Raw genomic sequence first — 57,671 nt, 5'->3', positions numbered from 1 at the left:
CATGGTGGCATTGTCCACATACATGTGGTTCAGCGTGACATCGGGATAGTCCCGCGCCATCTCCACCACCACTTCCCGCCATAAGACCATGGACGTCAGCACATTGGCCTTGTCGATGGACGTCACCTTTTTGCGGCGAGTGCGAGCGATTTCAAAAGCCTTTCGAGCAATCCGCTGAATTTCCCAACGGTGATAGACCATGGTGTCATAGGCGCGCTCTTTCGGCCCGGTGCCCTCCCTTCCCTTGGGTTGGCCGAAATAGATGCCCCCCGCCAGTTCGCGAAGGCATAAGATGTCAAAGCCGTCGCCAACAATGTCCGGCCGCAAGGGACTGGCGGAAGCCAAAGCGGAATACACGCGGGCCGGCCGAAGATTACAGAACAGATCGAAAATCTTGCGCAAAGGCAGCAAAGCCGCTCGTTCGGGCTGCTGTTCCGGCGGCAGACTTTCCCACTTGGGACCGCCCACGGAACCGAAAAGAATGGCATCGCTTTGTCGGCACACATCCAGGGTTTTTTCAGGCAGCGCGTGGCCGTGTTTGTCGATGGCGCATCCCCCCACGTCGGCCTCTTCAAAGGCCATGGCGATGCCGAATTCTTTTTCCACCACCTTGAGCACCTTGATGGCCTCGGCCATGACCTCAGGCCCAATTCCGTCCCCTGCCAGCACCGCGATTTTCTTTTCCATGCGCTCAACCTTTCTGCCCATGCCAGTGTGTCCTCTGCCCAGCCGGGAGCCAAACGGCCGGACAGTAGCCTCATTCACCCGCCTTGTCAATTTTCCTTAACCTTCTGAGCCACATTGGCCGAAAGTCATAGAGGGAGAGATGGTCGAACAACCGGAATCGGGGAGAATTCTATGCACGGAGCGCCGAAGATGACGAACGATCACGAGTGGTTCAAGGCTTTGCCGGGAATCCATGAGAAAATTCTCATCGGGCTCTACAATGTGGGTTCCCTGAGAAACCTTGCCTCCGGTGATGTGTTATTTCGCGAAGGGGAAGGGGACCGAACGATCCATCTGCTCCTCAAGGGAAGCCTGAGGTTGCTCAAGCGCTCGGGCAGCACGACCCGCCAGGTGGCGGTGTGCCAGCCCGGAGATGTCCTGTGTGAAAGCCGGTTTTTTGCCTCCTCGGGAACTCTCACGGCCGCCGTCGCCACACAGGCCGCCATGGTGCTGTCCTTTCCCGAAACACTCCTGGACAGCCTGGAGCCTTCCCTCAGCGCCTTTCTGACCAAGAAACTCATCGACACCTTTCAAAGGCGGCTTCAAGAGCACATGGCCCGCCAGGAAAGCTTATCGGCCCATTGTGATTTCATGACCCGGTTTGCGCGCCGAAGCATCGTGGAACGCACTCAAGATTACACGCAGTCGGAGATGATCGTGGGCATGCTCAAAAAGGTGCCCCAGCTGCCCATGTATGCCAGCCGCCTGGCCCATATGCTTCTCGACGCCAAGGTATCGGCCAAAGACGTGGCCGCCCTAGCCAAGAACGACCCGTCTCTCGTCAGCGCCGTTCTCAAGCGCGTCAATTCCGCTTACTACAATTGGCAAAAGAAAATTTCGGACTTTCAGCACGCCGTCATTCTTCTCGGATTCAACCAAGTCTATCAGTTGGTCATTGCCGACGGGCTGCGTCGCACCATGCCCAATACGCCCCCTTTTCGAGCATTGCACAACCATTCGGTGGTTATTTCTCACATGGCCTACGAAATCGCCCAGTTGGTCAACCGCCAGCAAGCGTCCATGGTGAGCACGGTGGCACTGCTGCACGACATCGGCAAGAGCGTTCTGCTCCTCATGAAAAAGCAAAATCCAAAGCTCTCCGTGCTTATCGACCTGCTGGATTCCGCCAAGCTGGGATCCCTTTTGCTGCAGGAATGGAACATTCCGGAAAACGTCTGCCGTGCCGTGGAAATGCAAGACTACCCGATTTTTTCGCCGCCCGATCAGATTCCCGCCAACGCCCGCCTTTTGGTGGCCATTCTTGACGTTTCGCATCAATGCGCCGAACTCATTCAGGGGGCATCTCGAGAAAACCTCTGGAAACCCTATAATGAAGAATGGCTTCGCGTCTTGAACCTGCGGGTCAAGGACGTGGAAAGCCTCACCCGCGATCACCTGCTCCCCAGCTTGGAAAAGAAGGGCGGCGCCCTTCCGGAACACGTTCGCCAATTTCTTAAGGGCATCCATGAAAAGGATCAGGCCCTCGACGACACCGCCCACGACGCTCCACAGCCGTTCCCGTAAAAAAAGCCTTCCGGCCAAGCGGTGCACGCCGCAAAGCTCCATCGCGCCGCCCATCACAGACTTAGACATCCGCCATGACCCCTAAGACCACGGCGCGATGCGTTTCATGGAACCCAGAGGGGTAAAGGGTGCCGTTGAAAACCTTGGGCAACCCTGGCGACTTCGGTCCCCGTGTCTTTCTTTTCGAGCATGATTATGCGAAAAGAGAAAAGTAGAACCGTGCCCTTTGAAAGGGTGGGTTCTTGATGTCATCCCAGATCGTCAATGCCGCTGCAAAAAGGAGGACACACCATGACCATCTGGAAATGCAACAATTGCGGTCATACTCTGCAGGCGCTCACGCCCCCGGAAACCTGCCCGTCGTGCAAGGAAAAATGCGAATTCCTGGATGTCACCTGCTACATTCCGGAATGCGGCGGGCCCGATTCAGGGAACGTGAATCCTCAGGTCTTTCAGGAAAGCAGCAAATCCCAAAAATAACCCACCCCATGCTGTGAAGGTGCATATCGTTCCTGGATCATCCCCATGAGGGAACAATATGCACCCCTTCTGGTTTTTGGCCTGAAAAGATGTCTCCGTCGATTCTATCACCCAGGCTTTTCCTTCCCCCGTATCTTAAAGCTTCGCTCCGGCGATTCGAAACGCCATGGGTCGAACCGCCGCATTCGGCATGAAACTTGCCCCTTCGAGCCTTTGACTCGCACAAGGAGTGAACCCATGGTGGCTGTGGCCGTTTTCAAGGGCCGTGTGGCACCGGTACTGGACTGGTGCACGCAGATTTTTCTTATCGGCGATTTCGGCGAGGGGGATTTCGCAGGCACCGTTTTGGATGTGGGCGATTGGAGCCCCTATGAACGGCTGGAGCGGATCAAAGCAGAAAACGCCATTGTGTTGATCTGCGGGGCCATCAGCCGCGAATTGCTTCTTTACGCGGAGGGCCTGGGCCTGCACGTGTTGCACGGAGTGGCGGGAAATGTGGACGAGGTGCTTCGGGCCTACCGCAGCGGGCGGCTGGACCAGCCTGACTTTTGGCTGCCGGGATGTGGCGGACCGAGGCGGTATCGATCGTGTCGGTCCTTTTTGGGCAAGGAAGGAGAAAAGATCATGGCGCCGGGAAAAGGCAAAGGCTTTGGAAGTTCGGGTGGGGGTGGAGGCCGAGGGCAAGGCCGAGGTCAAGGCCAGGGTGGTCGAGGACGCTGCCGAGCCGGAGGGGGACAGGGAGCCGGCATGGGGCGCGGCGCTCAGGGAGTTTCCGCGATGTGCGCCTGCCCCGCCTGCGGCGAAAAGGTGCCCCATCGACCAGGTGTTCCGTGTGTGGAGATGACTTGTCCCAAGTGCGGCAAAGCCATGGTGCGGGGGGATGCGATATGATTCTCGGCATTGCCAGCGGCAAGGGCGGGACGGGAAAAACCACCGTGGCCTGCAACCTGGCGGCGGCACTGGAATGCTCCGTGGTTTTGGCCGACTGTGATGTGGAAGAACCCAACGCCCATCTGTTTCTCAAGCCGCACTGGGACGTCGTGACCCCGATCACATTAGACGTTCCGGTCGTGGATGCGCAAAAATGCACGCTGTGCGGAGCGTGTCAGGATCTGTGCCAGTTCAAGGCCATCGCGGTGCTTCCGGAAACGGTCCTGACCTTTCACGAGTTGTGTCACAGCTGCGGCGGCTGCGCGTTGGTGTGCCCCGCGGAGGCAATCTCGTGGGGGTCTCGGCAGATCGGAGAGCGGCGTACGGGGCGTCGCGGCCCCATTCGGGTCGTGAACGGCACGCTGCGCATTGGGGAAGCCATGGCTCCTCCTCTCATTGGCGCCGTGCGCCAGGCGGCAGCCGATATCCCGAATTGTGCGGTGGTGCTCGTGGACGCGCCGCCGGGCACATCTTGTCCAGTGGTGGCCAGTCTGTGGGGCGTCGATTATGTCGTCTTAGTGACCGAACCGACGCCGTTCGGTCTGAACGATCTCGCCTTGGCCGTTGCTGCGGTGAAGAAGATGGGCATCCCCTGCGGGCTTGTCGTCAATCGGTGCGACGTCGGAGACGACCGCATTCACACCTTCGCTCATGGCGAAAACTTACCCATCCTTTTGGAAATCCCTTTTGATCGAAAAGTGGCGGAACAGTACGCTCAAGGGCATCTTCTTGTGGATGTCTTTCCTGAATGGAAAACCATGATGCAGGGGCTCTACAAGGCGGTGGTTCGAGAATTGGAGCGGGCGTCTTCCGGCGCTTCGCCCAAAGAGTGGGGGGCGGCCCCTGAGACGCGCGAGGTTTCGGCATGAAGGAATTCGTCGTGATCAGTGGCAAGGGCGGTACAGGAAAGACGAGTCTTGTGGCGGCCTTTGCCGCTTTGGCCGGAAAAGTCGTTTTATGTGATGCGGATGTGGATGCAGCGGACCTGCACCTTGTGACTCGGCCTCGAATCGTGGAAACCCACGACTTTGTTTCCGGTCACGAAGCCAAAATCGACCCTGAACGCTGCACTCAGTGCGGCCTATGCCGGCAACGGTGCCGGTTTGGGGCCATTGACGAAGCGTTTCGCGTCGAACCGCTTCTGTGCGAGGGGTGCGGCGTGTGCGCCCATGTGTGTCCTGAACGGGCCGTAAAGTTTCTCGAAAAGACCTGCGGCGTCTGGTATGTGTCGAATACGGTCTACGGCCCCATGGTGCATGCTCGGCTCGGCATTGCAGAAGAAAATTCGGGCAAATTGGTGACCCTCGTCCGCCGCGAAGCGCGCCGCCTTGCCGAAAGCCGCCGCATGGATCTGATCCTGACCGACGGTCCGCCGGGTGTGGGATGCCCCGTGATCGCCTCCATCGGAAACGCCGATGCCGTCTTGGCGGTGGCGGAACCCACGGTTTCCGGGCGCCACGATATGGAGCGCGTCCTTGCCTTGGCCAATCACTTTCGAGTGCCCGCTGCTGTGTGCGTGAATAAATGCGATCTGCACCCGCAAGGAGCTCATGAAATCGCGGAAGAGGCGCGCAAGCGAGGGGCCCCTTTTTTGGGTTTTATCCCTTTTGACCCCTTGGTGACCCGGTCTCAGGTTGACGGCCGAAGCCTGGTCGAATACGGTGAAACACTGGTTGTGCGATCCATTCAAAAGGTCTGGGAAGGTCTGCAGGCTCTTTTAGAAGAAAACGCAGACGGTGCCCTCGAGCCTTTCGAGGACACGCCGATGGCATGGGACAGAGCGCAGGCGTAAGAAAGGGCATCCTCTGTTTAAAAAAATCTCGCTCCGACGGATTTTTCAAATGTTTCCAGGAAGGCGTTCAATATCTCAAGGCCATGCGAGGGGTCTGAGCCAAACACGTCGTGGTTTTTCGCGTGCTCTATGACAAGACCGTGGCCTGCATGGCCAAGGGAGCGGCGCTTTTGGGAAAAGATGGGCCCATTTCCTGAAAGAGGTCTTGAAGTCGCTCCGGCGGAAAGGCTGGGGAGGAAGGCACCCCATTGAGAAGGAGTTCAAGGCCGCGGGCTTTGACAGAAAGACTCCAGCGCTAGAGGACAATCCGTCCATAAGCATTCTGGAAGTGGCCGATGAGGAAAACGTGTCGGCGATCATCTTGGGCTCCCACGGCCGGAGCAATTTGAGTGCCGTGCTATCGGGTTCGCTTTCGAACGACGTGATCCGTCATGCCAAGAAACCCGTCATCGTGGTCAAGAGGAATGATGAATCTATTGGGGGAGGCGGAAGGCGCAACACGGGGAAATGAGGCTGGGTTGATGCCGGGCACGCCGCGTGAGAGAAGCTCATCTCCGTTGGTGTCGCCGGACCCTGGACCACCGCCGTCTTTGGAATGGGCGCGAACCATTCTGGACAGCATCGCCGACGGGGTCTTTACGGTGGATCCGAATTTCCGCATCACCTTTTTCAACAAGGCGGCGGAAAGGATAACGGGGGTTCCCGCGCAGGACGCTTTGGGCAGGCCCTGTTGTGAAGTCTTTCGGGCCAACATCTGCGAGACGGCCTGTGCTCTGCGCCACACCATGGAAACGGGAAAAGCCGTGGTGGAACAGGCCGTGGCGATCCTCAACGCGGAAAACCGTGAAGTTCCCATCAGCATCAGCACGGCGCTTCTCAAAGACGACGCCGGGCGCACCGTGGGCGGCGTGGAAACCTTTCGGGACCTCACGGATGTGGAAACCCTGCGCCGGGAAATCCACAAGAAGTACCGGTTCGGAGACATCCTTTCCAAGGCGCCCGCCATGCAGCGCTTGTTCACCATTTTGCCGCAGATCGCTCAGAGCGAAAGCACGGTGTTGATTCAGGGAGAAAGCGGCACCGGCAAGGAAGTTCTGGCGCGAACCATTCACTCCCTGAGCCGCAGGGCCAAGGGGCCCTTTGTGGCCGTCAACTGCGGCGCCTTACCCGATACCCTTTTGGAATCGGAATTGTTCGGCCATGTGGCGGGGGCCTTCACCGACGCCAAGCGAGACCGCAGCGGCCGTTTCGCTCTAGCCGAAGGGGGAACCTTGTTTTTGGATGAAATCGGGGACGTGTCAGCGGCCCTGCAGGTTCGGCTCCTTCGAGTCCTTGAGGAGCGCGTCTACGAGCCCTTGGGGTCTTCCAAAAGCTGCAAGGCGAATGTGCGCATCATCGCGGCATCCAACAAGGATCTGGAGCAGCTCGTAGAAGAGGGGCTGTTCCGAAAAGATCTTTTCTACCGCATCAATGTGGTGAAGCTGTGGCTGCCGCCCCTGTCGCAGCGCCGCGAGGACATTCCCTTGTTGGTCAACCACTTCGTGGATCGTTTCAACCGATTGCAAAATAAGAAAATTTACGGCCTGAGCCACGAAGCCCTGCAAATCTTCATGACGCATGATTGGCCCGGCAACATTCGGGAACTGGAAAACGCCGTGGAACATGCCTTCATTTTGTGCCGTGAAGGCTGGATTCGCCCCGAACATTTGCCGGAACATCTTCAGAAAGTGCGAGCGGGGTTTGAACCGCCCCGCGGTTGGAGTCTGGAAGATATTGAAAAACGGGCCATTTGGGAAGCCTTAGAGCGCAATCAGTGGAAACGCATGGCGACGGCCCGCGAACTGGGCATCGACAAAAACACGCTTCGCCGAAAGATTCTCAGGCACGGCTTGGACTCGCTCATCCCGCCCCACGGCCGCAAATCCTCGCCCACGCCGCATTCCCCCAATCCTGCCCCATAATCCGGTTTTGGCGACGCATCGCCCCGAAACCGCCCTGGATGAAGACGGTTAGGATGCATTTTGTTCCCTTCTCGGCATCCGCGCGGGTTCGCTCCGGCCCCGGGTTTCCTCCGTTTTCCTATCTCCCCGAAGCGTTTGGCGCTGCTGCGCCATGGAAACACCCAGCCTGGCACGGTCCTTGATCATCGCGTGATCGGGTCCGTTCTTTTGGCCCCTGCAGCGCAATGCATGGAGTTTTTCACGTTCAGGCAAAGGAGGTGGATAACATCATGGCACATTCATGTCAGCACGGAGATTCGGCCTGCTCGGGCGGAAAGGCGCATGCCGATAAGGACGAGGACCGTCTGGTGCACGAGCAGCTGCGCCGCATCGGTCATAAGCTTTTGGTCATGAGCGGCAAAGGCGGTGTGGGCAAAAGCAGTGTGGCAGCGGGGTTGGCCATCGCCCTGGCGCAAAGAGGTTTTCGAGTGGGGCTTTTGGACGTGGACCTTCACGGACCGAGCATCCCCAAGATCCTCGGGGTTCAAGGGAGCTTTCATGTGGATGACCAGAAACGATTGGTTCCGCACGCCTTGACGGAAAACCTGCATGTGGTGTCCATCCAACTCCTGTTAGACAATCCAGATGCCGCCGTGATTTGGAGAGGACCCGTCAAACACGGGGTCATCAAGCAATTTATCGCCGAGGTGCATTGGGGCGATCTGGATTATCTGATCGTGGACTGTCCCCCGGGAACAGGCGATGAGCCCCTGAGCATTGCCCAGACGATACCCGACGTTCATGCCGTGGTCGTGACAACGCCTCAGGAAATCGCCCTGCAGGATGTTCGAAAATCCATCAACTTTTGCCGCCGGGCCCATGTGCCGATCCTGGGCCTTGTGGAAAACATGAGCGCGTTGGTATGCCCCCATTGCGGCAAGGAAGTGCCCCTTTTTGGGGCCGGAGGGGGCCGAAAAACCGCCGAGCGCATGCACGTCCATTTTCTGGGAAACCTGCCTTTCGATCTGCGCGTCGTGGAGGCTGGGGACGCCGGAACGACGCTGGGGCTGGTGCAGTCGGAAAACGGCTCCTATGCCAACGCCTTGAACGCTCTGACGGCAGAGGTCATCCAAAGGTGCTCGCCGCCGGCCGATTTTCAAGACCAAGAAATCCGAAGGGAAGAAAGCGAGGAAAAAACCGCCATGGAACCCAATGTTTTGCGCATCGCTGTTCCTACTGCTGAAGGAAGATTGTGCAATCATTTCGGGCACTGCGAAAAGTTTGTCCTTATCGACGTGCGCGGCTCGGAAATTCAAAACCGCACCGAAGTGACGCCTCCCCCTCATGAACCGGGCCTTCTTCCGCGTTGGCTGGCCGATCACGGGGTGGGAATGGTCATCGCCGGAGGAATGGGCCGGCGGGCCATCGGCCTTTTCGAAGAAAGGGGAATTCGAGTGCTCACGGGCGCCCCCACCGACGATCCGCAGAACCTGGTGCGGCGCTATCTTGAAGGCACTTTGGAATGCGGAGCCAACGTCTGCGATCATTGACCGAGTGAAGTGCATGAAAAAACTATTGAAGGGAGAGCATTCATGAAAGTCGCCGTGAGCTGCACGGGAAAGGATGTGAATTCCCAGGTGGATCCAAGGTTCGGCAGGACTGCGTTTTTTCTACTGGTGGATACAGAAACTCTGGACTTCGAGGTCGTTTCCAACAGCCAAAATCTTCAGGCCGCTCAAGGCGCCGGAGTCCAGGCGGCCTCTTTGATCGCCCAAATGAAGCCCGCAGCCGTCCTCACCGGGCACTGCGGTCCCAAAGCTTTTCAGGTGCTTCAAGCCGCAGGCATTCCCGTTTACGTGGGGGTTTCGGGGACCGTCAAGGAGGCCGTCGCCCGCTTTAAAAAAGGGGACCTTACGCCATCGACGGCTCCCAACGCGCCAGGTCACTGGTGAGCGGCCCCTTTGTGTGGCGCCCTGCCGGGGTATCCAAACGGATATCCCGGCCTTTGACCCGAATCCCTGAACATCGATAGATTAAGGGAGAGAAGGCATGAACTCGTGGTCTAATAGAATGGTCACGAATTATCTGCCGACAGGACTTCTTCTCATTGCGGTGACGTTACTGGCGACTTGGTCCTTGACCTCCAAAATTCCACAAGACGTCGGCGTGCCGGCGATAACCATCCACCGAGGCATCAGCCTGGTGTGCGTCGGCCTTGTCGCGGGTGTCCTAGGGGGCCTCATCGGCACAGGAGGCTGCAGCGTGATGCTGCCCGTTATCCACTTCTGGATGGGGTATCCGGCCACGGTCGCCATTGGAACAACACTCTTTGCCGTCATCTTTACGGGCATATCGGGTGGAATCGGGCACCTTGCGCGAAAAAACCTGGATGTCTCCGCCACCGCGTGGCTTGGTGGAGCCGGAATCGTCGGCGTCGTTGCCGGTTCGTACCTTTTCACTCTGTTGAGCAACCACGCGAAGCTCTTGAACCTCATTTTAGGCGCGGCTTTTCTGTGGCCGGCCGTGCGAATGATTTGGGAAGGAGCTCTGCACGCCAAGAAACCCCAACAGGAAGGCGCCACGGTCCCGGGGCCTGCATGGGGGTGGGCGCTCATGGGGCTATTCGTCGGAGTCCTTACTGGCATCGTCGGGCTTGGCGGGGGATATGTGCTTGTTCCGGGATTGATATATCTCTTTGGGGCTCCTGTCTATGTCACGATGGGAACCTCCCTGGCCACGATGATCCCCCTGGCCGTTGTCGGTGGAGGAATCAAACTCGTTCAGGGCTACGTGGCGGTGAGCTCGGGTCTTCTGCTGGCCGGAGGGACCACTGTCGGAGCCCAGATCGGCGCGGCGATCATCAAGCGCTTTAAGCCAACGACTCTCAAATTGATCTTCGGCCTTTATTTCCTTTACGTTTCCATCAAGTTTATCGCTGGATATTTCGGTATCACCGTTTGGTAAAAATAAGACCGTCTCATGACTCCTGGGAATCAAGACCAAAATGCATGACTAATGGGGTCACATCTTGAATTATGCCATAAAGCTTAAAGCTTCAGGACTCCAGCCAAGGCCTGCTCGTCTGTTCGAGTCGCCTTTTGGAATGACCTCTAGGAATCAAGACCAAAATATGCGTTCTTGTGACCGTGCTGCTCTTGGCTTGTCTGTCCGCATCATGTAGGGGCAGCCCTTGTGGCTGCCCCTGATTGGGGCACGCACGGAGGGCCTGCCCCTATGTGGTGCCCCGGGTATCAATGGGGGTGAGCAAAAGGCAGTGTCGTGATCCCTAGGAATCAAGACTAAAATTTTCGTTTTGTGTGCGCGGTGCTCTCGGTGTTGTCCACTTGGATCCAGCCCTCGATGATCTCCTTGGTCTCGTGAAAAGACGAAACCAGGTTGAGCCGGACACACTATTCTTTAGGCGTTCTCATGAACCGCTCGATCATTCCAGGGCTGATGTCTTCAGGGCGAAGACCCCAAACACGCACTAGTTCTAGATTACGTTTGGACGTGAAGACGAGCCCGTTGTCACTTCTGAGGGCAAGCCCCCGGGAGGCGGCTTGATTGTGTTAAGCCGGCAAATGAGCGTATCTTCCCAAGCCCCTTTTCGCCACCTTGGCGTTTTGTTTCCGGCTGATGCGATAACCCACAACCTCCCGTTTCCAACAATCGATCACTGCAATCCCATGACACCACCCGGAATCCGAGCAAAAAAAGTGGGTCATAGCCGTTGCCCACCGCTTATGGGGACTTTCAGGCACCGAGGCTTTCTTTTGAATACGAGGCCGCATGACTCCATGGCGTTGAGACACGGTCCAACCATGGCGCCGAATGATTCGCTGGGCCTTTTTCTTGGTGACCATCAAGCCCATAAGCCGACGAAGCATAACGGTGATCCTTCGATAGCCATCGCGGGGATCACGCCGAATAAGGTGTTAGATGGGCTGTTCCATCTCCCGATCAACCCCCGCCGGCTTGCGCCTTCGAGGCTTCTCGTACACCGTCGACCAACAAACCCCCACCCACTCAGCGACCTTGCGCCAACTCACTTTATGGCCCTGGGCCTCTAGCTCCGTTTTCCATCGTAAAACGAGCTCTCTGCCTCGCTGAGAATAGCGTCGGCTTTTTTTAAAACCTCCATCTGCAGCACCCGTTCACCCATCTTTTCACGGTGCCGCTTCAACTCTTTCTGCTCGACCGCTTCCACGGATTTCGAGAGAACCTTGAGGGCCTGCGTCCCGAAGGCCATGAACGTGTCGATCCATTGGTGGATCTCGCTCTATTGGACATCGTGCTCGCGTGCCACATCCATGATGGTTTTGTGACCTTAGAGAATCTCCAGCACAATCTCCATTTTGACCATTGGCCGTCCATCTTTGCCTAAGAACTGGCTTAACCACTCTTCCTTCCCTCACACACCGCCCCTTTTGCTGACCAAATCGACGGCTTATGGCTGGTACGGTCCAGTGCGGGGTCACTATAGCCGTTTGGAAAAAGAAGACCGGAAACGCAACTTTTTTCACTGAAACAGGAAGCCTTCTGCTAAAGATGTGGGTTTTGTCAGCCTGAGGCAAGGCGCCGTGAAACAGCGCATCAGGCCAATCGCTTGAAACCTTCAGGGAGGCTTTCTGCGTGTTTTTGGGCATGTCGCCGAGTCGTTGGTGGATTCTTATCTTCAGCCGTCTGTGGCTCAACGCCGGAGTGCGCCTGGCCTACCCTTTTCTTCCCACCATCGCCCGAGGTTTGGGGATCGGCATGGAACAGGCCGGTTTTCTTGTGGCCGCACGATCCTTCGTCGGCCTTTCCGCCATTGCCTTCGGTTTTCTTTCCGAAAAAAAAGGCGAAAAGGTCGGGCTTCTCGTGGGACTGGTTTTTTTTTCGCTCGGTGGTTTATCCATCGGCTTGTACCGAACCTACCCGTGGGTCCTCGTCGGCTTTATTCTCATGGGCTTGGCTCACGCCGTCTACAATCCGGCGGTGCAATCTTATGTGAGCGCCCACGTGCCCTACGCCGGTCGAGCCCGGGCTCTGGGGCTGCTGGAATCGTCCTGGTCCATGGGATGGTTCGTTGGCATGCCGGTGGGAGGGTTCCTGATTGCCCGATTCGGCTGGCATGTCCCTTATGGAGCCTTGGGCCTGATCGGGATGGTGCTTTGCCTGGCAACGACGCGCCTTCCTGCGGCCCCCGAACCCCATCGAGCCCACCCTTCTACCCCCCCAACCTCAAGGGACAATCCCAGGTCTACTCCGTGCAAAACGGCGATCCCAAACCATAGGACCATGGAAAAAATCACGGCCCATCGCCCTGTGGCTTTCACTTTTCGACGGAGGCTTTGGCCCGCCCTGGCCGTGACCTTTTTCGCCCTTTTCGCCAACGAAAGCCTCATGATCGTCTATGGGGCCTGGATGGAATTTCGCTTTGCCGTGGGCATCGACTCTTTAGGCCTTCTTTCCACATCCATTGGCGTCATGGAACTGGCGGCGGAATTGAGCGTGGCTCTGGTGGTGGACCGATTGGGGAAAAAACGCGCTCTGGCTGCGGGACTTCTGGGGGCGGCCGCGTGTTATGCCGCACTCCTAATGGCTCAGGAATCCCTGCCCCTCGCCATGGTCGTGTTCGGGGCCATCGCCTATTGTTTTGAATTCACCGTGGTCAGTTCTTTTCCCTACATGTCAGAGCTTGATCCCGGTGCGAGACGGCGTTGGCTTTCAGCCAATTACACGCTCATGGTCGCCGGCCGCGTGGCGGGGGCTCTGGCCGGACCCTGGCTATGGGAACACACCCACACCCTTTACGGCCATATCGGCCTCTCTTTCGTGGCAACCCTCATGGCCTTTGGCTTTCTTCGCCTGGCACCAAACCCGGATCACAAGCCCGCAGCAACTTCCGGCCGATGTTGATGCCGTTCGTCGGCCCGATTGACAACGATTCCTCGTTGGAATAAGTTCAAGAGTGCAGCGCAAACAGTTTACGCCGCCTGCACGATTTTCAGAAAACGCCGCGGAGAAGAAACTTGAACAAGGACCCCTTGGAGACGCGAACACCGCAGCCCGCTATGACATCGGCCACGCCGTGTTGCGGTCTGGCGCTGAAACCGGCCCCTTCGTGTTGACCGTCCAAAAAGACGGCTCAGTTGAGCCCTCCCCCTCGAATGGACCAGCCTTTTGTCATCGGCCCATGGAATACGCCCGTGGGACCCGTGCCGCGCGTTTCGTCGACCCTGTCAGGGCGTGACCGATGGGGCGCTTTGTGCGTGCGGTGGGGCTTTAGGCGCCTTCGCTACACCGTGGACCCCGGCCTCTATGCACTGGGCAGCCCAGGGCCCATGGACCCCGTCTTGGTCACGGCCAATTACAAGTTGAGCTTTGACACGTTGCGAGCGGCTTTGCCCGGGCGGTCGGTGTGGATTTTGGTGCTGGATACCAAAGGCATCAATGTCTGGTGTGCTGCGGGCAAGGGAACCTTTGGCACCGACGAAGTGGTTTTTCGCCTTCAAGCGAGCCGTCTGGAAGAGATTGTTTTCCACAGGAGGTTGATTCTACCTCAACTTTCGGCACCCGGTGTGGCGGCTCGACACGTGAAAACCCAAACGGGCTTTACCGCCCTTTTTGGCCCCGTGGAAGCGCGAGACCTTCCCGCATATCTTGATGCAGGTTTTAAGGCCACGGAAACCATGCGCCGCAAGAAGTTTCCATGGAAAGATCGGCTGGTGCTCATTCCGGTGGAACTGGTGCACAGCCTTCAATGGTCCGCCATGATCGCCGCCGCTTTTTTCGTCCTTGGAGGGCTTCTGAGCAAGGGTCCCTTTTGGGCGTCGGCGTGGAAAGCGACCGTGGGGCCCGTGAGTGCTTTAGGCCATGGCATTGTCTCGGGTGCCGTGCTCACCCCTCTGCTGCTGCCATGGCTTCCAGGCCGAGCTTTTACCACGAAAGGTCTTTTCACCGGAGGCAGCTGGGCTGCGATGCTGTGGTTCTTTGGGCACGTCGAAGGTCTGCAACCGCTGGATACCGTCTCATGGGCTTTGGGGCTCCTTTCCGTCTCGGCCTTTCTCAGCATGAATTTCACGGGTGCCTCCACGTACACCTCTCTTTCCGGTGTGCGCCGTGAAATGCGTTGGGCGGTCCCGTTGGAAGTTTTGCTTTTTGCGGGTTTTGTCGGCACGTGGCTGTGGGCTCGGTGGTTTGGGTCTTGAGGGTTAAGACACGTTTGCGTGGAAGATGGCGTGAAGGAGAAGCCACATCAATGGGTCGTCTTGTGTATTTGAAGGATGTGGTCACGTTGCAATTGGACGCCGCAAAATGTATCGGCTGCGGCGAGTGCACCCTGGTGTGCCCTCACGGCGTGTTCGTTAAGGAAAACGGCGTGGCACGCATTGCCTTTCGGGATGCCTGCATGGAATGCGGCGCGTGCGCTCGCAACTGTCCCGCCGACGCCATTGCCGTGAAAACTGGGGTGGGTTGCGCGCAGGCGGTCCTCAACACCATGATAGGCCGCTCGGGGGACGGCTGCTGCAGCCTGGATTCCGGGTGCTGCTGAAAGCTTTGTTGTGAAGCTTTTGATCTCTTGGCACGTCGTGGGCCGAATGGTAATCTTAACAGTGCTGGTGCAGAGGTTTCACTGAAGAGGCGTGACACGATTCTTTGAGCCTTGAAGGAGGATGCCATGCCCACGTACGAATACCAGTGCCAGTCGTGCCGGAAAGAATTCACGGTCATTCAAAGTATTTCCGAGCACGGTAAAAGTCCCGTGCATTGCCCCGAATGCCAAAGTGCTGACGTCAAGCAGCTCATGTCTGTTTTTATCGCCCAAACGAGCAAGAAAAGCTGACCTGCCCAATGAGCCTCCGAAGGTCCTATTCCATCATGGGCCGGTACTTTTCCTAAAGAAGCGGTGAACGCTCTCTCAAAGGGGCTGGCCTTTTTCCGCCCGCCAACGCGGTGAGGGGCTCGCCCCTGGGGCCATTGTCCTGCCCAAGATTGTTATCCCTTCCTCCATGCGTCCAGCCTTTATCGTGATTAGATAAAGAGTCAAAGATGAAGCAGAATGACGGCGAGCATGGACAATGGAGGCATAGATGGATCGTTTGAAGGATCCTGAAGGCATCAAAAAGCGGCGAAAGGCTTTTATGAAGCTCGGGAAGCTCGCCTTCGCGCTATTCATGTGGGCACTGTGGGCACAAGGAGTGATGGCCATGGAAAGCAGCAAGGAACAGAGGGCGACGGCAACTTTTGCCGGTGGATGTTTTTGGTGTGTGGAATCGGATTTTGAAAAGGTGGACGGCGTGCTGGAGGTGATTTCAGGGTATACGGGAGGCCACAAGGAAAACCCCACCTATGAGGAGGTGTCCTCCGGGCGGACGGGGCATGTGGAAGCGGTTCAGGTGATCTATGACCCTTCCAAGGTCTCGTATGAACAATTGCTGGATGTTTTCTGGCGCCACATCGACCCCACCGACCCCGATGGTCAGTTTGTGGACCGGGGATCACAATACAAGTCCGCCATTTTTTACCACGATGAGGAACAGCGGCGCCTCGCCGAGATCTCCAGGCAAAGGCTACAGGCCTCGGGAAGATTTTCCAAGCCGATTGTAACGGAAATTCTTCCTTTGAAAACTTTTTACCCCGCGGAAGACTATCACCAGGATTATTACAAAAAGTCGCCTATTCGTTACCGTTTTTACCGAGCCAACTCGGGGCGTGATACCTTCTTGAAAAAAGTGTGGAAGGACTCACCGGCTTCGACGACGCCGTCTGTAAAGTCCGCCCCCACCCCTTGGGTCAAACCCGACGACGCTGAACTAAAAAAACGCCTGACACCTCTGCAATACAAGGTCACGCAGCAGAACGGCACAGAGCCACCTTTCCAAAATGCCTATTGGGATAATAAACGCCCGGGAATTTATGTGGATGTCGTCTCGGGAGAACCCCTTTTCAGCTCATTGGACAAGTTCGATTCCGGCACTGGCTGGCCTAGCTTCACGCGACCCTTGGAACCGCAACACATCGTGGAACGTACGGATCGATCCCTTTTCATGGTCCGCACGGAAGTGCGCAGCCGTTACGGCGATTCGCACCTGGGCCACGTGTTCGATGACGGACCGCCGCCCACCGGTCGCCGTTACTGCATCAATTCGGCGGCCCTTCGATTCATTCCCCTGGAAGATCTGGAAAAAGAAGGCTACGGCCAATATGTGCTCAAGTTTCAGAACCCTTGAGGCGCCCGGCTCGTTTGATAATACAAGAGGCATTGGAATACGTATTCCCACGCCAACTCGGATCAAAGGAACCCTGACATGGAAGTCACCCTTCTCATGGCCATGACCGTGGATGGCAAGATCGCCAAAAACCCGGACCATTTCCCCGACTGGACCGGTCCGGATGACAAAAAATTTTTCGCGGAGCGCACACGTCAGGCGGGCGTGGTCATTATGGGGGCTCGGACTTTTCAAACCTTAAAAAAACCCCTTCCCGACCGGTTGAACGTGGTCATGACGCGGGATGATTCGCGCACATCTTCATGGAACAACGTGGTCTTCACCACCGACCCTCCTCGACGCATCCTTACCTGGCTAGAATCTCTGGGATACAGGGAAGTGATTCTTGCCGGCGGCGCCATCATTAATTCACTTTTTGCCGCCGAAGGTCTCATCGATCGCCTAATCGTCACGGTGTCTCCCAAGGTCTTCGGATCGGGAATTTCTCTTTTTAACGGTCAAGTCTCCATGGCGTTAGCTCTCGAAGGGGTGAAAATCATCGGGCAGGACGTGGTGGTCTTGAGCTATAGGGTTGTTGGCCATCCCAAGATCTGACGGCTCTCAAGGGGATGGATTTCCTCGCGTTTTCAATATCTTCCCATGGCAACGATCGATTGCTTTGAGTGACCGATCACATCATCCGACACGGATTTGAGCAGTGCCGATTCAACGTTGCTTCGCCCGTGGAATCCGAGCACCATGGCGGACACATTTCCAGATCTACCATCAAAAAAGAAATAATCTCATTGTGCGCATAAAATCGGTTATACAGAAAGGGGTTGCGAGAAAAACCTATCCCCAACGAGGTGAACAAGTACGGCACAGGGTGTTCTCCCCTTCGAGCACAAACAACAGGGCCATGTTAGCGGAGTCACCGCGTTGGCGGGACTTTCCGCCCATCTCGACCTGGAACAGGTAGGAGGGATGCGCGATGCGATCCAGCGGCATGTGAAGATTCGGTAGGGGAGCCGGCAAGCGTGCCATGACGAGCACTTCGACATGGCGCAGATTTTGCCCAATTTGGCAGGGGGAGGCTCCGTCGCGGATCTCGATCAGCTGGAGGCGAACGAGGGGTTGGTTATGCCGATTGCTTCGTCAGGTGGAGCCCTTTGGGCTGCCCCACGGCGTTTACGTCCCAACGTGAAAAAGGTGTTGAGAGCCCCGCCGGCATAGGGCGCAGACAAACTCCGCCGGTTCATTGACGAAGGATTTGGGGGACGTTACCCCCCTTGCCTTTTTCTAAGGCTCACAGTACCTTGCTCAGAAAGTCGAAAGTTGACACCGTGTGGAGCTGGACAAGCGGAAGGCGCTATCTAGTGGCGCGACGGGATACTTTCACAGGTCTTGTGGTCTTTCTGATGGCTGTGATGTGGGGATTCGAGGCACCGGTCTTGTGGACCATGGACGGGCTGCGCGTCACCTGCAAGGTCGATGACGACCATGTGGGCAACGGCCTTCACGGTTGGAGCTTTGGAGACATGGTCAAGCGTGGCACGGCCCGCGTGCCCTGAAGGCTGTTTCTGCCCCGGGGAAAAACGCCGCCGGTCTACTGTTCGCGGAGGGCTAAGATGGGAGCCTACGACGCGGCCGTCAAGGTGATATTGGATCGCTGTCGGGAGACAGCCCTCTCGTATTTCCTTGGCCTTTCCGTAAAGGAATCCGAACTCATAGAGGTACCACAAGAAACCGTCACAGTTCGACACGCCGATTTTCCGGTTCGAGTCATTACCTCCGACGACAAAGAAATGATCGTCGTTTTGGAGGTGCAGACGCGGTGGTCGTGGGACGTCCCGCTTCGACTGCTCGAATATGAAGTACGATACCGAAGGCGATATCGGCTGGGGGCCATGGGGGCCGTGCTGCTCCTTACGCCTTCCGATCGTTCGGTGGATCGTTTCCACGACGGGGGCATCGATTATCGTTTCGTCCTGGTGCGCCTGTGGGAACTGGATGCCGAGGAAGCCATGGAAACGGACCTGCCCTGCCTGATGCCTTTCGTTCCTTTGATGCGTGGAGGTCAAAGCCTGGTTGAAGGGGCAGAACGGCGCATCATCGACAGCGGCATGAACCGAGAAGCCAAGGGAGATTTGCTCACCGGCATGACCATTCTTGCCGGGCTTGTTTCGGAAGAAATTCCCCGGTCGATCGTTCGCCGAAGGAGAGAGATCATGATGGAATCGGTAGGATATGAAATCATTAAAAAGGAAGGCTACGATGAAGGCTTACAGCAGGGACTGCAGCAGGGCCTGCAGCAAGGCCTGCAGCAGGGACTGCAGCAGGGCTTACAGCAGGGGCTGCACCGAGGGATGATGGAAGAGGCCCGTGAAGCCGTCATGGACGTGCTTGTGGAGCGGTTCGGTAAATGTCCGGCCGTCATGGAAAAAACCATCCTTTCGCTGGAATCCATATCCGCACTCAAGTCGCTTCGCCGCCACGCCGTCCGCGTTGAAAGCCTGGAGGCCTTCCGCACCTTTCTGGAAAAATTCGTGGAATAGGAACGTGGGGTCAGACCTTTACTTTTTAAAGTACCTTGCTCAGAAAGTTGAAAGTTGACACCGTGTGGAGCGGAACAAACCGCCTTCACGGTTGGAGCTTTGGAGACATGGTAAAGCGGGGCACGGTCGCGTGCCCTGAAGGCTGTTTCTGCCCCGGGGGAAAGCGCCGCCGGCCTACTGTTCGTGGAGGGCTAAGATGGGAGCCTACGACGCGGCCGTCAAGGTGATATTGGATCGCTGTCGGGAGACAGCCCTCTCGTATTTCCTTGGCCTTTCCGTAAAGGAATCCGAACTCATAGAGGTGCCACAAGAAACCGTCACAGTTCGACACGCCGATTTTCCGGTTCGAGTCATTACCTTCGACGACAAAGAAATGATCGTCGTTTTGGAGGTGCAGACGCGGTGGTCGTGGGACGTCCCGCTTCGACTGCTCGAATATGAAGTACGATACCGAAGGCGATATCGGCTGGGGGCCATGGGGGCCGTGCTGCTCCTTACGCCTTCTGATCGTTCGGTGGATCGTTTCCACGACGGGGGCATCGATTATCGTTTCGTCCTGGTGCGCCTGTGGGAACTGGATGCCGAGGAAGCCATGGAAACGAACCTGCCCTGCTTGATGCCTTTCGTTCCTTTGATGCGTGGAGGTCAAAGCCTGGTTGAAGGGGCGGAACGGCGCATCATCGACAGCGGCATGAACCGAGAAGCCAAGGGAGATTTGCTCACCGGCATGACCATTCTTGCCGGGCTTGTTTCGGAAGAAATTCCCCGGTCGATCGTTCGCCGAAGGAGAGAGATCATGATGGAATCGGCAGGATATGAAATCATTAAAAAGGAAGGCTACGATGAAGGCTTACAGCAGGGGCTGCACCGAGGGATGATGGAAGAAGCCCGTGAAGCCGTCATGGACGTGCTTGTGGAGCGGTTCGGTAAATGTCCGGCCGTCATGGAAAAAATCATCCTTTCGCTGGAATCCATATCCGCACTCAAGTCGCTTCGCCGCCACGCCGTCCGCGTTGAAAGCCTGGAGGCCTTCCGCACCTTTCTGGAAAAATTCGTGGAATAGGAACGTGGGGTCAGGAATCCGAACTCATAGAGGTGCCACAAGAAACCGTCACAGTTCGACACGCCGATTTTCCGGTTCGAGTCATTACCTTCGACGACAAAGAAATGATCGTCCTTTTAGAGGTGCAGACGCGGTGGTCGTGGGACGTCCCGCTTCGACTGCTCGAATATGAAGTACGATACCGAAGGCGATATCGGCTGGGGGCCATGGGGGCCGTGCTGCTCCTTACGCCTTCTGATCGTTCGGTGGATCGTTTCCACGACGGGGGCATCGATTATCGTTTCGTCCTGGTGCGCCTGTGGGAACTGGATGCCGAGGAAGCCATGGAAACGGACCTGCCCTGCCTGATGCCTTTCGTTCCTTTGATGCGTGGAGGTCAAAGCCTGGTTGAAGGGGCGGAACGGCGCATCATCGACAGCGGCATGAACCGAGAAGCCAAGGGAGATTTGCTCACCGGCATGACCATTCTTGCCGGGCTTGTTTCGGAAGAAATTCCCCGGTCGATCGTTCGCCGAAGGAGAGAGATCATGATGGAATCGGCAGGATATGAAATCATTAAAAAGGAAGGCTACGATGAAGGCTTACAGCAGGGACTGCAGCAAGGCCTGCAGCAGGGCTTACAGCAGGGGCTGCACCGAGGGATGATGGAAGAGGCCCGTGAAGCCGTCATGGACGTGCTTGTGGAGCGGTTCGGTAAATGTCCGGCCGTCATGGAAAAAACCATCCTTTCGCTGGAATCCATATCCGCACTCAAGTCGCTTCGCCGCCACGCCGTCCGCGTTGAAAGCCTCGAGGCCTTCCGCACCTTTCTGGAAAAATTCGTGGAATAGGAACGTGGGGTCAGACCTTTACTTTTTGGCCGCAGGTCCGAAAAGTGACCCCCACTTGCGCGGGAGTGACCAGGGCGGTGGGGCAGGCTGAAGACCGGCGCACCAAAACTTTACCCGGCACGCGTTTGCCGATCAAAGAACCTTGTGGAGTGGAGGTGCGGACCACCCTGTTGATAACCTACCGGTCGATACCCGTAAATGGATCAAATGGTAAGTCGCGCGTTCCGGACGGCCTCGGTGCCTCCGCCGAGACATGGATCGGGCCGAACCGCTGGGTCTCCTCTGAAATCAGGGCCAACAAACCCGCCACCTGGGCCGGTGCCTTGCGAAGATCAACCCAAGAAAGTCTTGACCCAGTCCGGGCGGCTCTATAATGACCACATCCCTAAAAAATATCGGCTCCATGACCCCGACGGGGGCACTGAAAAAACGGGCGCGAAAACGTCATCAACCTTTGGTTACATCGGTTCATAACTTTACGGGACTGGGCTAAGTCGCCGTCCGACGGCATCAAACCCTTGGCAACAAACGCCGGAATGGAAAAATGACCGTCGAAAAAGGCGCAGCCGACCTCCCCCGGTCAATAGGCGGTGGATTTGGGATAAAATTTCTGTTCAAGGTCTCGGCCAGGTCAGCCGAAAAGATAGGTGACGTTTATAGCTTTGGGCACGATCGTGCCCCGCCAATTCGTGGGGGCACGAAACTTTTTTCTCATGGCCGCGCGTTCACTCTCGAAAGGAAACAGGATGAAATCGCCATCGCCTTTGCCCGACGATCATCTGCATGCTCTGGTGCAGGTCAGCGGGGACCTTCCCGCCATGCCTCACGTCGCTTCGGAAGCTTTGCAAAAGATGAGCAATCCCGATGTGCGCGTTGAAGATCTGCAAAGAATTCTGGCCAAAGACCCGGCCCTGGCCGCTCGAGTTTTGAAACTGGCCAATTCTTCCTTTTATGCCAGGTCCCGCACCATCGCCACCTTGCGAGACGCCGTGGTCGTCGTCGGGTTGAAAACCGTGCGTGCTCTCATTCTCGCCTCGGTGACGCGTGACCTTTTTGACCCTTTTGGTCTTACGGAAAAGCTGCTCTGGGAACATGCTGTAGGATGCGCACTGGCAGCGCGAACCCTTGCGGTGACTCTTCGGTTTTCCAAACAAGAAGAATGCTTTCTGGCCGGCCTGCTTCATGATGTGGGAAAGATGATTCTGCTCACGCATCGATCCGAACCCATGCGCCGAATCATCGAGGAAGTGTACAACAATCCCAGCCTATCTTTTGTGGATGAGGAGCGGGAAACCTTTGGCTTTGATCATAGCCAAGTGGGTCATCTGCTGGCTGCCAAGTGGCGTTTCCCAGAAGAAATCATCGAGGCCATCGCCTGCCATCATCGCCCGGCTTCGGCAAAGATTGTGCCGGCATTGACCGTCATCGTGCACCTGGCCAACGCCTATTGTCACAAGCTGGCCCTAGGCCCCACCAAGCGCCCTGACCTGGACTTGTCCACCGTGGTCAGTGCCCGCGCCCTGAGATTGAAGCCCGAGAAGCTGGCCGCCATCGAGGCATCCATTCGAAGCGTCGTGGAAACCGAAGCCTCCTGTTACTCCTGAGCACCTGTTCGTAAACAGCTTGTGTCAAAGCACTCCAAAGAAGAATAAGGTTTCGCGGCGTGCACCGCTCCTCCAAAAAGGCTTCTCGAACAGACATGCAGGCGTTGGCTGGAGTCCTGAAGCTTTAACCTTTGTGGCATAATTCAAGAAGTCGCCCCATTGTCTAGATTTATGGCATAAATCAAGACGTGACCCCAATGCCTTGTGGCATAAATCAAGATGTGACCCCATTGGTCATTGGTTAGAGGGTGTACTTTTGGAGGTAGCCTCGCGGGGTGATCATCCAGCCGCTCCAAAGGTAGGTTTGGCTGTTTCCCACAAGGATCACCGTCTGCATGTCCACGTTCGAGCCGACCAAATCTTTCAGGGTGGTGACCCAGTGTCGTTGCCCTGCCCTCATGGCCCTGTGCACCACGCCCACCGGCGTCTCCCCCGATCGGTAACGCAACAGCACGGATCGAGCCCGATCCAGCACGTCGGGCCGTGAGGCACTTCGAGGATTATACAGGGCGATGACAAAATCGGCTTCCGCCGCGGCCATCAATCGCTTTTCGATGACCGTCCAGGGCGTCAGGTGGTCGCTTAGGCTGATGGACGCGAAGTCGTGCATGAGGGGTGCTCCCAAAAGGGAAGCGGCGGCGTTGAACGCCGCGACGCCAGGGATGACCTCTATGGGCAGCGCCTCACCGGCGTCGTCGCCCTGCGCAAGGCCGTCGCAGACCGCCACACCCAGGCTTTGACACACATCAAAGACGAGGCCGGCCATTCCGTAAATGCCGGCGTCCCCGCCGGACACCAGGGCCACGCCATCGCCTTTGAGGGCCCGTTCCACCGCTTTCCGGCACCGCTCGATTTCTTTGCGCATGCCGCTGGCCAGCACGGTTTTTCCGTGCAACAGGGGCTCTATGAGGTCCAGATAGGTCTTGTAGCCCACGACCACTTGCGCTTGCCGCAGCGCCTCCGCGGCCCTCGGCGTGAGATAGTCCGCTGCTCCGGGTCCAAGGCTTACGATCCACAACCGTCCTTGGCCACGGCGAGGGTGACATTGCAAGTCCTCTGCTTCGGCACGATCAGTCGTCCGGTTCGAGCTGCTTTGAGAGCCGCCGCTTCGCATACGCTAAAGACTCCTATGTGGCGATGCACCACCGACGAAGGGTTGGGCACCGGTTGAGTCTGCAAGGTTTGTCTCGACAAGAAGACGATGGGCCGTTCCAAAACACGCGCTGCTTCCAGAAGGCCCGGTTCCCGTTCCTTTAAGTCTACACTGGCCAAGGTTCGAACCGCCTTTGTGGCCAGATGATGGCGCTGAAAGACGTCCCGCACCGCTTCGACAATTTCCTGAGTCGGCGTGTTTCGGTTACAGCCCACACCGACAACCAGCGTGCGGGGACGGAGCACCACGGCGCGAAATGATTCCGGTTTTTCCCTTTCGGACACCCACACGCCAGGAACGCTGCGCGGATCCACACCGCATGAATTCCACGCCGCTCGAGACGGCGTGGGTGTCCACGCATCGAAGCCATCCCTTTCGGCCACAAAGGCCGACTCCCCCACCCACTCGGCCGTCTTGAGTGCTGCCCGGTATGGAGCCAAATGACCGTCGGGATCGTAAATCCAAAAGGGTTCGTCGTCCAGGATGGCCGTCGTCACGCGGGCTGCCCAGGTCATGTCTTCCATGTCCAAACCCAGGGCCAAAGCCATGGAATCCAGGGCCGGCTTTTGGCACACATCCGAGCCGGTGGTGATGACGGCTTGAGCGCCCAAAAGAGAGGCCACGACGCGCGCCGCTCGGTTGGCGCCTCCCACATGGCCGGAAAGCAAACTGATCACATACTGCCCTCGCTCGTCCACCACGACCACTGCAGGATCCAAAGTCTTGGAACGCAGCAGGGGCGCCGTGGCACGCACCACGATGCCGGCGGCCATGATGCACACCAAAACTCGGTATTGTCCCCATAGCTCTGGAAAAAGGTCGCGAAGCCGATCGTAGGGTCGGGCTCCCATGGCCACGGCAAAACCGTGACGGGCCGGAACATAGGCCGTAGAGCCGGGCAAGGTTTCTTTGAGGCGCAATGCCAAACCCGTTGCCTGCCGCGTGATGGACACTACGGCAATGGGCTGAGGCATATCAAGAGCGGGCGTCTCGATAGCCATGGGCAAAAGACCCGTCGTAGAGTCGCGATCGCACGTGAGGGCGCACTTCCTGGAAAACGTCTCCGACCAGGATCAAGGCATGTCGTCGAATGCCGGCGTGGCGCACCTTTTCGGCAATGTTGTCCAAAGTGCCGCGCAGAAGGATCTGATCCGGCCAACTCACCCGATAGGCCACCACCACCGGCGTATGGGCAGCATACCAAGCGCTGAGCGTTCGAACCACGCGCTCAATGTCATGCACGCTGAGATAGATGGCCAGGGTGGCGCCGTGGGCCGCCAAGCGCTCCAAAGATTCCCGCTCAGGCACCGGGGTCTTTCCTGCCGCCCGCGTCACGATGAGCGTCTGGGACACCTCGGGCACGGTCAATTGGCTCCGCAGTTCAGCCGCTGCCGCAAAAACCGCGGACACGCCGGGAACCACTTCGTAGGCCACACCCGCTTCATCCAAAAGCCGCATCTGTTCGTGAACGGCCCCGTAGAGGCTCGGATCTCCTGTGTGAAGCCGCACCACTTTGAGCCCACGTCGCACCGCGTTCATGATGGCGTCATGGGTTTCTTCCAAGGTCATGGATGCGCTGTCCATGAATGTTGTGCCGGGCTTGCACATCTGGAGAAGGTCCTGTGGGACCAGGGACCCGGCGTAGATCACCAGGTCCGCATCGCCAAGGCGCCTGCGACCTTTCACCGTGATCAGTTCCGGGTCTCCCGGACCAGCTCCCACGAAGGCCACGAGGCACGGTTCGGTTCGTTCGTCGGGGGCCTTCGATGGCAGACCCTGTGCGTTACCGCAGCGATGCATAAAGCCTCCCTTATCAGGACTTAGACGTTCACTGTGCCACTCTTTTCCATGGAACACAAGAAAACAGGGTTCAGCGCTTCGAACCGCACCGAGGATCCCACGGGCACCGCTCGGTTGACCTGCACTTGGAGCGCTTCCAAGGCAATACCGTTGGATCGGCTGAAGGTGTCCACGTCCTGCAGGCTTTGCCAGGTTACGGCCGCCACCACGATGCGGCCCAAGGGCGCCAGTCGATTCCAAACAGCTCGAAGTAGCGCGGGCAGGGTGCCGCCGGATCCACCCACGAAAACGCGGTGCGGCGCAGGCAAGCGCTCCACGACGTGCAAAGCCTCCCCTTCGATCACCTGAACTTGTCCACAGTGAAATCGCCGCACATTTTTCCTGATATCCTCGGCCCGTTCCGGAACCTTTTCCACAGCCCAGACGCTGTGTAGCGGGCAAAGGAGGGCCGCTTCCACAGACATCGAGCCGCTGCCGGCGCCCAGATCCCACAGGACCTGGCCTGGGCCGAGTCGAAGCATGGACAGGGCCAGGACCCGCACTTCCCTTTTGGTAATGAGGCCCGCGCGGTGCACAAAGGCCGTGTCCGGCACACCCAAGGCCACGGCGCCGGCCGATTTGTGAGGCCCGTTGCAATCCGGTCCTGATACCGCTTCAAGGGTTTTTTCAGCCGGGGCCTCCTGTTTGAAAGGGGCGCAGCGTTCCGAATCTTTTTGGGGACCGTCCTGGAGCCCAGGTTCGCCGAGGAGAACCACGGTAAGCGGGGAAAAGTCCGCCGTGACGGCATCGTGCGGCGTCATGCGGCGGATTTTTTCTGAAGGAAGCCCCAGGTCCTCCCCCACGATCAGGTCAAAGCCGTCCAAGCCGGCACGAACCAGGTGCTGCGCAATCCATGGCGGACCATGCTCTTCGTCCGTCAAAAGGGCCACCGGGTATCCCTGACGCAGAAACCACATCCATTCCAGGCTACTTTCTCGACCGTGCAAGCTAAAAACGCGCACGTCTTCCCACGGCCTGGCCAGCGCCGCACAAAGGCTCTGAACGGATGTTGGCCCAGGAATGAAATGCAACCGATCGGCCGGAAGCATGCTTGTCAGGGTTCGTCCGATACCGAAAAACAGGGGATCCCCCGACGCCAAAACCGCCACGCGCCTTTGGCGCGACAAAGACTCCACCGTTTCCACAAGGCTTTTCATGGACCCTCGAAGAGGCATCTTTTCACCGGGATGATCGGCAAAGAACGCCAGATGCCTCGTTCCTCCCACAAGGATTTCTGCCCGCTGAATCCATTGAAGGCCTTCCAGCGCACAGGTCTTGGGCCCGGTGCCGATGCCAACGACGGCAATGAGTGGCGGCGTCCATTGTTCAGGGTTTCGGGACATGGTTTGCTCCGTCAGTGGCAGGGGCCTCGACTCCACCGGGCTCGGTGACGTCGGTAAGCAGCGTACCGTCGTCATTAAAAAGCAGGAGCCGTATTCGAGGGCGTTCGCTTCCGGCAAAACGGCGCGAATGCCGCAAGGCCTCATGGGCCACTTCCTGGACCACGGCGTGGGCTTTGGCGTTGATGAGAATCTGCAGAGCATGGCGCGCTGTGTTGGCGCGGGACACCTGGTCCAAAAGATCTTCGGGCGCCCCGGCGCGCTCACCGCATCGCACCAGAACCTTAAGGTCCATGGCGGCCTTGTGGGCATGGGTGTAGGCTAAGCCTGAAGCCATTTTGACGGCTTTGCCGATAAAAACACTGTGAACCAGGTGGGCAAAACCCATTCGCGCCACTTGGCGAACCGCAAAGGCAAAAAAATCGGCAATCTGCACAAAGGCTTCCAAAGGCTCCTGGGCCAGAAGTCTTTGGGCCAGCTTCTCGCTCTTTCCACCGGTACTCAACACAACCGTGTTACAGCCGGCGGCTTTGGCCACATTGAGCGCCGAAACAATGGTTTCTTCATAGGCCTCATGGGACACGGGTTTCACCAGTCCCGTGGTGCCCAGAATGGATAGCCCTCCCACGATCCCCAGTCGTGGATTCAGGGTTCGACGCGCCAGATGTTCCCCTTGAGCCACAGAAACCTCCGCATGGATCGTCAATGATGGGGGCACAGGCACAGACGGCCTCAGCGAAAGCCGAACCGTTGGACCGGTGGGTTTTCGAAGTTCGACCGGCGCGCAGTAAGCACACGTTTTGCAGCTGAAAAAACCCTTCAGATTCGGCGACTGTTCCAGTTCTTCCTCCAGGTTTTGAACCAGCATGGCGCGAGGCGTCGGGTTCACGGCGGGTTCTCCCACGGGCACCGGAAGTCCGGGTTTGGTCACCACGCCGACGCCGAGGCCGGCCGCTAGCACAACGGTCGCCGACGGCATTTGGGCTGTAGGCCCGCCTCGTGCGCGCTCATAGCCCGCGGGGCTCATCGGGTTCGCCCACGTCATGGTGACGTGCACGGCCACGGCAGCCTTGTCTGTAACGTCGGGGTCATCGCCGGCATCCTTGATGACAACCGCGCGCGCCGCCAGGTTTCCGCGGAACTCAAGGGTCGCAGGCACCGCAAGATAATACCCCAACGGCAGACGAACGGCGACCCATGATGGAGCGCTCCCCGAAAGGATGGTGCGCAAAGCGGCCCGGGCCGCCGCCGTCATGGCGGTACCCGTGCTGAAGCCTTTTCGCAGTCGACGGCGCGCTGTCCGCCCGGGCGCTTCGCCGCCAGATCTTTTCTGCACTTTTTTTGGCTCCTTTCCTTTAGCGGCCTCATGCTTTCTAATACCTAAAGTCGGGGCGACCCGCCGGGTCGCCCCTACACGCCGGGTCGCCCCTACAGGCGGGTCGCCCCGACGGTATTCGCAATCCAAATTGCCGTGCGCATGATTGGGCATGACCACAAATTCGCGTTCGTCTAACCCTTGTGACGTGCGGATAGACGCCGAGGCCAACCATTCCTCGCGCGCCATTTTCCCGGCGTCATTTAACCGCATTTCCCCATTCAGCCCTTCGCTGACCTTAAAATGCCGGGCGTTTGCCTGGAAGGGGCCGTGGTCAAGGGAGGCGGGTTTCAAGAACTCGTTTATCCCATCGTAAATTTGACGATACACGAAACATCAGCGCTCATCCGCAAAAAATGCACAGTCAGTACCTTAAAGGTGGCCATCGGCGTGCCCAAATCGACGCTTCGATGGTCAGGCAGACGATCGTCGGCTCTATCTTGCTTCAGAATGCTCAAATTAGGTAGGTAGTAGAGTGGATTCGCTGTCAATCAGATTCTTATGGGGCGTGAAGAAACTCCTTTGCCGTCCTTTTTCTCGTTTGCTAGGGTGCCTTCCATCGGTTCCATAGCCTGGGTGAACCTTTGGTCAAAGGACGTGCGAGCATGGATTATGTGGTGGTGATTATCGGAGCGGGCCCGGCGGGAATCTTTGCGGCTCTGACATTGGCCGAAGCCGGCCTGTCTCCCGTTCTTCTCGTGGAACAAGGCAAGGACCTCAAGGACCGAGCGCGCCGTGGGGCCAACGACATGCTGTGCGGCTGGGGCGGCGCAGGAGCTTTTAGCGACGGAAAGCTCACGCTTTCTCCCGAAGTGGGAGGATTCCTCGCCGATCTTGTGGGCACGGCCGCCCTGAAAGAACTTCTTCACGAAGCCGATGCCGTCTACGTGCGTTTCGGTGCTCCGGACCGCCTCTATGGAGGCATGACGCCGCAGGTGGAGGAACTGGCCGATCGCGCGCGACTGGCCGATTTGGAACTCATTCCCATGACCGTGCGACATATCGGCACGGAAAACTGCATGATCGTGCTGGATCGACTGAAAAAAGCGGTGGAAAAATCGGTGCACATTCGCACGCAATGCCAAGCCGTGCGCATCCTGGCCGAAGAAGGCGCCGTGCGGGGCGTGGAACTGTCCGACGGTCGCCTTGTGCGCTGCCGTTACGTCATCGCCGCTCCCGGCCGATCGGGCGCTCCATGGATGAAGGAACAAGCTCAAATCCTGGGACTTCCCAGCCAGGCAAGCCCCGTGGACATCGGCGTGCGCGTGGAACTACCGGCCGTCGTCTTTAAGCACATCACCGACATCAGTTACGAGTCCAAGCTTATCTACTTTACCAAAACCTTTGACGATAAGGTGCGCACCTTTTGCATGAATCCTTATGGCGAAGTGGTCCAGGAAAGCAACGGCTCCATGATCACGGTCAACGGCCACAGTTATGCCGGCAAAAAGACGGCCAACACCAACTTCGCCCTGCTGGTGAGCAGTGCCTTTACGGAACCCTTTGACGATCCCATCGCTTACGGACGCTATATCGCTCGGCTGGCCAACCTGTTGGGCAAAGGTGTTATCGTGCAGCGCCTGGGAGACCTTATGGCCGGGCGGCGCACCACTCGGGAACGCCTGGCCCGATGCCTCACGCGACCGACGCTCAAAGAGGCCGTTCCCGGAGACTTAAGCTATGTGTTTCCATACCGGCACCTGCTGGGTCTTGTGGAAATGCTGCAGGCCCTGGACAAGATCGCCCCCGGCACCGCCTCACGCCATACCTTGCTTTACGGTGTCGAAGTCAAGTTCTACTCCCATCGCATTCAGCTCAACGATCGGTTGGAAACACCCATCCGCAACCTGTTCGCCGCCGGAGACGGCGCGGGAATCACTCGAGGCCTGCTGCAGGCCTCCGTCAGCGGCATGCTGGCTGCGCGAAGTGTTCTTCAACGCGAGGCTTCATAAGTGGACGCGAAAGGAAATGAGTGCCATGTCGCTTTCCCATGTGCGCGATTTGATCCGTCTCCACACGCCCTTCTCGGTGCCGGAAAACCTTCGCATTCACACGGACACCACCCAGTTCATGGACATCAGGGCCGGGGATTGCATCGCCGTGGAAGGGCGCTTGTTTTACGTCAAGGGAGAAGAATTTGAGGGCCGGTTCGGCCTCGACGGCGAACCCAAGTTTTGGGTCAAGCGGGTGGTGGACCTGAACGACGGCTCGGTGAAAATCCTGAAGCTGGCTTTCTTGGAATCCTTCACGATGCATCTGGGTGAAGAACGCATTCGATGCTTTCGCAGCCCCCATAAGGAATCTCGAATCCTGGAACGGACAGCGGGCGACGCCCGCTTCATGCAGGGCATCACCCTCTACGACGAGGCGCACAACCCCGTGCGGGTCATCGAACGCATTGCGGGCAAGACCTTTTACGACATGGTGCACGACCTACCCATGGATCATGAAACCTATTACTACGAAGTCTTTCCCGGCCTTTTCACCCATCTCATGAAGGCTTTTTATGCCATCAAGGACCTGCACCAGATGGGAGAAATTCACGGGGATATTCGTAACGATCACCTGATTGTGGAACACAACACCGGACGATATTGCTGGATCGATTTCGATTACACTTACGAATGGCCTGGCCAGCCCTATGGAGTGGACCTGTTCGGCTTGGGCAACATTCTTTTGTTTGCGGCCGGAAAGGGTTTTCACACCCTGCACGATCTGAAATCGCCTCGATCTCCTCTGCACGCTGCCTTGTCCACGCTGCGGGAAGAGGACTTTTCACTCTTTTTTCCCAACCGCCTCATGAACCTCAAAAAGATCTTTCCCTACCTGCGCGAAACGCTCAACAAGGTGCTCATGCACTTTGCCGCCGGGGCGGAAGTGTTTTACGAATCGGCCCATGAACTCATGGAAGATTTGGAAATCGCTTTTCGTTCCTTTTTGTGGGAGGTACCCCATGGGCCATAAGATACTTGTGGGGATCGATTGCTCCGCCAACGCGCAGAGGGCTCTGGACTACGTGGGGACAATGCTACGCCCCCACGACGATATCCTCGTGACCCTCTTTCACGTGCTCATCGCCCCTCAGCCGGACATTTACCCCGATCGGCAACAAAGAGAACGGGAGCTGGAAAAAAGACATGGGCGCGCCCTTCGACAATTGGAAGCCATGCAAGCCCGACTGGTCACACTGGGCGTGCCAAAGGATCGCATCACCATGAAAATTCAGGTATGTGCTCCCGAAGACAATGTGGCCGTCACGCTGCTAGAGGAGCAGCGGCGTGGAGGGTACCAGACGGTGGTGGTGGGACGGCGTGGCATGAGCAAGCGCGAAGAATTTCTCTTTGGCAGCGTCTCCAGCAAGATTATTCGCGAAGCCCGCGAATGCACGGTCTGGGTGGTGCAGTGAGCCGCGCCCGCTCATGGCTCACCTTGTGCGGGTTCACACTGTGGATGACAAAGCCGACGCCAAGGAGGCCCCATGTTTCCGGTGACCTTTGACCGTCAAGTTCTTGAGGGATTGCCTTACCCCGAAGAAGACGACATCACGCGCGTCCTCGGTGTGCTCAAGACCGTCATGGAACAGCGTGTTCTGCCGTACTTTCGCACTCGACGCGGCACGGACCCTCGACACAGCGCGCTGGTCATGGATCGCGTGCGCCTGGAACGGCTGGAGGACGATCAGAGGGTCATCGCGCCTTTGAGCCTTCTTTTGCGGCGTGACGCCCAGTGGATCATCGCCATTCATGAGCGACTCTTTGATTACCTGGCCTTTGTGCTTCCAGGGGATTCCAAAGGCCTGGTCACCGAAGGTTCAGACGAAGAACGCAGGGCGCTGGCTTTTGCGGAATTCTTGCTTCGACACCAGATGGAACATCTTCTCTACCCCAAGACGGCGGAAACGGCGGTGGTGGAAAGGGATGTGGCTTTTGCCATGGCCAAGGCGGAGGACGATCCTACCTTTTATCGACTGCTGGTGCACATCCTCGGCGATGAAATGGTGGGGATCAAGGGATCGGACTACTTGGCCCTCTTTGACGCCGAAGCGCAGGGAATTCCCGTGGCTCCCCTGGTGTACCGCATGGCCTTGAAGGCCAGTTCCTGGCTGGCGGATCTGGAGGATTCTCTTTTCGCACAGGTCTTGTCGAGCCTGGATGCGGACTGCCGCGTGCAGGCTTTGGGAGAATGCTGGAACCGAAGCCGCCAGACCCTCCTCTCGCTGGTGCAACGCACGGCTTTTCTGGAAAAGCTCTTGCGGGGCTTTGACGCACTTTTGGAAGCCGACCCCGCCGAAGCCCCTCGCGCGCTTATGGCCTTTCGAGACCGCTGGGGTCTTTGGGGACTCTTTCACGAATTGGGCGTGCCGCAGGAAGAAGTGGAACACAAGGACGACGACGCCCTGTTTGGGCTCTTTGCAAAGCATTGCAAGCTGTTTCTGCAGGGCTCGAGCGTGGGCCGGCCGGCTCAGCCGCCCAAGCCGCCGCAAGCCCCCAAACCGGCGCCGGTGGTCAAGAGCCTCAAGGATCGCATCGAAGAAGCTAAAAACAACCCGGCCTATCCGACTCAGGTCATTGAACTCATAGAGAAAAACAAAACCCTCGCGGCCGGCCACAGCGGCGCCAAGTACAGCGAATTCATCGAAACCTTACTGTCCATTCCGTGGAAAAAAATCAAACCCATCAAGGTGCGTGTGCAGGACTTTGAGGAGGGTCTGCATCGCACCCACTACGGACTGGATCGGCCTAAGGAGATCGTGTGCGACTTTTTCACCAACCTTATTCGTCGCTACCGCCAGTTTGATCCCTTGAAGGCGGAAGGGTGGGAACGCACGGGAAGCTCCTTTCTCTTTGTTGGCCCTCCAGGCGTCGGCAAGACCTCGCTGGCCATTTCCATCGCTCAGAACTTGGGCATTCCTTACCACAAGATTTCTCTGGGCGGCATGCGGGACGAATCGGATCTTCGAGGGCACGGGTTCACCTACGAAGGGTCCAAACCGGGCGCCATCGTTCAAGGCCTCATCAAGATGGGGTGCATGAACGGCATGTTCATTCTGGACGAAGCGGACAAGACCGAAAAGTTCGCCATCGCCACCCTTTTGGAAATCCTGGATCCCGAACAAAACCATCTGTTTCATGACAAGTACACTCAGACCACGGTGGATATCGACCTGAGCAACTGTCATTTCATTCTGACCGCCAACACCCTGGAGACCGTGCCGCCTCCGGTGGCCAACCGCTGTGAAATCGTTTTCTTGGACCGTTACAGCGTGGAAGAAAAGGTGGCCATCGCGCGGCACCATCTGATCGGGCGATTGCGATCCCGCTACAACATTTTGGAAACCGACATCGCCTTTCCTCCCGACCAAGAACAGGAACTGCTGCGCCATCTGGTGCGCGAATACACTTACGAAGCGGGGGTTCGAGATCTGGAGCGGCTCTTGCGCACCCTTTTCTTTCGCATTCAGCGCAAGGAATTGGTCAACGGCGCGCCGAGGCCCGTTTGGATCACACGACAAAAGATTAAGGAATACCTGAATGCTCCCATGCGGCCTTGGAAAATCAGCGAAGAAGACCGCGTCGGGGAAATCCTGGCTCTGGGTGTCAATGTGGAACGGGGCGTGGGTTCGGTCATTCCCATTCAGGCAACGCCCATTCGCTTCGGCACGGAAGTGCCCCTGGAAAGCCCTGCCGGCTACATGAGTCTGGTCCATGCCACGGGCAATATACAAAAGGTCATGGACGAAAGCCGCAAGGTGGCCATGACCGGCATTTTGCAATGCGCCGACGCGCTGCAGATCGACGTGCAGCAACTGGGCTCGCCCATCCATCTGCATTTTATGGGTGGATCCAGTCAGAAGGACGGCCCGTCGGCCGGCGGCGCCATCGCTCTGGCTCTGGCTTCTGCCCTGTCTCAAAAGCCCATTCGTAGGGACGTGGCCATGACGGGAGAAATAGACACCCATGGACGCCTCACCGCGGTTGGGGGCATCGCCATCAAGCTGGAAGCCGCCGCCGATGCCGGCTGCACCACGTGTCTTGTGCCCAAACAAAATCTGCGCGGTGAAGACAGCATCGAACGGCTGCCGCAGGCTCTCAAAAAGGAATTGCAGATCCTCACCTATGAAGAATGGGCCGTGACCCACCCACCTTTTGACTATCATCGCCACATTCTTCAAGTGGTCGCCGTGGACCACATCGTTCAGGCGGCTGAAGTGGCCTTTATCGAAAAGGAAGACTTGGAAGGAATCGCTCAGTGCCTTGTGCCCGACGCCAAACGATTTCGCGCGGCCCTGTTTTCGGCCGAAAGAACGCAGCCGGTGGGGCTCACGGTGTTTGTGGTCAAGGACGCGTCGGAACTTCCCCTGCAAGCCCTTCGGGCCATCGTGCACCACACGGGCATGCAGCCCGCCATGGTGTGCGCCGCACCGTGCGCCGAAGCGGTCAAAGACCGGCTGCAAGGGACTCTGGACGCGGTCCCCATCGTTTCCATGGACCCGCAAAAAGAAAAGCTCAAAGAAGTTCTGACTCGCCTGCTGGATGAGGCGCATCCATTGAGGGCTCAAGCCGTGGCGGCCGTCGTGGCTCCCTTTTTCTTTCTCATGCAAGATGGCCTTTTGGACGACGCCGCTCAGGGGACATTGCCCTGGCCGGAACCGCGCTTCATGGCCAACAACTTCTGCGTGCAAAATGCCAAAATCAAAGCTTGCAAACCGATCTTGAATGCCGCCATGAGCACCCTGGCGCAAGCGCCGGCATCCGCTCTGGAACATTCCCCGTTTCTCGGGCGCGTGCGCGGGGTTTGGACGGTGGATCTGTGCTTCATTCCGGAAAAGTACCGGTTGGACACTCGCCGGGCGGAGGATTTGCTCCATGGCGCGCTCGGCGCCTGGCTTCAGGCTGTCTTTTCCGAAGCCGTGGTCTCGGTTGATTGACACGCATCGCTTTCGGGCCTTACAATGCCGCGCCGTGACGGTGCTCTCTTTTTTCGATCCGAACGGGTTCCACTAAGACCCTTAGCCCAACGGGGAATCAGTAGCTATGGCTGACGAGTCGCGTTATCGAGAAGCTGGAGTGGACCTGGAAAAGGCCAACACGTTGGTTTCCCGAATCCGCCCCCTGGTGCAGACCACCTTTCATGGCAATGTCATTACGGACATCGGCGGCTTCGGCGGGCTTTACAGCGTCGATTGTACGCAGATGAAAAACCCCGTGCTCGTGTCTTCCACGGACGGCGTGGGCACCAAGCTCAAGGTGGCCTTCTGGGCGGACAAACACGACACGGTGGGGATCGACCTGGTGGCCATGTGCGTCAACGACATCGTGGTCCAAGGGGCGCGCCCTCTGTTTTTTCTCGACTACTTGGCCATGGGTTCCATCGATCTGGACCGCGTGGAAGCCATCATTCGAGGCATCGTCACCGGATGCAAACAAGCCAACTGTTCGCTTATCGGAGGGGAAACGGCCGAAATGCCCGGTTTCTATTCCGAAAACGAATATGACATGGCCGGGTTTGCGGTGGGGCTCGTGGACAACACCGACATCATTGACGGGTCCACCATTCGGGCAGGACAGCAGGTCGTGGGGTTGGCCTCCAGCGGGCTTCATTCCAATGGATACAGTCTGGTGCGCCGCATCGTCATGGATGAACTGGGCCTCAAGCCGGACAGTTATCTGGAGGAATGCGGCCGCACGGTGGCCGAGGAGCTTCTGGAACCCACCCGCATCTACGTGGACCCGGTGCTGCGCCTTTTGCGTCAGTTTCAAGTTAAGGGCATGGCGCACATTACCGGCGGCGGGTTTGCCGACAATGTCTCTCGCATCCTTCCCAAGCAATGCCAGGCCGTCATCGATCGATCGGCCTGGGAAATGCCTCCGGTTTTTCGGTTCTTGCAGGAAGCCGGCAAGGTGTCTCAAGAGGAAATGTACCGTGTGTTCAACTGTGGCATCGGCTACGTGATGGTGGTGGGGGCCGAGGATCTGGAAGACATTCTGGGGCGCCTGGCAGGTATGGGCTATGCCGCGTTTCGCATCGGAGAAATCGTGGCGCGCCAGCCCGAAGATTTGCCCGTGCGCCTGATTTAAGGCCTTGGGAAGCAAGCGGCCAAAGGTGCAGGACATGTCGTCGGTCATGGACGTGCGCGAGAACCGAAACGATTCGGCCCTGGACGGCCAAGACATGGGCCGAGCGCATGAGGCCATCGCCAGGGCGATGCAGACCCTCGGCCGTTACCTGCACGGCAAAGAAAAGCCCCTGCGCCTGGCCTTCATATGTTTTTTTTCGCGCGGCCACCTACTCATCGAAGATCTGCCCGGATTGGGAAAGACCACCTTGGCCATCGGTCTGGCCAAGATTCTCGGCCTGTCTTTTGCGCGCATTCAGTGCACCAGTGACCTTTTACCCACGGACATCACGGGATTGTCCATTTTTAATCGCACGGCGGGCGTCTTTGAGTTCCATTCGGGGCCCATTTTTCACAACATCATTCTGGTGGATGAAATCAATCGAGCGACCCCCAAGACCCAGAGCGCTCTGCTGGAAGCCATGGGCGAGAAACAGGTCACTTTGGAAGGGCGCACCATGGATCTTCCCAAACCCTTTTTCGTCATCGCCACCCAAAACCCGGCGGAGCAATTCGGAACATTTCCGCTACCGGAATCCCAGATGGACCGTTTCATGATGCGCATTCGCATTGGATATCCCAGCCGGGAAGCGGAATTGGAAATTCTGCGGGGCGGCAGCAAGCGCCGGGAACTCTATAGCCTGGATCCCGTCATGGACCAGGACACAGTCCTCATGATTCAAGATTTCATTCGAAAGCGCATGATCACCTCGGACACCCTTCTCGACTACCTGATGCGCATCATCGAAGAAAGTCGGCGTTGCGAAGACCTCACGGCAGGGCTGTCCACGCGAGGGTCCCTGGCTCTGCTGCACACATCGCGCGCCCACGCCTTTATGGAAGGTCGAGACTACGTGATTCCGGAAGACGTCAAAGCCGTGGCTCCCTATGTGATGGCTCATCGTGTGGTTTTTCGGGAGGAATACTCCTCCGAGGACAAGAAGGAGATGATCCGATTGCTGCTCCAAAGGGTTCCCGTCCCCGCGTAATTCGCCTATCCAAGGCGGGAGCCATCTACATCCTTCTGACCATCGCCGTGGGCATTGCCGCCGTCAACACGGCCAACAACCTGATCTATGTCATCACGTCCACACTTCTGGGCTTCATGCTCCTTTCGGGCATCGCGGGAAAATCCAACCTGGAAGCGGTGGACGTGAGCGTTTCTCTGCCCGAAGAAATCTATGCCAAAACGCCGGCGCCGGTGATCGTGCGGGTGCGAAACCGGCGTCGTTTTTTTCCCATCTACCTGGTGTACGTGCATGTGGGCTCGGAAAAGGTTCTGTTTACCTACGTGGAGCGCGCCTCGGAGAAGAGGCGAACGATTCCGGTGCGCTTTGAACGGCGAGGGGCCTTTCCTTCCGTGCCCGTCTGGGTGGCGTCTCCCTTTCCTTTCGGCTTTTTTGAGCGAACCCGCCTCTTGAGCCCTTTGCCAACGGTGATCGTTTATCCCAAACCGGTGCCATGCCGGCCGGCCACAAAACCTTTCGCGCAAACCGATCACGGTGAAGACAAGTCCTTGGAACACCGCACGGGCGAAGAGCACGATCTTCGCAGCATTCGAGAGTACCAGGCAGGGGATCCACTCAAGAAGATTCACTGGAAGTGTTCGGCGCGAACCGACCGATGGCTCACCAAGGAATTTTCCATCACCACCGAAGACGCCATGGTGGTGAATGTGGCGCACCTGCCCGGAAAAAATTGGGAAAGCCGTTTGTCCTGCGCCGCTTTTGTCATCAACTGGGCCGTGCGTCGCGGAAAGGCCGTCGGGTTGGTTCTGGAAGGCCAAATCTACGAACCCAAGGCGTCTTTGCCGCATAAAAGAGAACTCTTGAAGGCGTTGGCCCTTCATGGTCAAGACTAGAACGGTCCTTTTATCCGTCACCTATGTGTCCGCAGCCTTGAGCTACGGGGCCGTCTTTGAGTTCGTGCACCCGTTGGCAGACGCCGCCTTTGCGGCGCTTGCAGCGCTTTCGGCGGTGAGGCATTTTTTGAGGCCCTTTTCGGTGTCGAGGCATCTCCTCAACGGGCTTGCGCTGGCCGTCATGGGGCTCTCCCTTTCTCGAATCCGCGCGGACCTTTTGGTGGAACCCTTGGTGGACGGCGTGCTGGTGCTTCTGGGCATCAAACTCCTGGAAGCCCAGTTTCAGCGGGACTATCTGCAGGTTTATCTCCTGTGTCTCTTTTTGCTCTTGGGCTTGGGCCTTATGTCCATGAGCATCTCATTTCTGTTCTTTCTCGTTCCCCTGGCCCTTCTGCTCACCCTATCCCTGCTTCTGCTCACCCTGGAAGCCGCCGACCCTTTGGGACAACTTCCCGTGAAGGCCGTGGCGCAGTTGTCCGCTGTGGCCATGGCCATCGGAACCCTGACCGTTCCCGTGGCCTTGATCCTCTTTTTCATTCTGCCGAGGACCAATTTTCCGCTTCTGAATCTCTTGTGGGCTTTTGGCAAAGCGGGCATGGGACGATCCGGTTTCTCGGATACGGTCAGTCTTGGGGACGTAACCTCCATTCAGGAAGACGCCGCCGTGGTGTTTCGAGCCCAGATGGCTCCGGTGGCCTTCAAGGATTTGTACTGGCGCGGCATGGTCTTTGACGAGTTCGACGGCACGCGATGGCGCCCCTCTTCTGGGCGGGAAACGGTGGTCTTTCCCAATGGGGCCGAGAAGAAAGCCGGTGATGTGCGGCAGACGATTTTTATGGAACCCTTTGGCATGGATGTGCTCTTCGGGTTGGATCGTCCGGTGGCCGTGGAACGCCTTCCCACGCGAACGAGAGGCCATGGCACCTTTCGCGTTTTCTCACCGCTCTTTAAAAAAACCCGCTATGTGGTGTGGTCCCGGCCCGTGACGCCTTTTGTGGAAGAAGACCCTCCTGGCCCGGAACTGCTGGATCTTCCGCCTTCGATATCGCTCCGCGTGGTGGACCTGGCGCAGTCTTGGGCTCATGAGCCATCGCCGGCCAAGCGCGTGGAGGCCATCACCGCTTTTTTGCAATCCTCGGACTTTCACTACGCCTTGGAAAATCTTCCTAAAGATCTGGAGACCTTTTTGCTGAAAGACCGGCGAGGCAACTGCGAATATTTTGCGTCGGCCCTGGCGGTTCTGGCACGTCTTGCGGGGGTGCCCGCACGGCTCGTGGGGGGCTACCGAGGCGGTTACTACAATGAAACGGGCGGATACTACCTTGTTTTGCAAAAGCACGCGCATGTGTGGACCGAGGTGTACCTGGACGGCCAAGGTTGGCTTCGAGTGGACCCCACACCGGCCGCCGCGCTCACGCCGGCGCAACTCTACATTCGGTCTCTGCTGGCTCGATGGCGCGTCTTTATGGATACGCTCAACTACTACTGGTTTCGCATCGTCGTGGACTATGACGTGGAAAAACAGTTTTCCGTGCTGCGACGCGCTCGAGCTCTGGCAACATCTTTTTCCGAAAAGCCCCACATTTTTTCGGCAGGCCGGCTGCGTTCGGCGGGCGTGGTCATCCTTGGACTTTTCGCTCTTGTGTGCTTTGCTCTGGCGGCTTGGCATCGACCCAAGCATCAACCGGCGCAACGGCTTCGCCGAGCCTACGCCCGCCGCCTTTTGCGCCACGGGTATGTCTTGAAGGAATGCCAGGGGGTGGCAGAGGCGGCCAAGGCCATCGACGATCCCGATCTTCGAGACCGCGCCATGCGTTTTGCGCAACGCTTTGAACGCGCCGTGTACCGAGACCAAAACCTGGACAAAAACACCCTCCGCGCCCTTCAAGAACATCTTCGAAAGCTGTGACGCACTGTGCGCCGTAAAGCCTGCTAAACACACGTCCGCCGTTGGCCTAATGTCTCACCAGCGTGGCCCAAAAGTTGCCTCAAGGCGACGCGCCCCAGGGGCTTAGCCCTGACGCCGGCTCTGGCCATACTATATACTATCGGATCATGAGGGCCAACAGCAAAGGTCTTCCGTGCTGAATGCTCAGCAACGGCATGGGACTAGCTAATTTTCAACATGGAAAATTCCAACTCCCGTTGAACTAAGACATTATGCCCATTACACGGCCTTGAGCGATGAACGCAAGGAGGGACAGGCCATCTGGCAGCCCGGGAAAAGACGGGAGCCGTGGTTGGGGGGCGGACAACTGGTTCTGGTTTCAATGCGCATGTTTCGTCCCGAACAATGTCACTGAGCATTTATCCAAAGACATCGAATATGCCGTGAAGGCCGGCCCGCTTCGCGCCAACCCTGGCCCTACAGGACTTGCATGATTTTATCGAAAACATGCACCGAAGGCTTCGGCGGGATGTGCTCCACACGCGGGAAATATTGTCAGGCTTTGGAAGAAGAAATGAGCTCCGAATTGAAGCATCCCACACTGGGCAAAGCGCAAAAAGCGGACCGGCTGGCCAAGGTTCAGGCTTTGCCCGAGGAAGCCTCCCCCAAGATCGAAGGTCTGCAACAGAAATACGAGATCCGCCTGACCGTCAGCCCATCTGGGGCCTTACGGCTTTTGGTGGGCGTGGTTCAAGCCGTGGTTACGCTGCAACATCGCCAGTGGCAGCGCACGGTGGCCTTATTCTGGAACCCGGTGACCCGGGCCTTGAATCCCATGGTCGGCAAAAGCTGCGGCGCGTCCACGCGCGATCTATGCTCGCACGGAAGGCGGTGGCCGCTCTCTATGCCTGAGTCCCTTGTGCGCAGCCTTAAGATGCCTGAAGTGATCGGGCGGTCTCGCGATGTTCTTTGGCCAGCCTTTCGATGCCAACCTTATCGTAGATATGGGCCAAAAGAAGATGAACCTTGATGACGAAGGGTTTTTCAAATTCTTTGGAACGCCTGAGAAGCTTCACCAGGCCGTCTCGCGCCTGCGCCGCATGGTCGCAGGCGGTCAGAATCTGAGCCAAAAGATAGGCGGCTTCCGCATCTTTTTCCACAGCCTCGAGATAAACGCTCATGGCTAGACGCGCCACATCGGCCCGAAGCACGTCGAACCGGTAAAATCGCGCCAGAACCGCCCCCAAAGCCTTGGGCCGATTCCGCACGCTGCCCACTAAAAATTCAAAACACGCGATGCCTCGTTCCACATCCCCTTTGGCCAAGGCCAAAGGTCCCAGTTCCAGAGCCACATCGCGCCGATCGGGACGGGCACGATACATGCGCGTCAGGATGTCGTAGAGCTCATCCGTGCGGCCACTTTTTCGGTAAAACTCCCTCAGCCGATCCATGGATTTGACGTGCAAGGGATTCAGCTCCACCGCCGTGCGGTAGGCTTTTTGCGCCTCATCCATGAGACCCGCTCTTTCCAAAGCCTGCCCGAGCCAGTAATGGCCGATGGGGTTGGAGGGATTTTCATGGACGGCCTCCCGAAACCACATGATCGATTCCTGAGGCGCCGTCTCTAGAGTGGCCTGCCCGGACGAAAGCAGTTGCTGATAAAGGCTCGGCTTGGTGCGTCGCTCTATCAGTTCGTCGATGCGACGCTCCAAATCGGCCGGGGTAAAGGGCATCAAGACATAACCGTCGGCATCCGTTTCAATGGCTTGCGCCACCAGTTGTTCCGTCGCCTTTCCTGCCACGAGCACCACAGGAAGATTTTTGGTGTTCGGCTGCGAACGAATCCTTTCCAGCAGCTCAAAACCGTCCAGACGGGTCCTGTGCAAACTCGTGATGATCACATCGACCTTCTGCCCCGAATCCAGCCACTGCAGGGCTTCCACACCGTTTTCCACAGCATGCACGCCCTGATACCCCAGTTGGCGAAGGGTTGCCTTGATGGTTCGACGCAGTGGCGCATCCCCGAAGACCACAAGCACGTGAAAAGGTTTGGTCACGATCTCGTCGTTCACATCAGCCTCTTTCAACCACGCCTTTTCTTTTCTGAACCCTGAGCACCAACCGCACGTGAATCCTTCCATAACACATTTGCCGCCAAAACGAGAGACTTTGATCGCTCTCGCAGGCCCCAAAGTCAGCACGGCATCCTCTACGCTCCACGCGAAGAGGGGATAGCGCCGCACGCCGCACCACGCCATCCCCCCCTTCGGCCTTGATCCCGTGTCGGCGAAGACGCGGAAAAAAATCTTGCCCTCCAGAGGGCCTTATGCTAACAGAGTCGATTCGTTACGTTGAAGCCCATGAGGAACGTAAAATAATTGAAATATCGATCGGATAAATTCGATACGTCAGGAAAGGACCACGTCATGAGTCGCACATGCCAATTTTGTGGAAAGACGCCTCATGTGGGGCATAACGTGAGTCACGCCAACAACAAGACCAAGAAGGTTTGGTATCCCAATCTGCAGCGCGTGCGCCATGTTTATTCCGATGGTACAGTTCGCCGCGTGCGCGTCTGCACCCGTTGCCTTCGTTCCGGCATGGTGGTGAAACCCGCCTGAAACCGCCCTGTACCCGTCAGTCCCTCTCATGGGGTGCCGGGAATCGTCCATTGGTTTCCTCATCCGCCACGAGACGGTTGATCGCTTTGTAAGCCCCAAGAAAATCCGGCTGGACCGTGTCCGCAAGGACCGTGTCCAGGCCGGCTCCGGCCAACACCGCCAGGCACCGTATTTCCACATCCAAAGGGTATCTTTTTCTCAGGCCGCTTCGCAGGTTGGATAGTCCCACCATGGTCCGAGCGGGTTCGGGAAAAATCGACCCGCCCGAAAGCATGCGCACGGTTTTGACCACTTCGCGCACATGTTCTGCCGCATCGGGCCAACTGAGATTGGGCAGGACCGGATCGAAGATCAACCGGTGCGGCGCCACTCCCACCGCCATGGCCGTTTCTCGAAGCTCCACGGCAAGGGCCAGGCGCTCTTCCATGGACACGGGAACTCGAGACCGCTCATCCATGAGAAGCACCACCAGCGGTGTGCCGTAGGCCACCGCCAGAGGAAGAAGGCCATCGATCTTGTGCGGCTCTCGAGACAGGGCGCTCAGCACGGGTGTCTTGCGGCATGCAGCCAAACCTCGGGCTAAAACCTCAGGGTTTGGGCTGTCCAAAATGAGTCCTCGATCCGTGACGGCTTCCACCGTTTCCACCAAAAAAGCCATGCGATCATAGTGGCGCTTGGAAAGGTAGCCGGGATTGAGGTCGATCCAGTCCACACCAGGCGAGGTGCACCGCTGCACCAGTTCTCGAATGGGCACCGGGTCCAGGTCGCGAAGGGCCTGCGCCACTCGCGGGTTCAAGGCATTGAGGTTATCGGCGGCCAGCTTCACAACGATCCTTGAGGCTGTGTCTCACCACGCGCAGTGTTTCTTCCCCTTCCTCCCGCTGTTTCCGAAGCATCCGCCGAAGATCTTCTCGACTTTTGGCATCGTGCAGGCATTCTGCATTGGCCAAAGCGATCCAAAAAGCGCCGTGCAGCGCCGATCCCAAGAATTCCGCCGCCACGGCCACATCGGCGGTCAAATGGCGCGCGCATCGGTCGCCGATGGCTACGGCCATTTTCAAGGCGCTCGCCGCGGTTTTCATGATGGCCAAGGGGATCTTTGCCGCCTCCGTGGCAGCGCTATCCCGAACCGCATGGGATGCTTCCATCTTATGGACTTGGGCCAGCTTTTGGTACGCCACCGCGTCATCTTGACGCCACCGACGAAAGGCCTCGGCCAAGGAACGGATTTCCTGGAGCGTCTCGTTCCACCATCGGCCGACCGTCGAAGTTCTTGCAGCCCGTTTTGCTTCCAGCGCCGCCACCTTATGCAGAAGACACAAGGCCATCAGGCCGCCATGAGCGGCGGCGGACCCTCCACCCGGATCGGGCCTCGGCTCCTGCAGTGCCTTCAGAAAGGCGTCGTTCCATGGCTCCGACACGCGGCATCACGCTCCTTGAAAGCACTCGGTTCCTGCTGACAAAAGGCTCCTACGGAATGCCCTTTCAGGATTTTTCTTGACCACCATCGCTCGATTCATTCACCGACCCGCACCACTTCGTAGACGTTCTTTTCATTTCGAAGCGCGGTCATCACCCGGTTCAGGTGCTCACTGTCTCGAATTTCCACGCGAAATCGGCACTGTGCCAGGCCGGACTCATGACGGTGAATGCGAAAATCGTTCACGGTCACATCCAGCTGTCCCAGCAGCGTGCTCAATGCCCCCACCGTGGCGCGATCCCCGTCGTAGACCACCTTGATGTCCACAGGATAGGTTTGAGCTTCCCCGGTATCCCATTGCACCTCGATCTGGCGCTCTGCGTCCCAGCTTCCGACATTCTTGCAGGAACGCCGATGTATGGTCACGCCGCGGCCTCGTGTGATGTAGCCCACGATGGGTTCTCCGGGCAGGGGATTGCAGCACTTGGCCATGCGAAAGAGCACATCGTCCACGCCTTGCACGCGAATGCCTTCATCCGGCTTGACCGGTTTTTTCCGTTCCGAAGGTTTTTCCTCCCGCGGCTCTTCCTCTTCCGGTTCCGGCAAAGGCAGCCGTCCAATGAGCTGCACGGGGGAAACCTTCTTGTAGCCGATGCTGGCCAAAAGATCGTCGACGGTGCGCAAGGAAAACTGGCGTGCCGCTTCCAACAGTTCCGGGGAATTGATGTAGTGGTTGAAATGGAGGCCTCGTTTGCGAAATTCCCGTTCGCAGATTTCCCGGCCCAAGGCGATGGACCGATCGCGCTCTTCCGTCTTGAACCAATGGCGAATGCGGCTTCGTGCCTTGCTGCTCTTGACAAAATTGAGCCAATCCTTGCTGGGCTTGTGGTTGGGAGCGGTGATGATTTCCACCACGTCCCCGCTGCGAAGCTCGGAGCGCAACGGCAGGATCTTGCCGTTGACCCGTGCCCCCACGCACCGGTGCCCCACTTCTGTGTGCACGGCGTAGGCAAAGTCGATGGGTGTCGCGCCGCGGGGCAAGACTTTCACATCGCCGTCGGGAGAAAAGACGTACACTTCGTCGGGATAGAGATCGAGCTGAAAGCTTTCAAAAAAACGCTTGGGATTTCTCCAGCCCTTTTCGGGTTCCAGAAGTTGGCGCAACCACGAAAACCGTTCCGTCTCCTCGCGACTCACCCCTTCCAGGGGGCGCCCTTCCTTGTAAAGCCAGTGGGCCGCAATCCCTTCGTTGGCCACGCGGTCCATCTCTTCCGTTCGAATCTGGACTTCCATGCGTTCCTGATGCGGCCCGATGACCGTGGTGTGCAAGGACTGGTACATGTTGGCTTTGGGCCGAGCGATATAGTCCTTGTATCGTCCCGGCACGGGTTCCCACAGGGCGTGCACCAAGGCCAGGATTTCGTAGCAGGCCGGGACGGAATCCGTGATGATGCGAAAAGCGATGAGGTCGTAGATGCGATCCAGGTCCAGATGCTGGGCGACCATCTTTCGGTAAATGCTGTAAAGATGCTTCGACCGTCCGAGCACACGGCCATTGAGGCCATTTTCCTGCAGTTTCTCCGTGAGAATGCCCCGAACTTCCTCGATGTAACGGCGCCTTTCCACTTCCGTCTTCTGCAGGCGAGTTTGAAGTTCCGCAAAAGCGTCGGGATACAGGACGGCAAAGGCTCGGTCTTCCAATTCCACCTTCATCCATTCGACGCCCAAGCGGCTGGCCAACGGGGCATAGATTTCCATGGCCTCACGGGCCAAAGCGGCTTTTTCTCCCTCGGGAAAGCGGTGCACCACGCGCGTGTCATGAAGCACATCGGCCAGCTTGATGAAAATGACGCGCACATCTCGCACCATGGCCAGAATCATCTTGCGCAGATCTTCCGCCTGTTTTTCTTTTCCCTCCTCGAGGCGAAGCTGCGAGACGCGATGCACGCCGGCTATGATGCCCGCCACATGCTCACCCATCTGATCCTTGAGGTCGTCCTCGGATAGAATGTCATCATCCAGAACATCATGAAGAAAGCAGGCCGCCACCGTGTGATCGTCCATCTGAAGCCGGGCCATGAGGGAGGCGGTTTCCAGGTAATGTTCCAGGTACGGTTCCGAGGGCAATCTGGCATGACCACGGTGCGCTTGGGCACATAGGCTGTAAGCCCGCCGCATCAAGGCCACGTCCGCTTCGGGAAAATAGCGCAAGACCTGATCCTCGATCTGGAAATACTGCGTCACCGTCTCTTTCGCCTCATGACCCGTCTAGGCTCTCTTGCGTCATGGCCTGCACTTCCTGAAGCAATCGTTCCAGGACCCTTTCTTCAGGCACCTTTTCCACAAGTTGACCTTTCTTGAACAGAATTCCCTGGCCTCGCCCCCCCGCAATGCCCACGTCCGCTTCTCGAGCCTCTCCCGGGCCGTTGACGGCGCAGCCCATGACCGCCACCTTGATCGGGGTGGCAATGTGCCGAAGTCGCCGTTCCACGTCCTGCACCACGTCCATGAGCTTCCATTCGGTGCGGCCGCAGGTGGGGCAGCTAATGACGTCGACACCGCGGTCCCTGAGTCCCAAGGAACGCAGAATGGCATAGGCGATGGGCAGTTCTTCTTCGGGATCGGCCGTCACGGAAACCCGAATGGTGTCCCCGATGCCTTCCGCCAGCAAAAGACCGATACCCAAAGCGGATTTGACGGCCCCCAAAACGATGGGACCCGCTTCGGTCACCCCCACATGCAGGGGAACGTCGGAACACCTTGCCAATTGGCGATAGGCTTCCACGGTTGTCAAAACATCGGATGATTTCAAAGAAACCTTGAAGTCCGTCAAGCCGCAGTCCGCCACAAAGTCCATGTGCCTTTGGGCACTTTCCACCATGGCCTCGGCCGTGGGCCCTCCGTACTTGGCCAAAAGATCCCGCTCCACCGAGCCGCTGTTGACCCCAATGCGAAGGGGCACACCGCGATCCCGCGCTTCTTGGGCCACGCGGCGCACCTTGTCCGGCTCTCCAATGTTTCCTGGATTAATGCGAAGCCCGTCGGCTCCGGCCCGCAAGGCCCCCAGAGCCAGACGGTAGTCGAAGTGAATGTCGGCAATGATCGGCACCGTCACGTGTTTCTTGATTTGGCCAAGGGCTTCCACGGCTTCCGCATTGGGCACCGCCACGCGAACAATTTCGCATCCCGCCTGCACCAGTCTTTGAATCTGCGAAACGGTTGCGGCCACATGGCGTGTATCCGTGTTGGTCATGGACTGGACCACCACGGGTGCATCACCCCCAACGGGCACATGGCCCACACGAATCTGACGTGAAACTCGACGGCGCGGTCTTCCCGGCACAGAATCCTCCCTAGCCATGTTCGCCGAGGATTGTAACGAGCTCGACCCGCTTCAGCAACCGATCCCGCTTCAAAAGGCCGCCGTAAATTTTCCACGGCAAGCCACGGACCCCTTTCACCTACCTCATGAAGGCACCTTACGGTTCATGAACGGACACATCGTCCTTTCCTTCCACACCCACGACCTGAACCGAGCCCAGATGCCACCGATTCTTCCAGTACGTCAGATTGGAACGGCCGGGGCCGATAAGCTCGCTCAGTCGATGCTTCGGGGCATGAATTTCCACGCTCCGTCCCTTAAAACGCCCTTGGGCCATGACTCCGTCCACGCGGCGCCTCCATAAGTGCACGCGCACGAGGTAGCCCAGAGAGGGATGATTGGGACCGGCCACCACGAAGCCCGGGCGTCGCAAGGTTTCCGTGGTCTGCACACCGATACGAATCACCGGAATGCCTCTTTCGGCAAAAAGTTCACAGGCTCGAGCGCACCGCTCCACCGCTTCATCCAACGTCAAGGGCGAGTAAAGTCCCCTGTGCACCCACTGTTCCAAGACGGTCCCTCGAAGCACCAGTGTGGGATACAACCGAACAAAGTCCGGAGCCAGCACGAGGGCTTGCTTCAAGGTTTTTTCGAAGGAGCGACGGTCTTCGCCGGGAAGCCCTACCATGAGTTGCAGACCCACGGCCCAGCCTGCCGCCCGAACCCTGTTCATGGCTTCGGCCACATGGCGCACCGTATGGCCTCGCCCGCACCTGACCAGCACGCGGTCATCCAAGCTTTGAGCTCCGATTTCCACCGTGCGCACGGGAAAAGGCACGAGCTTTGCCACCACCGTGGGTCCAAGGGCATCGGGCCGCGTGGAAAACCGAATGCCCGTAAAGGCGCCGCGCTGCACCCACTGCGCTGCCTCACGCAAGAGCCGATCCAAGGCCTCTGCGGGAATCTGCGTAAAGGTTCCGCCGTAAAAGGCTATTTCCCCGGGCTGTTGGTTGCCCAAAGCCCTTTGCGCCATCTCCATCACTTGGTCCATCGCGGCTTTCCAAACGACGGAACCTGACACGGAAGTGATGGCCTGCTGGTCACAGTACACGCATCGAAAAGGGCAGCCCTCATGGGGAAGAAAAACGGGATAAATCCACATCATGGCCCTTTGGCCGCCGCGAGGCGAGGAATATCGGTGACAAAGGCGTCCAAGGCTTCCCGCGCCTTCCACGGGGCCGCCACGCCGTTCATGATCACCGTCACGGCGTAGGCGGTGCCGAAAAGGTTGCCGATATAGCCACTAAAGCTTACCACGTCCTTCAACGTGCCTGTTTTGCCTCGAATGGTATAGTCCGCCGCACAAGCCTTCATGCGCTTGCGCAAGGTGCCTTCTTCTCCGGAACGGGCCAAAGAAGCCAGAAATTCCGGGCCCACGCCCCAGTCTCGATGCGCCGCCATGAGCACCGCGTTGAAAGTGGCGGCGCTCACCCGTGTGGAGCGGGTGAGGCCCGATCCCGAGTCCAAAATCGCCTCGGCCGTGGGGATGCCTAGACCCACCAGCACATTCTCAACGGCGCGACAGCCTTTGGCCAAAGAACCCGGCGGCCCATAAACATGGAATCCCAGCACGCGCAGCATCATTTCCGCCATAAAATTGTTGCTGTATCGGTTCAAACCGTAAAGGACATCACTCAGCGGAGGCGATTCGAAACGATAGACCAAGAAAGCCTGTGGAGGCAGAGGCCTTGAGCCCGCGTCGGCGCTTTGCACCTCGGTGCCGGCGTCTTTGAGAGCGCGCCGAAAAGTGAGCGCGGCAAACCGTTGAGGGTCCTGAATGTTCATGCGGTATTCCGCCGGCAGAAAAGCCTCACCCGGTTTCTTGCCGTAAACGCGAAAGGTTTCCCGCCCGTCGTCCCCGACCCCTAGGGACTCAAGCCCAACCCGAGGATTTTTAGCCTGTGCCTGCCATGCTTGGCAAAACACCACATAGTCCGTGGGAGGAAAGGTTCGAAGGTTAGGAGCCGCCGGGCCGGCTTTTCCCGGAACGATTTCCACACTCACCGTGTTGTTGTTGAAGGCCGTGGCCGAGATCAGCGGGTTGTGAGGACGATCGCATCGATTGTCCAGGCACAGATGCTCCAAAGGTGGATCAAACGCCGAATCATCCACATAGATGCCTCCCAGGACTTTTTCTATGCCCTGAGATCGCACTTTCTGGGCCAGAATCCAAATCCGTTCGGGAATAAGAAAAGGATCCCCATAGCCCTTGATCCACAGGCTTCCTGACACCACGCCCTGAACCGGTTTGCACTCGGCCCAGATTTCCGTGCGGAACCGATAGTCGGGCCCTAGAACCTTAAGCGCCGCGTAGCTGGTGAGCAGTTTTGTGAGCGAGGCCGGTACCAAAGGCTTGTGAGCTTGGTTTTCCCAGAGGATGGTTCCGGAGGGAAGAGCCACCACCTGAACGCTCAGATCATCGCAGACGGCTCGCATCGCTTGCCGATGTTCTGCCCACGTGGACGCCTTGGAAGCCCGTGCCTTCGTGCTTTTCGTTTCCGTCACGGCCCATGATTCTGCGGCCCCTGTAAGCACCGCGCCCAGGAGGCAGAATCCGACCCATCCCCAAAAAACTTTTTGAGCCTTCAGCATGGATTCGTGCCGTCACGCATTTTCTTGCCGAGACTGCTGCAGCAGATCATGCAATGCCGCCCAAAATTCAGGAAAGGATTTGGATACCGTGGAAGCGCCACGAATCATCGTCCCCGGAACTTTCAAGCCCAAGACGGCAAAGGCCATGGCGATGCGATGATCGTTGTAGGTGTTGATGGCGCCGCCCCGCTGAGGAGGCCCCTGAATGCGCAACCCGTCGGGGTATTGTTCCACGAAAACGCCCAGGCGCTGCAGTTCCGTCGCAACCGCATCGAGTCGGTCGGATTCCTTGATGCGCAGATGCGCCACATTGCCGATGGTGCACGGCCCGTCCGCAAAAGCGCACACAACTGCCAAGGTGGGCACCATATCCGGCATGGTGTTCATGTCCACATGCACGGGCTGTAGCCGATCCGGCCCCTGCACCCGCACGCCGCGATCTTCCCACTGAATCCTGCAGCCCATGGAGGCCAGTACCTCCAAAAAGCGGCAATCCCCTTGAAGGGAGCTCGAGTGAAGAGGGTACGTGACCACGTCGCCTCGCGTCAAGGCGGAAGCCGCCCAAAAATAGGACGCGGATGAACAATCCCCTTCCACTTCCAGGCGAAAACCACCGAGCCGCTGAGGTGCCGGCACCCGTATGGCTCGCGGTTCGACGTGAGAAAATTCCAGGCCCACCTCGGTCATCATGGACAAGGTGATGGTCACGTAGGGCCAGGACGCCACAGGATCCTTCCAACGCACCAGAACGGGCCCTTCAGCCTGTGTGGCCGCAATGAGCAGGGAAGAGAGATATTGGCTGCTTTCAGAGGCGTCCACGAGGGTTTCGCCGGCATGCAGCCCGTTGGTTTGCAACTCCAGAGGAGGACACAAATCACGACCCAGAAAACGGACGCCGACCCCGAGGGGCTTGAGGGCATCCGCCAGAGGGCCAACGGGACGCTGTCGAAGCCTGGTCGAGCCGTCAAAAACAAACGTGCCTCGCCCCACGGCGGCAAGACCCATGAGCAGTCGAAGACTCGTGCCGCTGTTGCTCAGCGCCAGGGGTTCCGGGCTGGAAATCCACCGATGGGGCGCCGGGCGCACGCGGATTGTCGTCCCGTGCCAATGGATTCGCACCCCCAGGCGGCGCAAGGCTTCGGCCGTGATGCGAGTGTCCTCGGCGTCCAAAGCGTTTTCAATGACACATTCCTCTTCAGACAAGGCCGCCAAAATAAGGGCACGATGCGTGACGGACTTGGATCCGGGCACGGCCACACGGCCTCGAACCCGTGACACACATGGAATGGTGCGCGTATCGGCCATTTCATTCATGCACAGCCTTTCCTTTTCTCTCATGAGCCGCTCTGCGCAGGGCCTGTCGCATGGCCGCTTCCGGCGCCGGACGGTTCAACCACCAGGAAAACTGTTCGATGCCTTGATAGAGAAGCATTTCCAGGCCGTCCACCACGCGAGCTCCCGCCGCCTTGGCTTGGCGCAAAAACGGCGTCTCCAAGGGGGAGTACACGATGTCCATGACCACCATCTGCGGGGTGAAGAAATTTTGAGGCACACGGAAGGCATAAGGACGGCCGGACATGCCCGCGCTGGTGGTCTGCACCACTACCTGCGGCTTAACTCGATGAAAGCTCTCCATCGGCACCCAGGAACACGGCAAGGCGGCGGCCAGTTCTCGAGCTCGATCTTCGGTGCGGTTTGTAATGACCACATGGGCACCGGCCTCCGTCAATCCGTACACCACACCTCGCGCGGCACCGCCCGCACCAAAAACCAGCGCCGTGACACCTTGAAGGGAAAGCTGGCGTTCCAAAGCCCGGACGGCGCCAAGCCAATCCGTGTTGCGCCCTTCCCAACCGCCTTGAGTGCGTCGCAACGTATTGACGGCGCCAATGCGTTGGGCCGCTGCATCCACATGAACGCACAACTTCATGGCTTCCTGCTTAAAAGGAACCGTCACGCTCAGCCCTCGAAATCCTACGGCGTCCAGCGCGGCCAGAGCCTCGGCCAGATCATCCGCTTCCAAGGCCAGGTAATATGCCTTGAGCCCCAGGACGTCGAAGGCCGCCTGCATCATGGCCGGGCTCAGGCTATGCCCTGCGGGACGGCCAAGAACTCCAAAAAGATCGTGTTGCACCGATCGCACCGCGGCCTGCGTCACTTCCACCCCATCATCCTCCGAATCTCGCCCGCTCCACATCAAATCGTATGGGGTTCAAGGGGTTGGCTCTAGGATAAGAACCCAACACCTTCAAAAAGGTGGTGCGCTCCGAAGCTTCATTCAAAGCGGCTCGCACGATTTCATCCTGTTCATGCCCGGCAATGTCGGCAAAAAATAGATACTGCCATGGATGCACACGGTTTGGTCGCGATTCAATGCGGGTCATATTGAGGCCGTAATGGGTGAAGGATTCCAAAACCTTATAGAGGGCTCCCGGCTTGTCGGCCACGGCAAAAAGAAGCGACGTCTTGTCGTCCCCCGTGGGGGCGTTGTCCTTTAGACCCAGCACGATGAACCGCGTGGTGTTTCCCGGGTGATCTTCGATGCGCTCGGCCACAATGTGAAGCCCGTGATTTTCGGCCGCCTTGGTGTTGCAGATGGCGGCCGACTGCGGATCCGCTGCCGCCGACTGAGCGGCCCGGGCCGTGGAAGCGCATTCAAAGATCTCCACGCCTCTAAGATTTTCCGACAGCCATCGGCGACACTGACCCACCGCGTGCGGATGGGCGTAAATCTTACGAATGGCTTTCACGTCGGGCGCCGTCGAACAGAGGCAATGCGCCACCTCCAGGTAGCATTCACCCACGACGCGCACGGTCCTTTCGTACAAAAGATCCATGGTCTGGCCGATGCCGCCTTCCAGGGAATTTTCAATGGGCACCACGGCCACATGGGCCAACTTTTTGCCCAAAATGTCAAAGACATCCACCAATGTGGCCTGAGGCATATAGTGGGCCGTGTGACCGAACACGGAAATGGCCGCCAGGTGCGAATAGGTCCAATGCGGGCCGAGAAAGGCGACCTTCAGGGGCTGCTGCAGGGTTCTGGAAGCGGCAAGAATCTCCCGATAAATGGCCCGTACCGACGCATCGCTCAAAGGTCCCGAATTGTTTTCCACCAGCCGCTTGCACACCGCCTCCTCTCGCCCCGGGTCAAAGGTGTCCAAGCCCAGTTGTGCCTTGATCCGTCCCACTTCCTGGACAAGGCGCATGCGCCGGTTGAGCAGATCCAAAATGCGCATGTCCAGCTCATCGATCTCTTGACGGTACCTGGATAAAGGATGCTCTTTCATTACCGCTCCATAATGGTTTCCGAAACCGGCATGCCGAAGTGGCGGGCTTCGCAGGACAGGGCCACTCGAACGCGTTGGCCGACTCTCAGCTGGGTCACGGACAAGGCGCTGCCGTCCGGGGCGCTCAGGCAGATGGTTTCCGCGTTTTGCAACAGAAGGCTTCCCGAACGGTTTTCATAAACGGCTTCCACCAGCAGCAAGGGCCGCCTCTCGATCTTGGAGCGGCCCACCACGGCTTCCGTGGCGGTTCCGGAAGGATCTACCACGAGGAGTCGATCCCCGGCTTCCAGTTCACACAGGTAGCGCGTGCGCCCTTCGGGCACTTTCACGTAGGCGTGAACGGCTCCGGCGTTGATGCGAAACGGCCGTGGCGCCACATAGGGATTTTGACGGGTTTCGGCCTGTACATGAAACAAGAAACCGGCACTGTTGCCCACCAAAGCCCCCTGGCCATCCTGCATCATGAGGCTCGTGTCCAAGCACACGCGATCCCCAAGCCCCACGGGCCTCACGGAAACAATCTCCGCATCCACCAGATTCTCTGCAGGTACGGCGGCGTGCACCCGCTGAACCCATTTTTTCAGGGTCTGTGGGTCCGGGGCGCAAACGACAACCCCCGATACCCCTTTTTCCAAGATACCCAGAGCCGTCTCCAATCGACTTTCCGAATCCACGGCCACCAGCAGTCGGCCTGAGCGGGCCACGAGGTTTTCCAGGGGCAGGATCTCCCAATCGGTGTGCATCACGGCCACAGGAAGACCTTGACCCAAGAGCCGAGCCGCGTTCTGCTCATCTTCCGGGCTGCGCACATTAATGAAATGCACATCTCGGCCGGGCACCCAATCCCCATCGCCACTCACCACCACGATGCGCCCCAAGGCTTGAATCTCTTCTTTCATGCCTTCGGGGGCCACCACCGCGTCCACACCCGCTTCAAGCGCCGCCGTGACCATCGCCTTGTCCCAGCGTTCCAAACACACCCAAACTTCCTTCACCTTTTTCTCCCTCGCCGTAAGGAGCCGGACTGCCCCACTGCTCGTCCGACCAAAACGGACCTTTTCCCATCACCAAAAGGGCCAAAAAAACATAAATAAAAAAAGCCGAGGGCTGAACCCCCGGCCTTGGTTTCGCTACACCTTTGCATGCCGCGACATCTTAGGGGTCAGCCCACAGTAATCCCCCTAAGAAAGTACGCGCCGTAAAATTGTCCTCGAGCCTGTCCCATAGTGGCTGACCCTTCTCGGTGAAGATCACACCCTTTGTAGGAAACCGCGACCTTTTCTGTCAAGCGGTATCTCATCGGCCAAATCCACCACTCATCACAGGCCCTACCGTGCCGCCCCCAATCAGGGGCAGCCACAAGGACTGCCCCTACGTTGGGTGGTCGGATGAGGGTTCGAATGTTGTGGCGCAACGTCGTCCAAATGTTGTTGCCGGACGGGTGCCGACGTCGCTGCCGAGTGGGTGCAGCGGTATATAAGGATCTCTACCCGCTTGTATGGGTACGGGGTGAGAATGTCGCTTGCCCTGACGCCCCCACCCGGTGCCCGCCTTTTGCGCACGCCCATCCATACCGGGACACCATGTAGGGGCAGCCCTTGTGGCTGCCCCGATAGCCCTTGTGGCTGCCCCGATGCCCCCGTGAGGGCGGCCATCATGGGCAACCAGAAAGGCTACCCCTACGATGGGTCTCGTGTAGGGGCAGGCCCCTGTGCCTGCCCTGCCAGCCTCCGTACCTGCCCTGCTGGCCCCCGTGCCCCCCAATCAGGGGCAACCTTAGGCGGCTACCCCAAGATGATCCGGACAGACAAGCCAAAAGCAGCGCGCTCACCATAACGCACCTTTTGCTCTTGATTCCTGGGGGTCATTACATTCGCGAGCAGGCCGAGAAAAACCTCCTTCGCATTTAGGCCACTATTCATGCGAAACGGGATATCCAAAGGGGCATCTCGATCGGCAAAGGGCGTCAGCGGATCAAAGAAATTGGGCAGATCGCTCGACAAGATGTGGAACGGTTTTTGGCGTGCCACGTGCCCTTGGGTTTGTGTGTGCGCGTGCCGAAAAACCCGCGTCGGGACCCGCGGGGGCTCAGGGAGATCGGATGTCGCCTGCCGCGGAAAGGGTCGCGGAAATGCGGTGAGGTTTTGGTGCGCGGCGGCACGCCGTGAAAACGGACTCTGTGGGCGGTGCGCTCAGGTGTCCTCGCGGGCATGGGGAAAGGTAGGACAGAAACGGCAGAGTCCTTAAGCGGGGCGCACGCTTTTTGTGCGCCCCGGTGCTTTTCGGGACCATATGCTGGATCGCGCCCCCGGCTCAAGCTTTCCTCTCTGAAGGCCTGTGAAAAGAGGCATGCAAAAGCGTGGGGCGCCGAGATGCAAAAGGATGGGCAGCTAGAGAAGATGATAGCTCCTGAGAATAGATGCCAGATCCTCGTTTTTGGCAGCAAATTCCCGCAGGGCCAGGATCACGTCCCGAAGACGGCCTTCCCGCTCCAGGTCTTCCTTGGTCTCCTTTTTCGCTTGCGAGATAATGGTCCGCCGGTCCCAATAGGCGAAGCCAATGACCGCCACCACCAGGGACGTGAAAATGCCGGCGAGAATGTACAGAAAGTGCATGAGCTGCTCAAAGCGCTTATCCACTTGCTCAAAACGCTTATCCACTTGCTCAAAACGCTTATCGATCTGTTCAAAGCGCTTATCGATCTGTTCAAAGCGTTTCTCGATCTGTTCAAAGCGTTTATCCACTTGCTCAAAGCGTTTGTCGATCTGTTCAAAGATTTTGTTGATTTGTTCAAAGCGCTTGTCGATTTCCAGCATGCGGGTGCGCAATTCGATCAGCAGATCTCGATCTTGGCGGGTGAATCCTGGTTCTTGGGCGAGCACGGAGCCGGAAGCGGTCAGCACCCCGATAAACATGGCCATGAGGAACACAACAAGCCATGCGCGTTGTTGTTTTTTCATCGCGGCCTCCCTCAGACGATTTACTCATCAAGTTATCACGAGGCGTCGGGCCGGGCAAGGTGAGCACGTTTCCCCAAATCACCCCCTATTGACCGGCGGAACTTGGCGGGGCCCTGGGCCCGCGGGGCTCTCGCCACCTTCACCACGTCGCGACCGCAACGCCTGGCCAGCCCAAAGGGCTCCACCTGACGAAGCATTCGGCATGACCCTTCGTCGACCTTCAGCTCATCGAGATCCGCGACGCACGCTCTCCCTGCCAAATTGAGCAAAATCAGCGCCATGACCATGTGCTCGTCACCCCAACCTTGCCGGCCCCGCTCTCGAATCTTCACATGCCGCCTCATGGCATGGCGCATCCCTTTCACATGTGCCAGGTCGAGATGGGCGGGAAGCCCCGCCAGCGAGGTTTTTCCTACCTAAACTTAGCGATTTAAGCGCATAAAAATCTCGCCTAATGGTCTAATTAGTATAGTGACTATATCGAGCGCATCACATACCATGCAACAGTAACCCAAAAGCTGAGAGCATCACAATGAGAAGGACCACAACCTCGACTCAAAGCAAAGAAGCGATATACGGCAGGTATGACCCCGTGTCGGACACGGGTAAAAGGTAAAGTCTGACCCCTTGCCAAGACGAAGGAAACCGCGACCTTTTCTGTCAAGCGGTATCTCATCGCACAAATCCACCATTCATCACGGGCCCTACCCTGCCGCCCGCAATCAGGGGCAGCCACATGAGCTGCCCTTACATTGGGTATTCGGATGTAGGTTCGAATGTTGTGGCGCAACGTCGTCCAAATGTTGCTGCCGGATGGGTGCCGACGTCGCTGCCGAATGGGTGCAGCGGTTTATAATGATCTCTACCCGCTTGTGTGGGCACGGGGTGAGAATGTCGCCTGCCCTGATGCCCCCCCACCCGGTGCCCGCCTTTTGCTCACGCCCATTCATACCGGGACACCATGTAGGGGCAGCCCTTGTGGCTGCCCCAATGGCCCCGTAAGGTTTGGCCCCTTGTCGCACGAAAGCCAGAGTCTTGACTCCATGTCCTGCTTTCCAACCTGCGGGTAAAAAGTAAAGGTCTGACCCCACCCGCACACAACCTCGACTCAAAGCAAAGAAGCGATATACGGCAGGTATGACCCCGTGTCGGACACGGCTAAAAGCTAAAGGCTTGGCCCCTTGTCGCACGAAAGC

The 57,671-nt window shown here is 58.0% G+C and carries 52 protein-coding genes (1 of these 52 running past the window's edge); 31 read left to right on the top strand and 21 right to left on the bottom strand.

Translation table 11 applies throughout. The annotated features are described in order from the left end of the window. Positions 1-708: the 5' portion of a 3-isopropylmalate dehydrogenase gene (gene leuB, locus EDC27_RS07040; RefSeq protein WP_245994326.1), read on the bottom strand. The gene continues 399 nt to the left of window position 1, outside the view; only the first 708 of its 1,107 coding nucleotides appear in the window; it begins with the start codon at positions 706-708; its stop codon lies beyond the left edge, outside the window. 168 nt (positions 709-876) lie between these two features. Here leuB and EDC27_RS07035 point away from each other — a divergent pair, with 168 nt between their 5' ends. The 10 genes from EDC27_RS07035 (at position 877) to EDC27_RS06990 (ending at position 10,356) form a co-directional block, all read left to right on the top strand. Next, a complete protein-coding gene (locus tag EDC27_RS07035; RefSeq protein WP_170161665.1) occupies positions 877-2,250 on the top strand; it encodes an HDOD domain-containing protein in 1,374 nt (457 codons plus the stop codon). A 291-nt stretch (positions 2,251-2,541) separates the two neighbouring features. Further along, positions 2,542-2,730 carry a rubredoxin-like domain-containing protein gene (locus EDC27_RS07030; RefSeq protein ID WP_123289903.1) on the top strand — a complete coding sequence of 63 codons (189 nt, stop codon included), beginning with the start codon at positions 2,542-2,544 and terminating at the stop codon, positions 2,728-2,730. Between the two features lie 237 nt (positions 2,731-2,967). Beyond that, positions 2,968-3,621, top strand: coding sequence for a NifB/NifX family molybdenum-iron cluster-binding protein (locus tag EDC27_RS16245; protein ID WP_211334807.1), 654 nt, complete (start codon positions 2,968-2,970; stop codon positions 3,619-3,621). Beyond that, positions 3,618-4,529, top strand: a complete 912-nt coding sequence (locus EDC27_RS07020; RefSeq protein WP_123289902.1) for a P-loop NTPase — start codon at positions 3,618-3,620, stop codon at positions 4,527-4,529. The genes EDC27_RS16245 and EDC27_RS07020 overlap by 4 nt, the downstream gene beginning before the upstream one ends. Next, positions 4,526-5,452: an ATP-binding protein gene (locus EDC27_RS07015; RefSeq protein WP_123289901.1), complete on the top strand. Its 927-nt coding sequence runs from the start codon at positions 4,526-4,528 to the stop codon at positions 5,450-5,452. The genes EDC27_RS07020 and EDC27_RS07015 overlap by 4 nt, the downstream gene beginning before the upstream one ends. Before the next feature lie 205 nt (positions 5,453-5,657). Next, positions 5,658-5,963, top strand: a complete 306-nt coding sequence (locus EDC27_RS17040; RefSeq protein WP_170161664.1) for a universal stress protein — start codon at positions 5,658-5,660, stop codon at positions 5,961-5,963. 10 nt (positions 5,964-5,973) lie between these two features. Continuing rightward, on the top strand, positions 5,974-7,413 hold the full coding sequence (locus EDC27_RS07005; protein ID WP_123289899.1) for a sigma-54 interaction domain-containing protein: 1,440 nt from the start codon (positions 5,974-5,976) through the stop codon (positions 7,411-7,413). Between the two features lie 269 nt (positions 7,414-7,682). Beyond that, complete coding sequence (locus EDC27_RS07000; RefSeq protein WP_123289898.1) at positions 7,683-8,942, top strand: iron-sulfur cluster carrier protein MrpORP; 1,260 nt, start codon at positions 7,683-7,685, stop codon at positions 8,940-8,942. 42 nt (positions 8,943-8,984) lie between these two features. Further along, positions 8,985-9,344, top strand: a complete 360-nt coding sequence (locus tag EDC27_RS06995; protein ID WP_123289897.1) for a NifB/NifX family molybdenum-iron cluster-binding protein — start codon at positions 8,985-8,987, stop codon at positions 9,342-9,344. Positions 9,345-9,441: 97 nt separating this feature from the next. Beyond that, complete coding sequence (locus EDC27_RS06990) at positions 9,442-10,356, top strand: sulfite exporter TauE/SafE family protein (protein ID WP_211334806.1); 915 nt, start codon at positions 9,442-9,444, stop codon at positions 10,354-10,356. 1,102 nt (positions 10,357-11,458) lie between these two features. On the opposite strand, the gene EDC27_RS06980 is transcribed toward EDC27_RS06990, so the two are convergent. Continuing rightward, entirely contained in the window at positions 11,459-11,641 is a 183-nt protein-coding gene (locus EDC27_RS06980; protein ID WP_123289894.1) for a hypothetical protein, read from the bottom strand. A 383-nt stretch (positions 11,642-12,024) separates the two neighbouring features. Between EDC27_RS06980 and EDC27_RS06975 the strand changes: the two genes are divergently transcribed. The 6 genes from EDC27_RS06975 (at position 12,025) to EDC27_RS06950 (ending at position 17,201) form a co-directional block, all read left to right on the top strand. After that, a complete protein-coding gene (locus EDC27_RS06975; protein ID WP_123289893.1) occupies positions 12,025-13,293 on the top strand; it encodes an MFS transporter in 1,269 nt (422 codons plus the stop codon). Between the two features lie 155 nt (positions 13,294-13,448). Continuing rightward, a complete protein-coding gene (gene hgcA / locus EDC27_RS06970; protein WP_281273134.1) occupies positions 13,449-14,585 on the top strand; it encodes a mercury methylation corrinoid protein HgcA in 1,137 nt (378 codons plus the stop codon). A gap of 50 nt (positions 14,586-14,635) precedes the next feature. Next, positions 14,636-14,929, top strand: a complete 294-nt coding sequence (gene hgcB / locus EDC27_RS06965; RefSeq protein WP_123289891.1) for a mercury methylation ferredoxin HgcB — start codon at positions 14,636-14,638, stop codon at positions 14,927-14,929. A 126-nt stretch (positions 14,930-15,055) separates the two neighbouring features. Continuing rightward, positions 15,056-15,220 carry an FmdB family zinc ribbon protein gene (locus EDC27_RS06960; RefSeq protein ID WP_123289890.1) on the top strand — a complete coding sequence of 55 codons (165 nt, stop codon included), beginning with the start codon at positions 15,056-15,058 and terminating at the stop codon, positions 15,218-15,220. 358 nt (positions 15,221-15,578) lie between these two features. After that, on the top strand, positions 15,579-16,607 hold the full coding sequence (gene msrA / locus EDC27_RS06955) for a peptide-methionine (S)-S-oxide reductase MsrA (protein WP_407923345.1): 1,029 nt from the start codon (positions 15,579-15,581) through the stop codon (positions 16,605-16,607). Positions 16,608-16,685: 78 nt separating this feature from the next. Beyond that, positions 16,686-17,201 (top strand): dihydrofolate reductase family protein, encoded by a 516-nt coding sequence (locus tag EDC27_RS06950; RefSeq protein WP_123289889.1) that lies wholly within the window; start codon positions 16,686-16,688, stop codon positions 17,199-17,201. 32 nt (positions 17,202-17,233) lie between these two features. Here EDC27_RS06950 and EDC27_RS17035 read toward each other — a convergent pair whose 3' ends face one another. After that, positions 17,234-17,356, bottom strand: a complete 123-nt coding sequence (locus EDC27_RS17035) for a universal stress protein (RefSeq protein ID WP_123289888.1) — start codon at positions 17,354-17,356, stop codon at positions 17,234-17,236. A gap of 606 nt (positions 17,357-17,962) precedes the next feature. On the opposite strand from EDC27_RS17035, the gene EDC27_RS06940 reads away from it, so the two are divergent. The 5 genes from EDC27_RS06940 (at position 17,963) to EDC27_RS06920 (ending at position 22,638) form a co-directional block, all read left to right on the top strand. Further along, positions 17,963-18,157: a hypothetical protein gene (locus EDC27_RS06940; protein WP_123289887.1), complete on the top strand. Its 195-nt coding sequence runs from the start codon at positions 17,963-17,965 to the stop codon at positions 18,155-18,157. Positions 18,158-18,214: 57 nt separating this feature from the next. Beyond that, the gene (locus EDC27_RS06935; RefSeq protein WP_123289886.1) at positions 18,215-19,141 is read left to right on the top strand and encodes an RpnC/YadD family protein; all 927 of its coding nucleotides are present in this window, start codon (positions 18,215-18,217) and stop codon (positions 19,139-19,141) included. Positions 19,142-19,337: 196 nt separating this feature from the next. Further along, the gene (locus tag EDC27_RS06930) at positions 19,338-20,204 is read left to right on the top strand and encodes an RpnC/YadD family protein (RefSeq protein ID WP_123289885.1); all 867 of its coding nucleotides are present in this window, start codon (positions 19,338-19,340) and stop codon (positions 20,202-20,204) included. 32 nt (positions 20,205-20,236) lie between these two features. Further along, positions 20,237-21,034 (top strand): RpnC/YadD family protein, encoded by a 798-nt coding sequence (locus tag EDC27_RS06925; protein ID WP_123289884.1) that lies wholly within the window; start codon positions 20,237-20,239, stop codon positions 21,032-21,034. A gap of 746 nt (positions 21,035-21,780) precedes the next feature. After that, entirely contained in the window at positions 21,781-22,638 is an 858-nt protein-coding gene (locus tag EDC27_RS06920) for an HDOD domain-containing protein (RefSeq protein ID WP_170161663.1), read from the top strand. A 241-nt stretch (positions 22,639-22,879) separates the two neighbouring features. Here the strand turns inward: EDC27_RS06920 and cobJ are convergent, their stop codons facing one another. The 5 genes from cobJ to cbiD are packed head-to-tail and all read right to left on the bottom strand — an operon-like array spanning position 22,880 to position 28,306. Further along, positions 22,880-23,656, bottom strand: coding sequence for a precorrin-3B C(17)-methyltransferase (gene cobJ, locus EDC27_RS06915; RefSeq protein ID WP_245994324.1), 777 nt, complete (start codon positions 23,654-23,656; stop codon positions 22,880-22,882). Then, the gene (locus EDC27_RS06910; RefSeq protein WP_123289881.1) at positions 23,644-24,792 is read right to left on the bottom strand and encodes a cobalt-precorrin 5A hydrolase; all 1,149 of its coding nucleotides are present in this window, start codon (positions 24,790-24,792) and stop codon (positions 23,644-23,646) included. The genes cobJ and EDC27_RS06910 overlap by 13 nt, the downstream gene beginning before the upstream one ends. Continuing rightward, entirely contained in the window at positions 24,767-25,591 is an 825-nt protein-coding gene (gene cobM, locus EDC27_RS06905; protein WP_123289880.1) for a precorrin-4 C(11)-methyltransferase, read from the bottom strand. The genes EDC27_RS06910 and cobM overlap by 26 nt, the downstream gene beginning before the upstream one ends. 20 nt (positions 25,592-25,611) lie before the next feature. Beyond that, entirely contained in the window at positions 25,612-26,973 is a 1,362-nt protein-coding gene (gene cbiE / locus EDC27_RS06900; protein WP_170161662.1) for a precorrin-6y C5,15-methyltransferase (decarboxylating) subunit CbiE, read from the bottom strand. After that, positions 26,957-28,306 (bottom strand): cobalt-precorrin-5B (C(1))-methyltransferase CbiD, encoded by a 1,350-nt coding sequence (cbiD, locus tag EDC27_RS06895; RefSeq protein ID WP_170161661.1) that lies wholly within the window; start codon positions 28,304-28,306, stop codon positions 26,957-26,959. Before cbiD ends, cbiE begins: the two co-directional genes overlap by 17 nt. Positions 28,307-28,950: 644 nt before the next feature. Here cbiD and EDC27_RS06890 point away from each other — a divergent pair. The 8 genes from EDC27_RS06890 to EDC27_RS06855 all read left to right on the top strand — a co-directional run bounded on the left by EDC27_RS06890 (position 28,951) and on the right by EDC27_RS06855 (position 40,231). Beyond that, complete coding sequence (locus EDC27_RS06890) at positions 28,951-30,297, top strand: NAD(P)/FAD-dependent oxidoreductase (RefSeq protein WP_123289877.1); 1,347 nt, start codon at positions 28,951-28,953, stop codon at positions 30,295-30,297. Between the two features lie 25 nt (positions 30,298-30,322). Next, a complete protein-coding gene (locus EDC27_RS06885) occupies positions 30,323-31,309 on the top strand; it encodes a hypothetical protein (protein WP_123289876.1) in 987 nt (328 codons plus the stop codon). After that, positions 31,299-31,751, top strand: coding sequence for a universal stress protein (locus EDC27_RS06880; protein ID WP_170161660.1), 453 nt, complete (start codon positions 31,299-31,301; stop codon positions 31,749-31,751). The genes EDC27_RS06885 and EDC27_RS06880 overlap by 11 nt, the downstream gene beginning before the upstream one ends. Positions 31,752-31,823: 72 nt before the next feature. After that, complete coding sequence (locus EDC27_RS06875) at positions 31,824-35,273, top strand: S16 family serine protease (RefSeq protein ID WP_123289874.1); 3,450 nt, start codon at positions 31,824-31,826, stop codon at positions 35,271-35,273. 106 nt (positions 35,274-35,379) lie between these two features. Then, positions 35,380-36,423, top strand: a complete 1,044-nt coding sequence (gene purM / locus EDC27_RS06870; RefSeq protein WP_123289873.1) for a phosphoribosylformylglycinamidine cyclo-ligase — start codon at positions 35,380-35,382, stop codon at positions 36,421-36,423. A 94-nt stretch (positions 36,424-36,517) separates the two neighbouring features. After that, positions 36,518-37,450 carry an AAA family ATPase gene (locus EDC27_RS06865; RefSeq protein WP_123290127.1) on the top strand — a complete coding sequence of 311 codons (933 nt, stop codon included), beginning with the start codon at positions 36,518-36,520 and terminating at the stop codon, positions 37,448-37,450. 47 nt (positions 37,451-37,497) lie between these two features. After that, on the top strand, positions 37,498-38,322 hold the full coding sequence (locus EDC27_RS06860; protein ID WP_123289872.1) for a DUF58 domain-containing protein: 825 nt from the start codon (positions 37,498-37,500) through the stop codon (positions 38,320-38,322). Then, complete coding sequence (locus EDC27_RS06855; protein WP_123289871.1) at positions 38,309-40,231, top strand: transglutaminase family protein; 1,923 nt, start codon at positions 38,309-38,311, stop codon at positions 40,229-40,231. Before EDC27_RS06860 ends, EDC27_RS06855 begins: the two co-directional genes overlap by 14 nt. Positions 40,232-41,139: 908 nt before the next feature. Here EDC27_RS06855 and EDC27_RS06850 read toward each other — a convergent pair. Continuing rightward, positions 41,140-42,282 carry a response regulator gene (locus tag EDC27_RS06850; RefSeq protein ID WP_170161659.1) on the bottom strand — a complete coding sequence of 381 codons (1,143 nt, stop codon included), beginning with the start codon at positions 42,280-42,282 and terminating at the stop codon, positions 41,140-41,142. Positions 42,283-42,636: 354 nt separating this feature from the next. Here EDC27_RS06850 and rpmB point away from each other — a divergent pair, with 354 nt between their 5' ends. Next, positions 42,637-42,831, top strand: coding sequence for a 50S ribosomal protein L28 (rpmB, locus tag EDC27_RS06845; protein ID WP_123289869.1), 195 nt, complete (start codon positions 42,637-42,639; stop codon positions 42,829-42,831). A 16-nt stretch (positions 42,832-42,847) separates the two neighbouring features. Here the strand turns inward: rpmB and EDC27_RS06840 are convergent, their stop codons facing one another. From EDC27_RS06840 to EDC27_RS15975, 11 genes are all read right to left on the bottom strand, one after another. Further along, entirely contained in the window at positions 42,848-43,657 is an 810-nt protein-coding gene (locus EDC27_RS06840; RefSeq protein ID WP_123289868.1) for a dihydropteroate synthase, read from the bottom strand. Continuing rightward, the gene (locus tag EDC27_RS06835) at positions 43,638-44,252 is read right to left on the bottom strand and encodes a cyclodeaminase/cyclohydrolase family protein (RefSeq protein ID WP_123289867.1); all 615 of its coding nucleotides are present in this window, start codon (positions 44,250-44,252) and stop codon (positions 43,638-43,640) included. Before EDC27_RS06835 ends, EDC27_RS06840 begins: the two co-directional genes overlap by 20 nt. A 95-nt stretch (positions 44,253-44,347) precedes the next feature. Beyond that, a complete protein-coding gene (locus EDC27_RS06830; protein ID WP_245994321.1) occupies positions 44,348-46,495 on the bottom strand; it encodes a RelA/SpoT family protein in 2,148 nt (715 codons plus the stop codon). A gap of 13 nt (positions 46,496-46,508) precedes the next feature. Further along, positions 46,509-47,594, bottom strand: a complete 1,086-nt coding sequence (ispG, locus tag EDC27_RS06825; RefSeq protein ID WP_245994319.1) for a flavodoxin-dependent (E)-4-hydroxy-3-methylbut-2-enyl-diphosphate synthase — start codon at positions 47,592-47,594, stop codon at positions 46,509-46,511. A 136-nt stretch (positions 47,595-47,730) separates the two neighbouring features. Continuing rightward, on the bottom strand, positions 47,731-48,735 hold the full coding sequence (locus EDC27_RS06820; RefSeq protein ID WP_245994371.1) for an elongator complex protein 3: 1,005 nt from the start codon (positions 48,733-48,735) through the stop codon (positions 47,731-47,733). Beyond that, positions 48,735-50,138 (bottom strand): D-alanyl-D-alanine carboxypeptidase/D-alanyl-D-alanine endopeptidase, encoded by a 1,404-nt coding sequence (gene dacB, locus EDC27_RS06815; RefSeq protein ID WP_170161658.1) that lies wholly within the window; start codon positions 50,136-50,138, stop codon positions 48,735-48,737. The genes EDC27_RS06820 and dacB overlap by 1 nt, the downstream gene beginning before the upstream one ends. 99 nt (positions 50,139-50,237) lie before the next feature. Further along, entirely contained in the window at positions 50,238-51,539 is a 1,302-nt protein-coding gene (gene aroA, locus EDC27_RS06810) for a 3-phosphoshikimate 1-carboxyvinyltransferase (RefSeq protein WP_170161657.1), read from the bottom strand. Continuing rightward, complete coding sequence (gene aroE / locus EDC27_RS06805) at positions 51,532-52,389, bottom strand: shikimate dehydrogenase (protein WP_170161656.1); 858 nt, start codon at positions 52,387-52,389, stop codon at positions 51,532-51,534. The genes aroA and aroE overlap by 8 nt, the downstream gene beginning before the upstream one ends. Positions 52,390-52,393: 4 nt before the next feature. Continuing rightward, the gene (gene pheA / locus EDC27_RS06800; protein WP_123289861.1) at positions 52,394-53,515 is read right to left on the bottom strand and encodes a prephenate dehydratase; all 1,122 of its coding nucleotides are present in this window, start codon (positions 53,513-53,515) and stop codon (positions 52,394-52,396) included. After that, positions 53,515-54,510 carry a 3-dehydroquinate synthase II gene (locus tag EDC27_RS06795; protein ID WP_123289860.1) on the bottom strand — a complete coding sequence of 332 codons (996 nt, stop codon included), beginning with the start codon at positions 54,508-54,510 and terminating at the stop codon, positions 53,515-53,517. Before EDC27_RS06795 ends, pheA begins: the two co-directional genes overlap by 1 nt. A 789-nt stretch (positions 54,511-55,299) precedes the next feature. Continuing rightward, positions 55,300-55,545: a hypothetical protein gene (locus tag EDC27_RS15975; protein WP_170161655.1), complete on the bottom strand. Its 246-nt coding sequence runs from the start codon at positions 55,543-55,545 to the stop codon at positions 55,300-55,302. On the opposite strand from EDC27_RS15975, the gene EDC27_RS17030 reads away from it, so the two are divergent. Continuing rightward, complete coding sequence (locus EDC27_RS17030; protein WP_123289858.1) at positions 55,432-55,683, top strand: KH domain-containing protein; 252 nt, start codon at positions 55,432-55,434, stop codon at positions 55,681-55,683. The genes EDC27_RS15975 and EDC27_RS17030 overlap by 114 nt on opposite strands. A gap of 222 nt (positions 55,684-55,905) precedes the next feature. Here EDC27_RS17030 and EDC27_RS16240 read toward each other — a convergent pair whose 3' ends face one another. Next, complete coding sequence (locus EDC27_RS16240; RefSeq protein ID WP_211334803.1) at positions 55,906-56,475, bottom strand: coiled-coil domain-containing protein; 570 nt, start codon at positions 56,473-56,475, stop codon at positions 55,906-55,908. Positions 56,476-57,671: the final 1,196 nt, after the last annotated feature.

It is taken from the genome of Desulfosoma caldarium (assembly GCF_003751385.1).
GTDB lineage: Bacteria > Desulfobacterota > Syntrophobacteria > Syntrophobacterales > DSM-9756 > Desulfosoma > Desulfosoma caldarium.
Note: the sequence above shows the minus strand (reverse complement) of the source record. Positions and strands in the feature narration are given on the sequence as shown.

Bases quoted from the DNA above. Each gene is read 5' to 3' on its own strand.
- EDC27_RS07035 (WP_170161665.1), top strand. From the start codon at position 877: ATGACGAACGATCACGAGTGGTTCAAGGCTTTGCCGGGAATCCATGAG.
- EDC27_RS07030 (WP_123289903.1), top strand. From the start codon at position 2,542: ATGACCATCTGGAAATGCAACAATTGCGGTCATACTCTGCAGGCGCTC.
- EDC27_RS16245 (WP_211334807.1), top strand. From the start codon at position 2,968: ATGGTGGCTGTGGCCGTTTTCAAGGGCCGTGTGGCACCGGTACTGGAC.
- EDC27_RS07020 (WP_123289902.1), top strand. From the start codon at position 3,618: ATGATTCTCGGCATTGCCAGCGGCAAGGGCGGGACGGGAAAAACCACC.
- EDC27_RS07015 (WP_123289901.1), top strand. From the start codon at position 4,526: ATGAAGGAATTCGTCGTGATCAGTGGCAAGGGCGGTACAGGAAAGACG.
- EDC27_RS07005 (WP_123289899.1), top strand. From the start codon at position 5,974: ATGCCGGGCACGCCGCGTGAGAGAAGCTCATCTCCGTTGGTGTCGCCG.
- EDC27_RS07000 (WP_123289898.1), top strand. From the start codon at position 7,683: ATGGCACATTCATGTCAGCACGGAGATTCGGCCTGCTCGGGCGGAAAG.
- EDC27_RS06995 (WP_123289897.1), top strand. From the start codon at position 8,985: ATGAAAGTCGCCGTGAGCTGCACGGGAAAGGATGTGAATTCCCAGGTG.
- EDC27_RS06990 (WP_211334806.1), top strand. From the start codon at position 9,442: ATGAACTCGTGGTCTAATAGAATGGTCACGAATTATCTGCCGACAGGA.
- EDC27_RS06980 (WP_123289894.1), bottom strand. From the start codon at position 11,641: ATGGCCTTCGGGACGCAGGCCCTCAAGGTTCTCTCGAAATCCGTGGAA.
- hgcB (WP_123289891.1), top strand. From the start codon at position 14,636: ATGGGTCGTCTTGTGTATTTGAAGGATGTGGTCACGTTGCAATTGGAC.
- EDC27_RS06960 (WP_123289890.1), top strand. From the start codon at position 15,056: ATGCCCACGTACGAATACCAGTGCCAGTCGTGCCGGAAAGAATTCACG.
- msrA (WP_407923345.1), top strand. From the start codon at position 15,579: ATGGCCATGGAAAGCAGCAAGGAACAGAGGGCGACGGCAACTTTTGCC.
- EDC27_RS06950 (WP_123289889.1), top strand. From the start codon at position 16,686: ATGGAAGTCACCCTTCTCATGGCCATGACCGTGGATGGCAAGATCGCC.
- EDC27_RS06935 (WP_123289886.1), top strand. From the start codon at position 18,215: ATGGGAGCCTACGACGCGGCCGTCAAGGTGATATTGGATCGCTGTCGG.
- EDC27_RS06930 (WP_123289885.1), top strand. From the start codon at position 19,338: ATGGGAGCCTACGACGCGGCCGTCAAGGTGATATTGGATCGCTGTCGG.
- EDC27_RS06920 (WP_170161663.1), top strand. From the start codon at position 21,781: ATGAAATCGCCATCGCCTTTGCCCGACGATCATCTGCATGCTCTGGTG.
- EDC27_RS06910 (WP_123289881.1), bottom strand. From the start codon at position 24,792: ATGGCTATCGAGACGCCCGCTCTTGATATGCCTCAGCCCATTGCCGTA.
- cobM (WP_123289880.1), bottom strand. From the start codon at position 25,591: ATGCATCGCTGCGGTAACGCACAGGGTCTGCCATCGAAGGCCCCCGAC.
- cbiE (WP_170161662.1), bottom strand. From the start codon at position 26,973: ATGTCCCGAAACCCTGAACAATGGACGCCGCCACTCATTGCCGTCGTT.
- EDC27_RS06890 (WP_123289877.1), top strand. From the start codon at position 28,951: ATGGATTATGTGGTGGTGATTATCGGAGCGGGCCCGGCGGGAATCTTT.
- EDC27_RS06885 (WP_123289876.1), top strand. From the start codon at position 30,323: ATGTCGCTTTCCCATGTGCGCGATTTGATCCGTCTCCACACGCCCTTC.
- EDC27_RS06880 (WP_170161660.1), top strand. From the start codon at position 31,299: ATGGGCCATAAGATACTTGTGGGGATCGATTGCTCCGCCAACGCGCAG.
- EDC27_RS06875 (WP_123289874.1), top strand. From the start codon at position 31,824: ATGTTTCCGGTGACCTTTGACCGTCAAGTTCTTGAGGGATTGCCTTAC.
- purM (WP_123289873.1), top strand. From the start codon at position 35,380: ATGGCTGACGAGTCGCGTTATCGAGAAGCTGGAGTGGACCTGGAAAAG.
- EDC27_RS06865 (WP_123290127.1), top strand. From the start codon at position 36,518: ATGGGCCGAGCGCATGAGGCCATCGCCAGGGCGATGCAGACCCTCGGC.
- EDC27_RS06855 (WP_123289871.1), top strand. From the start codon at position 38,309: ATGGTCAAGACTAGAACGGTCCTTTTATCCGTCACCTATGTGTCCGCA.
- rpmB (WP_123289869.1), top strand. From the start codon at position 42,637: ATGAGTCGCACATGCCAATTTTGTGGAAAGACGCCTCATGTGGGGCAT.
- EDC27_RS06820 (WP_245994371.1), bottom strand. From the start codon at position 48,735: ATGTGGATTTATCCCGTTTTTCTTCCCCATGAGGGCTGCCCTTTTCGA.
- aroA (WP_170161657.1), bottom strand. From the start codon at position 51,539: ATGAATGAAATGGCCGATACGCGCACCATTCCATGTGTGTCACGGGTT.
- pheA (WP_123289861.1), bottom strand. From the start codon at position 53,515: ATGAAAGAGCATCCTTTATCCAGGTACCGTCAAGAGATCGATGAGCTG.
- EDC27_RS16240 (WP_211334803.1), bottom strand. From the start codon at position 56,475: ATGAAAAAACAACAACGCGCATGGCTTGTTGTGTTCCTCATGGCCATG.